Genomic DNA, 57671 nt, shown 5'->3' on the forward strand with positions numbered 1-57671 from the left:
CAGGGTAGGTTACCCACGCGTTACTCACCCGTCCGCCGCTCTCCCCCGAAGGGGTTCGCTCGACTTGCATGTGTTAGGCACGCCGCCAGCGTTCATCCTGAGCCAGGATCAAACTCTCATAAAAAATTTGATGGCTCAGATACTATTGTTATCAAAATATCTGGCTTTATATGGTTTGTTTCTTGTTTTCTTATAAATTAACCTACTGTTTAATTTTCAATGTTCTTTTTGTACCCGCTTCGAGTACATGTATAATAATATCACCTTATTTTAATATGGTCAACTATTTTTTACATTTTTTTTATATTTTTTTAATTTTTTTTTATTTTATTACCTATGTATTGTATTTAACTGTGTTTTATAAAGTCCATTTCTAATCAATTATCTATAATATTAGCTATTCTTGAAAAGAATTAAAGATCTTATTAAATTATACTTCTTAATACCAAATCAATTAAGTAACTTAATAAAGTGATAAATTAAAATGTTAAAATGACTGTCTAGTATAAGAACAGTCACTTTAACGCTAAAGTATTAATTGCGAAACCCTATATGATAAACATTGCAACTATAGTTGTTGCTATAAGGCCAATTATAACTGGTTTAAAGTTTCTCTTAGCAAGTTCAATTGGATCAACTCCACAAATTGCTGCTGCAGATATCAATCCCCATGGTACTAGGCATCCACCACCTACCCAGATACCAGCAATTTGACCTAAAGCTGCCAAAGCTCCAATACTTGCGTTTATTGCGGTTCCGAAGACAGAAGCCAAGGATCCTACTAGAGAGATTCCCGAAAAACCTGAACCATCTAATCCGGTTATAGCCCCTACTACAGTTTGTATACCAGCAACTGCAACTTTATTTAGTGGTACTGAATTTGATATGGCAATACCTATATCAGATAAAAGGCCGCCAGATCCCTTTGCCAATACAGGACCAAATACACTTGTAAGCGGATCGACTTCTCCCATATAAAAGAAAGCTGCTATCGGAATTATGGCACCAAATATTTTTATTCCAAACACAAAACCCTCTATTATATTTTCACAGACTTTATCAAAACTGTCTTTACCATAGTTCATAAGATCAATTAAAATAATTAAAAATACAGCAGTTCCGCCTAATAGTGCAGTTGCATCGCCACCTTTTAAGTCGAAAATAAACATTACTGCTATATCCATTGTAAATGCTACTCCTACCATCAATGTTGCTATTCTAGCTTTTATATTAAATTTTTTCTCTTGTTTCTCTTCTGCATCTCTTACTTCATTTAAAAATAACCCCTTTTTTATATCTCTCTTTAAAGTATAAAAAGCAACAGCTATAGTTACTATTGCCATTACCCAAAATAAAATCATCCCATCGTTAATTACATCTGCCACTTCAACTCCTGCAGCTCCAGATGTTATACTGGGAGCCCCTTGTATAAAAAAATCGGTAGATAACGCAAGACCATGACCAAATAAATTTAGTGCCACTGCTACTCCAATAGCAGGTAATCCAGCTCTAATCGCCACTGGCAAGAATATCGCCCCAACTAACGCTACTGCTGGGGTAGGCCAGAAAAACCAAGATAAAATCAACATAACTACTCCTGTGACAAAAAACGCAGAAGTTGGATTTTTAATTACTTTAGAAAACGGCTTAACCATATACTCAATAGCGTCATTTTCTTCTAATGCTTTTGATAAAGCAACCATTATTGCTATTATAAGTATTATTGGACCCAGCTCGTTTAAAGATATTATAAAAGAATTAAAAACTGCTCCTATAGCACCAAAAAGAGTCTTATTATAAAAAATTCCTAGAGAAAAAATCCCTAAGATGCAAGGAACAACAGTATCCTTTTTTAATATCATGGTTACTAAAATAATAAAGATAAACGAAATATAAATATAGTGTGCTGTTGTCAAAGCCATATATATTTCCCCTTTTCAAAAGATAATATATTATATGGGCAATTTGACAGTTTGTTACAGCACACTATCATATTAATCCATCAGATTGTATTGATTGTAAAGAGGATATTTCTCAGTCAAATCTACTACAAGTTTTTGAGCATTCACTTCGTCATTTTCAGTTAAGCATAAATCAATTGCTTCAGCTATTACAACCATATCCGCTTCTTTCATACCTCTTGTAGTAACTGCTGGAGTCCCTATTCTCACACCACTTGTTACAAAAGGGCCATTTGGATCAAAAGGAATCGTATTTTTATTTACAGTTATATAAGCATCATCTAATCTCTTTTCAGCTTCTTTACCAGTTATCGCCTTATTAGTTAAATCCAATAAAATCAAGTGGTTATCAGTTCCTCCAGAAATTAATTCAAAGCCTCTATTCCTTAGTTCATCGGCTAAAACCCTCGCATTTTTTACAACTTGATTTTGATATTCTTTAAAATCTTCACTAAGAGCTTCTTTAAAACATACAGCCTTTGAAGCGATTATATGCTCTAGTGGACCACCTTGTATTCCTGGAAATATAGCTTTATCAATTGCTTTAGCATATTCTTCCTTACATAATATTGCTCCTCCACGTGGGCCCCTCAAAGTTTTATGAGTAGTAGTCGTAACAAAATCAGCAAACTCACATGGATTTTGATGAAGTCCAGCGGCGACTAGACCCGCTATGTGAGCCATATCTACCATAAGTAGAGCTCCTACCTCATCTGCTATAACTTTAAACTTTTTAAAATCTATTTCCCTTGGATATGCACTTGCTCCAGCCACTATCATCTTCGGCTTTACTTCATGTGCGACCTTTCTAACATTTTCAAAATCTATAGTACCATCTTCAGTTGAAACTCCATACTCATGAAAGTCAAAGTATTGTCCAGAAATACTTACCTTTGAACCATGAGTTAAGTGACCTCCTTGAGATAAATTCATACCCATAACCACATCTCCTGGTTTTAGCATTGCAAAGTACACTCCTAAATTAGCATTCGCACCTGAATGTGGTTGAACATTTGCGTGTTCAGCCCCAAATATTCTTTTTAGTCTTTCGATTGCTATTGTTTCAATTTCATCTATATATTCGCATCCACCATAGTATCTTCTGCCTGGATACCCTTCCGCATACTTATTGGTCAAATGACTTCCCATGGATTCCATCACCGGTAATGAGACTATATTTTCAGAGGCGATCAATTCTATGTTACGTTGTTGCCTCGTAAGCTCTCTTTTCATACTATCATAAATTTCTTGATCCATTTTTTTTAAATTTTTAAACATGTTACTACCTCCTAAAATATAGTCTTATTATTTTGGTTCCCATAATTTTACATTATCAAATTGATAACAAATTATTAATACATGATTATAGAACCAAAGTAAATAATAGTCAAGTATTTTTTTAATTTATGTTTAAATATAAATAATAAGTACAAAATAATAAATAGCTTTCAAACGTTTTGATATCAATAATAAAAGGCTATTTTTTATTATTTAAATATTGTTAAAAAAAAATTAATTATTTTTTTTTATAATAGGTATTAACTTTGCATATAAATTTGATATAATCACAATATCATTACTTTTATTGGAGGTGTGTTATGGGGGAAAAAAGTATCCAAAGCCAGAAAAAAGATGTACTCAAAGTTGCATTATTTGTTGGTGAGCTTATGATGAAAAACGGTGCTGAAACTTACCGTGTGGAAGATAGTTTGCTTAGAATTTGTAAATCTAGAGGATTTAATCACGTCAATGTGTTTACAACCCCAACAGTAGTTATCATTTCCGATGAAAAATTTGATGGGTTGTCTTTTATGAAGACTATTGATTTTAGAGGAATAAACTTAAATAAAATTTCACTACTAAACGAATTCTCTAGAGAATTTGTAAGCAACAAAGATTACGATACTAAAAGTGCTATCTCTAGGCTATACGAAATACAAAATTTAAAACCGTATCCAATGCCTATTTATTATACATTTACAGGACTCGGATCAGCATGTTTCGCTTGCTTACTAGGTGGAAATAGCATTTTAAACTTTATACTCACATTTATCATAGCGATATGTGCTGCTATTACTTACAATCAAATAATGAGGTTAAGTTCTATAACAGTTTTTTCGTGTTTAGTTACTTCTTTCCTAATTGCTGTCTCCGGTGTGTTGTTATCAGAGATTGGTATACTTGGAGATCCCAAGATGCTAATCGTTGGATCGATAATGCCACTGCTACCTGGAGTCGCTTTTATAAAGGCAATTAGGGATTTAATTTCGGGAAATCTACTCTCTGGAATTTCTAGGGCATTTGATGCTGCGATGATTATTGTATCAATAGCCGCAGGTGTAGGTTTTGTACTTAATATGTGGTATAAAATAGGAGGTATCTTATAATGACTGATATGCCAATAATTTTGCATTTTTTCTTTTCAGGGCTTGCAACCGTTGGTTTTGCAGTCTTTTTTAATACTCCTACCCGTCTTTTAGCGCCAGCAGGTATAACTGGTGGTATAGGTTGGATTATTTATATATACTTATTTAATCTATCTACAAGTACAGCATTTGCTGGGTTTGTTGCCGGTGCTTTTGTCTCATTGTGTAGTGAAATTCTAGCAAGAAAAATGAAGCAACCGGCTATAGTATTTGTTATACCAGGTATTCTACCGCTAATCCCCGGGATAGGTCTCTACAATACGATGTTATTTATGATTCAAAAAAATTACTCTATGTCAGTTACTAAAGGAACTGATGCTATATTTTTAAGTGCTGCGATAGCCCTTGGAGTACTTGTTATAACATCGCTTGTAAGAACATTGAATATTGTTAGATCTAGGCAGATCGCCGAAAGAAAACAAAGAAAACTAGCACAAGAAGCTATTAAAGCAGGTAATTCTTCAGAAATCAACCCACAAATTGACAATCAATCAGATTATGGGTATAGCTCAACTGAAAGAGGAATTGAAACTAAAGAATACGATTATGAAGTTTTAAATAAAAAATCAGATTCTAATATATCTTGTTATAATGATGACTTTAGTCAAAGTCCAAGTATAGATTTTGATTTAGATGATTTAGAACCTAAACCAAAGAACTAATATTTAAAAATAAAACCTACTGAATTAGAATACATAAACTAGTCCAGTAGGTTTTTTATATAATTTTTATAACGATCTCATGATTTTTTCCTAATTATAACTTAATTCATAAACAGACTATACGATTTAATAGTAACAGAAACTAAAAATACAAAATAAAAATGGGTTATTAAAATCAACTAAATCACAAGATACGAAATGTAATTCAATGAATTTTATAACCCTAATCTAATCCATATATTTTTATAATAAATTCATATATATTATTACCTTTTAGATATTACCTATAAATCAATTAAAATTCTAGTTACTACTGGAATATAATTTCTACTATCTTTAAATTTTTTATCATTTGCCTTCATCCACAAATAAGAAGCTAATGTTAGCGCAATTCCAATAACTGCACATATTATTTCTGTATTACCAGAAAAACCTAAAGCATTTAACGTATAATAAGTTCCGATTGTACCAACAAGCAGAGCAATTAATGGAACTATATAAACTATAGCAGCTGCCTTAATAACATTTATGTTATCCATATTAACTTCAACGTGATCCCCTACTTTTGCACCGTACGTATTATCAACTTCAACGAGTATATCCTTGCTCTCAGATGAAACTGTAGCACATTTTCCACAATGAGCACATGCTGAGTGTTGTTGCATCTGAACCTTTGCAGTTACCTCATCGATAATTTCAACAATAAATCCACTTTGATTCATTAAAAACTCCTCCTTACTTAGTAAACTTATTAATAGTGTCCATAAGTTCTTCAATTGTGTTATCTGTTTCTAAATAATCATCGTGCTTAATACTTTCAGTTACACAACCTTTAATGTGATTTTCAAGAAGTATAGTCCCAACTTTATTTATTGCAGATCTAACAGCTGAAATCTGAACAAGTATGTCTACACAGTATCTTTCGTCTTCAACCATCTTTTGAATTCCCTTTACTTGCCCCTCTATCTTCTTAAGTCTCTTCGAAAGAGCATCCTTATTATTTACTTGAGATAACTTTTTTTCTTCCATAAATTCACCTCATACGTTTTTTCTAGCTTATTTAGCTTTTATATCTATTATAGGTTTTTCTTTCAAATACCTCAAGTGGTAATTATGGGTCGCTAAATAAATTACATTATAGATTGATGCTCCACGGCAAAATTATCGGTACGATTTTGATTGTCGCATCACCCTATAATGAATTTATTTAGCTGGACCATTCTTTGGGGTTAGAAGGAGATAAAAATATATTATATTTTTATGCTTATTAAAACTAATGTTTTAATAAGCGTTTGATTTAAAATCTTTTCAAGACCTTAAAACCGTTAGGTTAATATAATAATCTTCTTTTCATTCACTTAAAACCGCTAGGTTAATATAATAATCTTCTCTTCATTCACTTAAAACCGCTAGGTTAATATAATAATCTTCTCTTCATTCACTTAAAACCGTTAGGTTATTTTTGTGGTACTATCTTTAAACCTAACTCTTCAAGTTGCTTATCTTCAGCTGGTGTTGGAGCATTAGTAAGTGGACAAGCAGCATTTTGATTTTTAGGGAATGCTATTACCTCTCTTATATTATTTTCTTTTGCAAGTAGCATTACTAGTCTATCTAAACCAATAGCTATTCCTGCATGAGGAGGTGCTCCATATTTAAATGCTTCTATAAAGTATCCAAATCTTTCTTCAACTGTTTCATCTGAAAGCCCAAGAGCTTTAAACATTCTTTTTTGTACTTCAGAATCAGATATTCTAACACTTCCACCACCAAGTTCATATCCATTTGCTACAATATCATAAGCCTTAGCTTTCAAAGATGCTTTGTCTTCTTGCTCTATTTTGTCTAAGTCTTCATCAAGTGGCGATGTGAACGGATGGTGCATTGGAGCAAATGTTCCTGTTTCTTCGTCTTCCTCAAATATAGGGAATTCAGTAACCCAAAGTAATTCAAATTTATCTTTATCCTGAAGTCCCAATCTATTTGCAGCTTCTAATCTAACTTGACCTAAAGCATCGAAAACTACAGAGTTTTTATCTGCTACAAATAATAGTAAATCTCCTACATGAGCATCCATTCTATCTACTATTTTATTTAATTCTTCTTCTGTAAAGAATTTAGCTATTGGAGAAGTAACACCTTCATCAGTTATTTTCATCCAAGCTAATCCCTTAGCTTTATAAGTTTTAGCATGATCTTCTAGAGATGTTATTTGCTTTCTAGTAAAATCATCTGCATGACCTTTTACATTTATTCCTCTAACACTGTTTCCCGGTTTAGTTGCATCTGCAAATACTTTAAATCCACAGTCAGCTACTATGTCAGATATGTTTACAAGTTCGAATCCAAATCTTAAATCAGGTTTGTCTGAACCGTATTTTTCCATCGCTTCTACATACTTCATTTGTCTAATTGGTAATTCTATGTCTACTCCGACAGTTTCTTTAAAAATCTCTTTTAGCATGCCTTCCATCATTGTAATAACATCATCTTGCTCCACGAAAGACATTTCGCAGTCTATTTGTGTAAACTCTGGTTGTCTATCAGCTCTCAAGTCCTCATCTCTGAAACACTTAACTATTTGGAAATATTTATCCATTCCTGACAGCATTAATAACTGTTTTAGTAATTGTGGAGATTGTGGTAGACCGTAGAACTTTCCTTGGTTAACTCTACTTGGCACTAAATAATCCCTAGCTCCTTCTGGAGTCGGATTTATTAAAAATGGTGTCTCTATTTCACAGAATCCATCATTTGATAAATAACGTCTTACTATGTTAGTCACTTGGTGTCTAAGTAGTAAATTATTTTGCATATGAGGTTTTCTAAGATCTAAATATCTGTACTTAAGTCTTAAAGCTTCAGAAACATCATCGTCATCTTTTATATAAATCGGAGGTGTCTCTGATTTATTAAGTATCCTAAGTTCTGTAGCAAAAACTTCAATGTCTCCTGTAGGCATATTTGGGTTTTTAGATTGTCTTTCAGAAACTTTTCCCTTAATTGCTATTACATATTCAGAACCTAATTCATCAGATTTTTCGAATGCTTCTTTGTTTACATCTACATCAAATACAATTTGACATATACCACTTCTATCTCTCAAATCTGTAAAAACTAGTCCACCTAAATTTCTTTTCTTTTGTACCCATCCCATGAGTACAACTTCTTCGTCTATATTAGTCTCTCTTAACTCACCACAGTAATGAGTTCGCTTTAATCCATTTAACGTATCCAAAATGCTACCTCCATCTATTATAGTATCGTACTATTATAACTCTATCACAATTATTAAAATTATCATTTTGTATTTGATCTGTCAATATACTTGTATCTCTATAGTACGATATTCAAACTATTAATTACAATCATTTAAAACTACTAAAGCATATTTAATAATCAAAATAATAAAATTACAGCACTGCTTTTAATTCTTCAACTAAATTGCTTAGCTTTACAGTTTTTTGCTCAGAATTACTCATATTCTTAAGTGTAGCTAAATCATTTTCTAATTCATCATCGCCAATTACTACTGTATACTTAGCTTTTATTTTATCAGAGTATTTAAATTGAGCTTTAACACTTCTGTCTATGTGATCTTTGTCTGAACTAATTTGATTCGCTCTAAGCTCTTTTAATAATCCAAAACTCTTAACCTTAGCTTTGTTTCCTATAGTAACAATGAAAATGTCTGTTGAATTAGGGTTTTCTATATCAATATTATTGTTTTCTAATGTAAGAAGAAGTCTCTCTACTCCTAAACCAAAACCTATGCCACTAGTACCCTTTGGTCCTCCGATTTGCTCTACAAGACCATCGTATCTACCGCCTCCACAAACTGTACTTTGCGCACCTATATCGTTTGATATAATTTCAAATGCAGTTTTTCTGTAGTAGTCAAGCCCTCTTACTATTTTTTTATCTATAACAAAATTAATATCCATTTCTTTTAAGTAAGTTTGCAATGTTGAAAAATGTTCTTCACACTCTTCACATAAGTTATCTACAATGTAAGGTATATCCTTTAAATTTTCTTGACAAGTAGGATTTTTACAATCGATCACTCTCATCGGATTTTTTTCCATTCTTTCATTGCAAGTCTCACAAAGTACATCTGCTTTAGATCTCAAAAATTCCATGAGTTTTTTATTGTAAGTCTCTCTACAAACTGGACATCCCACAGAGTTTATACTTACAACTAGGTCTTTAAGGCCAAGTTCATTTAAGAATTGAACTGCTAATGATATGACTTCAGCATCTAAAGAAGGAGTATCACTTCCAATCGCTTCTATTCCAAATTGGTGGAACTGTCTTTGTCTTCCCGCTTGAGGTCTTTCGTATCTAAAGCATGGAGTTATATAAAATAACTTAGTAGGTTGTGTTTCACTGTATATTTTATTTTCAACGAATGCTCTTATAGCACCTGCTGTTCCTTCTGGTTTTAGAGTTAAATTTCTTTCGCCTTTATCAGTAAACGAATACATTTCTTTTTGTACTATATCCGTAGTATCCCCTACACTTCTTTCAAAAAGTTCTGTGTGCTCAAACATAGGTGTTCTCATTTCTTCGTAACCGTATAAAGCGCAAATATTTCTAAAATGATTCTCTAAAAAAGTCCATTTGTAAACTTCTTTAGGAGTTATGTCTTTTGTCCCTCTAGGAGCTTTTGTTAACATTTCTATATACCTCCTTCTCTTTTCTCTGAGTCATCTCTTCAACTCTATCTATATAATGTTCAACATTTTTTACATTTTCAACTCTTTCTATTCTATTTTCATCGTTGTAGACAAACTTAGATATAGATCCTGCACCGAGTGCATAGTTGCTCTGTTTCTCTTCCATTACTTGTATATTGTATATACACTCATAACCATCTTTAGCATATCCTATATTCTCTAAATTTCCTACCATATGTTTTTGTCTGTACATATAGTATGGTTTTAGCCCCATATCGTAAGCGTATTTCATGGATAGTTCTATCATTTTTATGACCTCTTGATCATGCGTCAATTTACTCTTGTACTTATCCATATTAATTTTTAAATTTGATGCTCTTTTAACCGCCATCGTGTGTACAGTTAAACTTTCTGGGGAGAGTTTTTTTATTTCCTCTAAAGTATTTCTAACCATTTCTAAATCTTCATCTATAAGTCCGAGTATAATATCCATATTTATATTATTAAATCCCATTTTTCTGGCTAGATTGAAGCATTCTTTAATATCCTCAACCTTGTGCTCTCTTCCTATCTTCTCTAGTGTCTCATCATTCATTGTCTGTGGATTAATACTAATTCTAGTTACATTGTGTTTTTTTAGAACTTCTAACTTCTCTTTAGTTATAGTATCAGGTCTACCCGCTTCAACTGTAAATTCAAGTATTTTGGATAAATCAAGTTCCATAAAAAGTGCATTTATAAGTTTATCCATCTCCAGAGCACTTAGTGTAGTTGGCGTTCCTCCACCAATATATAGTGTCTCTATTTGTTTTCCTGTATTTTTTATTAAAATTGATACAGCTTTTATTTCTTCAATCAACTTATCCACATATACACTTTTTAAGTGTCCAAAATCAGCCAATGAATTTGAAGGAAACGAACAGTAAAGACATCTAGTTGGACAAAATGGTATGCTAACATATAGCGAAATTTTATTTTCATCAATTGGATAAATAAAAGTTCTCTCTTTCTTTGCTATATTTAAACATAAATCAATTTTATCATCACTAATAAAGTAATTTTTATTAAGATTTTCTCTAATTTGTGAAACATTAAATCCTTCACTCAACAAACTATGAACGACCTTAACTGGTCTAATTCCAGTTAAAATCCCCCATGGTACATAAGCATCATATAATTTTTTAAGAGCAATATAAAAACTTCTTTTTATAGTCTCTTTGCATACTTTTTTAGCAATCATTTGATCTTCTTTGTCAAGGAATTCAAAATCTTCTTTGATTAACTTTCTTTCTCTAAGGTCATTTATACTTTTACCGCTAAATGTTTTTATTTTTCCAAAAACTTCTAGACTATTTTTTTCTGTATATTCAAAAAATACTTGACCACCTCTAAAGTATTTAATCTCTGATGATAAAGTCTCGCCTTCTAGTGAAAGCGAGTTTATCATTAGAGGTTTGTCTTCTAGTTTTTCTTCGTTTGTTTCTTTAACTTTAAAATCTTCTATATGCTCTATAAATTTAAAATCATGAGTAAACATTTTTATTAACTCTGCGACTTCGTATTTATAGTCATGTCCTTTTAGTAAAACTTCTAACATCTTCAACAACTCCCTAATTTTAGACTATCTAAGATAAGGATTACTTTGTTTTTCTATTCCAAGTGTACTTGCTGGACCATGACCAGGATATACTCTAACATTATCTTCAAATTTACAAAGTTTCTTTAAGCTCTTTTCCATAGCTTTAAAATCTCCACCAAATAGGTCAGTTCTTCCTATACTACCTGCAAAAAGTGTATCTCCAGTTATCATATCATCGCCAAATCTTATACACATTCCACCTTGAGTGTGACCAGGAGTATGTATAAATCTCATACTTAGGTTTCCTAGTTTTAAAGTGTCTTTATCATCTACGTATATATCGGCATCGAATTCTTGAGCTCCACATTTCATCCTAGAACTTAAATTCTTATCTTTATCGTTTAGCATCTCTTTTTCATTTTTATTGGCAACTACTTTAGCGCCAGTTTTATTTTTTATTTCCATTACGTATCCAATGTGATCTCCATGACCATGCGTAAGAACTATATATTCAACCACAAGATCATTTTTCTTTATATAATTACTGATATTTTCTAGACTTCCACCTGGATCTACTACCATACATTTTTTAGTATCGTCATCGCTTACTACATAGCTATTTACTCCACAGTAATCATCAACAAATTTTTCCATTTTCATTTTGTATTCCCCCTAAAAAGATTTACTTGAATCTAACAGAATAGTTACAGGTCCATCATTTGTTAAGTCTACCATCATATGCGCTCCAAATTGTCCAGTTCCAACATTCAAGCCCTGTGCTTTTGCTTTTGCTACAAACTCTTCATATAATTTATCTGCCTGTTCTGGCCTCGCAGCATTTGTAAAACTAGGTCTTCTACCTTTTCTACAATCGCCATAAAGTGTAAATTGAGATACAACTAAAAGTTCTCCTCCAATATCTTTTAACGACAAATTCATCTTATCATCTTCATCTTCAAAGATTCTAAGGTTTAAAATCTTATCTATCATGTAATCAACATCTTTAGATGTATCGTCATGTGTTACTCCAAGTAAAACCATAAGCCCTTTATCTATTTTCCCTATTATATCTTCATCAACAGTAACACTTGATGAAGTTACTCTTTGAACTACTGATCTCATAGCATCCTCCTGACTTTAGTTGGTCATTCTATAGGCACTTTCTACACCTGGTATTGATTTGATCTTTTTCATCAGTGAATCAAGTTGAGGTGTACCATCGACCTCTATTAGTAAATTTATATTAACTATTGATTCTTTACCTTTTCTCGCATTTATCCCATTTAACGCAATTTTTTCAAGTGTGACAATATGAGTAACGTCATTTACAATTCCTCTTCTATCTACCGCTCGTATCTGTATTTCGGCCTCGAACTTAGCTTTATCAATACCATCCCATTCAACTTCTATAAGTCTATTTTTAAGGAAGTCATCTGAATCCTCTTTTGGGATTATGTTTGGACAATCTGTTCGATGGACTGCGACTCCTCTTCCCTTGGTGATATATCCAACTATACCATCTCCTGGAAGTGGATTACAACACTTAGCAAATCTTATAAGTATATTGTCTAGCCCCTTAACCCTAACACCTTGCTGAGAGCCTTTTTTTCTCTTACTACTGTATTCTTGGTCTGATATATTATGCTTGGCTATATCATCAACTTGTTGATGTTGTTCTGCCTTTTGTTTTTTTACATCTCTTAAATAAAGTTCTTTGACTTTACTCGTAACCTGAGAACCCATAAGACCGCCATAACCTATAGTTGCAATCAAATCTTCAACAGTCGGTTGATTAAACTTTTTAGATACTAAAGCCATATATTTATCAATACTTGAATCCTTAGTAGGAAGTCCATGTCTCTTAAATTCTCTTTCCATTATTAGATTACCACGCTCTATATTTTCTTCTCTTCTTTCTTTTTTAAAGAATTGTCTAATTCTACTCTTTGCATTTGGAGTTTTAACTATGTTTAGCCAATCTCTACTAGGTCCGTTAGAATTAGAAGAAGTCAGTATTTCCACTATATTTCCGTTTTTAAGTTTATAATCGAGTGGAACTATCTTACCATCTATTTTTGCACCTACGCATTTATTACCTACCTTTGTATGAACTCTGTAGGCAAAATCTATTGGAGTTGAATCAGCTGGAAGTTCTATTACATCACCCCTAGGTGTGAAAACATAAACTTGACTGTTGAATACATCTTCCTTTAGAGCATCCATAAATTCATGCGGATCTTTAACGTCCTTCTCCCATTCCATCATTTGTTTTAGCCATTGAAGTTTTTCTTGTGATCTCTGTGTCGTTGCATCAGTTATTCCCTCTTTGTACTTCCAGTGTGCAGCTATACCATTTTCAGCAATGTTGTGCATTTCATAAGTACGTATTTGGATTTCTAGTGGCTCACCATCGGGTCCAACAACTGTAGTGTGGAGAGATTGGTACAAATTTGGCTTTGGCATAGCTATATAGTCCTTAAATCTACCTGGAATTGGCTTCCAAAGTGTGTGTACAATACCTAAAACAGCATAACAATCCTTTACACTGTCTACTAAAACTCTGACAGCTGATAAATCAAATATCTCCTCAAATGTCTTGTGCTTTTTCTCCATCTTTTTATATATACTATAAAAATGCTTTGGTCTTCCGTAGACATCACATTCTATATTCATTTCATCAAATGTATCTTTTAATATTTTAACTATTTTTTCTATATAAGCCTCTCTCTGACTTCTCTTCATAGAAACACTATTTACTAATTTATAATAGCCATCTGGATCCATAAATCTTAAAGCTAAATCCTCTAATTCTACCTTAAATTTTGATATACCAAGTCTATGTGCAATGCCTCCGTATATCTCAAGAGTTTCCTTTGCCTTATATTTTGCCTTTTCTGGAGGCATATATTTAAGAGTTCTCATATTATGAAGTCTATCTGCCAATTTAATAAGAATCACACGTATATCCTTTGCCATTGCTAAAAACATCTTTCTTAAATTTTCAGACTGAGTCTCTTCTTTTGATTGGTATTTTATTTGACCAAGTTTTGTAACTCCATCTACTAAATCGGCTACATCTTGACCAAACATCTCCTTTATATCTTCGTAGGTGTACTCCGTATCCTCGACAACATCGTGAAGTAAACCTGCAGTTATAGTTTCTATATCTAACTCCATGTTAGCCAAAATATTAGCTACAGCGATAGGATGGATAAGATAAGGCTCACCAGACTTTCTAAGCTGTCCCTCATGTGCTTTTTTGGCTAGTTCATATGCATTTTCTACTAAAGTGAAGTCAGCATTCGGAGCGTAGGATTTAATTTTACCGATTAATTTTTCTAATTCTTTATCATGCATATAACCACCTGTTTAATCAAAATTTTGTTTCATCAAAATCTATTTAATTATTTTATTATTAAGTTCCCGATACAAAATAAATTTTGTTTCCTGCGCATTGTATAATCAAATAAACTTTTTAGTTTTATAGGGTAGTGCTAAAAGAAATAAAAATATAGAATATTTTTTATTTTTAATTGTTTACTATTAAGTTTCAAATTTATTTCAATTAAAATAACTTAATAACAATGTATGCTTATGTATTTAAAATAGATAAGCAAATTAATTTATAGATTGTTTCTCCTAATACCCTAATTATTTATATATAAGCAATTTCTTGAAATTTTTAAATTAATTAATGATCTTAAATTAACAATACTCATTTTAAGAAGTTGCATAAAAAATGTTTATACAAATAAAGTCAGAAAACTAGGTTTTCATGACTTATAAAAATATCACATATTTTTATCTCTTTGAGCTGATCCCTTAAAAGTCTTCATATTAATATATATCATTATCGAGCGGACAACAAAATTCATTAAACTTTATAAGCAGATTTAAGTCCACTCGATAAATACTAATTTAAGTAGCGTATTTATTACTATATCAATACTCTTTAGTACTTTATAAGAGATTTAACATCGTACTTTGTTAGTTTCTCTCGTGCATTTAAAAACTCCAATTCTATTAAAAATTGCATGGAAACAATTTCTCCTCCAAGCTTTTCAATAAGATTAGCAGAAGCTTCTACAGTTCCTCCAGTAGCTAATAAATCATCAACAATAGCTACTTTTGTACCTTTTGTTATAGCATCCTTATGTATTTCCAAAGTATCTGTACCATATTCTAAACCATATTCATATGATTCTGTTTCACCTGGAAGTTTACCAGGTTTTCTAATAGGAACAAACCCAATTCCTAAACCATAAGCTACTGGTGTACCCATCAAAAAACCTCTTGCTTCAGGACCGACTACAACGTCTATATCTTTTGATTTTAGATTTTCCACCATTGCATCTACTGCATATTTAAAAGCTTCTCCATCTTTTAGTAAAGTGGTTATATCTTTAAAATCTATACCTTCATGGGGAAAATCCATAATATCTCTTATCTTACTCTTTAAATCCATACAAACCCTCCTAATAGCTGCATTTAAATTTATTTATTAATTCATTCAAGTTTTTTAAAATAAGGCTACTGTTTAAATCCATTTTGCTATCTGGTTTCGGTAACATACTTATGAAGATGCTATCTTTTTCACAGCTATAATCGAGAAGTTTAAGTTCTTTAAATACACTTGATGCTGTAAAAAATTTCAATGGAGTTATACCAAAGATCTTTTTGATATCAACAAAATCAAGTTTTATTTCTTTATTTATCATAACATTTTTATAAATTGATAAAAAATCATCTCTATTTGGAATTAAGTTATCAATTATAGTTTGAATATACAATAGATTAGTTTCATTATAATACTTAATGATTTTACTATTTTCGCCTTTATTTTTGTAAATATGATTGTATTCGTCTAAACAAAATAAATAATCATAAAGAATAATATTATTATATCTTTTTAAATCTATTTTATCAATATAAGGAGCGAATATAAGTTGTATATTATCACTATCCCTCGATGTATCTACAATATTGTAATTTATATCAAAATCTCCATCTATCAAAGATACATCTGACAAGGCTGAGTTAAAACCATTTACTGAGTTTGCAATTATTAGGGTATTTGAATCAAAATACTCAAATACATCTATATTTGTATCTCCTTTTAGCGAATATTCATCTGTACTTTCTTCTTTTATAATATAATAAAGTTCGTCTAAATTATTTGGTACTAATTTTCTTATTAATCTAATGCTATCTTTGTCGTTATTTATATTTTTAGGACGATACATTCTCATATCTTTTAATAAAAATTGTATCTTGGTGTTACCCATATAGGTATTTTTATCTAACTGAAATAAAATATCTATCCTATCACCTACTTCAAAGTTATCGGCTAAGTATGCCATATTAAATCCTACGCACTCGTATTCATTAACTTTAATAGAACTCATGTCCCTTTGTTTTTTAACTTTTAACTTCAAATGCTGTCTAGTTTTTCCCATAATAAATATATCTTTTAATTCGCAGTTTCTCATTATAAATCTAGGTGTAGGATTACTCATACCAAAAGGCTCTAAATTATGTAATTCTTCAACTAGATCTAAACTAACGGAATCCTCTTCTAGCTCATACTCCACACTTATATTTTCTATCATGTCTTCTTTAGTCAAGCTGTAGTCTGCATATTTATTTACCTCATCTCTAAGCTTGTCTATATTTTCTAATGGAAGGGTAAGACCAGCTGCTTGCTCATGACCACCAAACTTTGTCATAAGATCAGAACATCTCATAAGTGCATCGAAGATACTAAATCCTTTGATTGATCTTGCAGATCCTGTGGCTTCTCCATCTTCTATATTTAAAAGAATTGTCGGCTTATAATATTTTTCTGTAAGTTTAGATGCTACAATGCCTATGATTCCATGTTGCCATCCTGCACTTGCTATAACTAATACTTTATCGTCCGCAAATCTTTTATCTAGATTTATAATTTCCTCTGCTTCTCTATACATATCTGCTTCAATAGCTTTTCTTTCTTCATTTTTATCTTCTAGAAGATTAGCTACTTCTTCTGCTTCTCTTTGTGAGTCTGTAGTAAACAACTCTACACCTAGATAAGAAAATCCGAGACGCCCTGCTGCGTTTATTCTGGGCCCTACGGCGAATCCAATATGTGATGAACCTATCTTATCACCTTCAACACCGCAGACCTTTAAAAGCTCTCTTAATCCCATATTTTTGCCTTTTCTCATCAGTTTTAAACCATTTTTTACGATAATTCTATTTTCGTCTTTAAGTGGCACAATATCACATATTGTTGCAAGTGTCACAATTTCTAAGTAATTGTACATCTTTGTCTCAAATTCTTCGGCTGGTGTCAAAGCTTGTATTAATTTAAATGCAATACCACAGCCACATAGCATATCAAACGGATAGTTGCAATCCACCTGCTTTGGATTAACTACTGCGTACGCATTAGGAATTTCTTCTTGACACTCATGGTGATCCGTTATTATTACATCTATTCCAAGTTCATTTGCCACATCCACTTCTTTTGTAGATGTAATACCACAGTCAACGCTAATTATTAGATCACAACCTCTATCATTAATAAGTCTAATTGCATCTTCATTTATACCGTATCCCTCTTCAAGCCTATTTGGAATATAGTAACTTACTGGATAATCTATATCTTTAAAGTAAAGACATAATACAGCAGTAGATGAAACCCCATCCACATCATAATCCCCATAGATCCAGATCTTTTCGTTATTTTCCATTGCTTTTTCTATTCTATCAACGGATTTTCTCATATCCTTCATTAAAAAAGGATCTCTTAAATACTTTAAAGAAGGATTCATAAATATTTCTGCATCTTCTTCTGTTTTAATTCCTCTATTTTCCAAAATCTGACTTATTTCCAGGGAAATTCCTAGATTATTCGTTAGATTATTTTTTGTAATTTTTCCGGAATGTTTTAAAGTCCATTTTTTCAAATACAATTCCCCCCTTATATCAAAGAATTGTTTGTTACTAAAATTTCTTCTCTATTTTTTAATATAATTTAATATTTATCGATAATTTACATTTCTAATCTTTGTATTTAGATCTTATACTTTTTATAACTAAAAATATTCCTATTAAAAATGATATAAAGAAACCAGACATAGCTGTATACTTTATCCATATATTATTTTCTATATTTGGAGAAGCCAAAATCAAAGATGATCCTATAATTATTGAAGCTAACACTAATGTTAAAGACATTTGAGAAGTCAGTTCCACTATTACAGACTCTAACTTAGTCATTTTAACATCTTCGATGTTAAGTTTTATATTGTTTCTCTCTATATTACGAAGTATCGATTTGAGTTGTTTTGGAATCGATTTTAAATCCAAAACTACTTCTTCAATATTTTGTCTAGAATCAGCAATGAGATCTTTTAATTTTAACTTATGTTTGTAATAATGTTTTAAAAATTCTTTACTCAAAGAATCTAAAGAAAATTTAGGATTTAGTAATCTAGCTGTACCCTCAAGAGTTATTACTGTTTTAGCTAAAATAATTAGTTGATTCGGAAGAACTACATTGTACTTTCTAAAAAATCTAAAAACTTCATTTAGTATTTCTGTAGCACTGATTTTTTCAAGAGGAACATCGTAGTAATAATGGATAAGATATAAAAGATCCTGCCTAAACCCCGATAAATTGGATTCGCTAGATAGTGCATCCATTTCTAAGAGTAAGTATATTATTTTATCTACGTTTTTATCAACTACTGCTAAAGAAATCTCATTTAACATTTTTAAAGTCTTATTGTCTATAATTCCGATCATGCCGAAATCAATGTATGATATCTTATTTTTTCCAATAACAAATATATTCCCTGGGTGAGGATCTGCGTGGAAAAATCCATCCGATAGTATTTGTACAAAAAATGATCTAACCCCGATGTTAGCGATATTTTTAGCATCCCATCCGAGACTCTTGATCTTCTCAATATCGCTAAGCTTTATGCCTTTAACTTTTTCCATAACTAAGACTTTCTTTGTACACCACTCTAAATACACTTCAGGTATATATACTTCATCGCTGTCTTTAAACATTTTTCTAAATTTCGTTGCACTTATGGCTTCAAAAGTATAGTCCAGCTCTCTTAAAAGCTGTGTCTCAAATTCTTCTATTATTTCAACTAAATCGATCTTATAATCTTTTTTTAGATCTTTTAATGTAACAGCAATGGTCTTTAAAATTTCAAGATCTGATTTTATAGTATTTTCTATATTTGGCCTTTGAACCTTAATTATAACTTCTTCTCCAGTATTAAGTGTTGCTTCATATACTTGCCCTATTGAAGCAGCAGCAATTGGCTCTTCATTAAAATGAGAAAATACCTGTTTTATTCCTTGCCCTATCTCCTCTTCAAATATTTCTAAGGCTATTCCAGTTGGAAATTTACCTGTATCGTCTCTAAGTTTTGAAAGCTCATCTATAATATCCTGATCAAGAAGATCTTTTCTTGTGCTTAGTATTTGACCTATCTTTATGTATGTTGGGCCAAGTTCCTCAAGTGCAAACGTCAACCTCTCTCCAGTCGACATATTTTTAATATTTTCAGTTGTATCAAAGATCGGTATTTTATAGGCTATGCCTTCAATATTTAGTTTTTCTACTATGAAACTAAATCCATATTTTATTAAAACATAAGCTATTTCTCTATAACGTTTTAAATGCCTATAACTAATTCTCAAATTACTTCCTCCTCTAATAGACAAAACTCTTTTTCTATCCTAAGAAGGAGACAATAAAATATTGCCCCCCTCTAAATTTGTATCATATTATTCTATTTATATCCATTTGCAGTATCTACATACCATTTTGCAGAACTTTTATTTTCCTCTATATCTTCTTTGGTAAGTTCTCTAACAACTTTAGCTGGAATTCCCATAAGAAGCACACCGTCTGGAAATTTCTTGCCAGATGTAACTACACTGCCAGCAGCTACAATAGAATTTGCACCAATTATAGCATTATCTAAAACTATAGCTCCCATACCTATAAGTGTATTGTCTCCAATTGTCGCACCGTGAACTAAAGCTTTGTGTCCTACAGTTACATTGTTGCCAATTTTCGTTATATAGTCTCCGTGCAGAACAACTCCGTCTTGAATGTTTGTATTATCCCCTATTACTATAGATTCACCATCACCCCTTAAAACGGCATTGTACCAAATACTACAGTTTTTTCCTATCTTAACATCACCTATTATAGATGCAGTTTCTGAAATAAATACATTTTCGCCAATTTCCGGTTTTATACCTTTAAAATCTCTAATAACCATGTCCATCCTCCTAAAAAGATTACTTATTTCCTTTTGTCATTAGTTTTGCCTGAATCATAATTGCACACTCTGTACGCTTTCTTTGCATATCACATCCAAGCTCATAAGGTACAGTAATATCATTGTTGAAGTTAATCGCATTAGCATGACATCCACCTGAACAGTAAAATTTATTCCAACATTTTTTACATTCATCTTTACTGTACACATGTGCTTCTCTAAATGACTGCTTTAATTCTTTTGGCATTATAATTTCTTCATCAAATATATTTGCCATTTTGAATTCTTCATTTCCGACAAACTGATGACATGGATAAATGTCTCCTGATGGTGTTACTGATAGGTATTCATTTCCAGCTCCACATCCCGTTATTCTCTTAATAACGCAAGGCCCTTGATTTAAGTCAATCATATAGTGAAAAAATTTAAAACCTTCACCATTTAATTGTCTATCCGCATACTCATCTGCAAATTTTTCGTACTCTTCAAATATCTTTGGTAGATCCTCTTCTCTAAGCGCATAAGGATTACTTGCGTCTCCAACAACCGGCTCTACAGATGTAAGTTTAAAGCCTTCATTTGCAAAATGAATGATATCTTTTGAAAAATCCAAATTATCTCTAGTAAATGTACCTCTTATATAGTAGTATTTGTCTTTAGGTCTATTTTCAACCAACTTTTTAAATTTAGGCAAGATAATATCATAGCTACCCTTGTCGTTTACTGTTGGTCTCATGCTATCATTTATATCTTTTCTGCCATCTAAACTCAAGACTACATTGTGCATATTTTCATTAATATATTTTATTATTTCATCATTTAAAAGCACACCGTTTGTAGTTATTGTAAATCTTATATTCTTATTGTAGTCTTTCTCCACGCTTCTTCCATATTCGACCAATTGTTTAACAACGTCGAAGTTCATTAACGGCTCTCCGCCAAAAAAGTCTATTTCAAGATTTTTTCTATTGCCCGAATTATTAATCAAGAAATCTATAGCTGCTTTACCGACCTCAAAGCTCATCAATTCTTTGTCTCCACCAAAGTCTCCTTGAGCTGCAAAACAGTATTTACATTTAAGATTACAATCATGCGCCACATTTAGACATAGTGCCTTAACAACTTGTTCTCTATTTACAAAACTAGGATGATTTTCGTATGTATCCTCAGAATAGAGTAAACCATCATCTTTTAAACTAGTAATTTCATTATATGATTCACTTATCGATTTTTCGTCAAATTCTCCCTTCATTGAATCTATTATTTCTTCTCTAGTTTTATCCTCATAAAAATCTAACATCTTATATGATAAATCATCTAAAATATGCACTGATCCACCGTTTACATCTAGTGCAATATTATATCCATTCATTGAAAACTTATGTATCATAATAAACTTTACCTCCCAAGTTACTATATATATCGATTCTGCTAATATATATTTCAACTAATTATATCATATTGTATGTTTAAAAGACAAAAAAGTCATGGATAATCTCCATGACTTTCTATATTATTTCATTTATGTATTTAACACATTACTTCCCCCATACAGCATTAAAACAGCTTCTCTTCAAGCCACTTAATGATAAAAAAAATCTGAAACAATTAAAGTTAATTTATAAAATATGCTTACTAGTTTTCCCTCTTTGATTTGTTAATGGTTCTGGGTGGTACATAATCCAAGAACATGTAGTATTTGTTGATAAAACTGCTATGAACAATGCTACTATACTACAGCATTTTAACGTTTTTATCTTAAATATTTCTAACAACCAAATCTCCTCCAAAATATTATTTAATCAACTAGTTCGTCTGTTCGTAACTATAGCAAGAACTAGCATTATAAAAATCCAGTATAGCGCAAATGTACTAAAAATAAAGTAGTCTGTTAATATACCTAAATTTATACTAACTACATTTATTGAAAATACTATTAATGATAATGTTGCTGCAACTTTCTTATGATGAATTCTCTCAGCATTGCTTAATGGGTTATTTCTGTGTTCAACTGGTGCCAATTTGCAAATTCCAATTAAACTTATTGCTAATCCTATCATCAAAGGAATTTGCGTTGTATCTAAATTTATATTATTAATAATTAAAATTGTCACTAAATAAATTGTAGCGAAGGTCAGCAAACATCTTGAATAATTCTTTGCGTGAAAACCTCCAGCGTACTGTCGTATCGGACAATACGTCAATAAAAATAATAAAGTATGTACAAATTTTCCGAAAATTAAACCTATGAAAAGTACAGTCAAAGCATTAGCAGCAAAAGCAATTATTAGTTCAAATCCGTACGAATAGACCCTGAACTCATTTTCATCAATAAGCTCATTGGTGACTAGAACGGATGTAATTCTATCTGCACTTAATTTAAACATTTAATACCACCCTTTCAAATATCAATTAATTGAAGGATAACCCTTCATTTTGATTTTTTCAACACCTTAGGAAAAACTGGGCATTTAAAATACATAACTGGTCATATTTTTCGACTTTATTTCTAAAAAAACGTTTCCAAGCTGTAATTTCAATTGTGTCAAAGAATCTATTTTTGTTCATCTTATCTTTCATTATAAGAAATTCTGAAGAGTTTGTCTATTCATTTGTTAATAATTTATAAAACATCTTTCAATTTTCTCTAAAATCCACAAATTATGGATAACCTGTGCATAACCTGTGGGTATTTAAGTGTTTTTTGTGAGTAATTGTGGATAATATTTGGTCGAATAATCTGAGGCCCTGTTAAAAACTCACGACAAAAAATAAAATAGGAGTGGATAACCACTCCTATTAATATATAATAAACAAATAAACCCACAAATAGATCAAATTGAATATTTTATTAGAATGTTTCATTGTCTTTTCACATTTCTAAATTTAAGATCTACATAAACATCATTTAAAAGTAATTTTACAATTAAAATCTTCCATACTCAACCTTAACTCTTATATATAAAAATTTGGTGCTACTTGGGGTTTATTCGATTATCAATTCTGTATTTCTGAATTTATTATTTCTATTAATAATCAAGATAGTATAATATATTCTATGTCTATATATTATACTATTTTTGAAATATAATTCTCTATATTAATAAAAATATTTAAAAATATTTTTATTATGGTATTAATTAGTAAATACATAGTATAATTCATTAACTACAACTGAGGTCAAATATATTTATTTCAATTGTTCTTCTATTGAAATCTAAAGGACTGCTCTAGAAAATGATCCATATATTCGGATATTTCTTTAACTGTCTCCAATGAAAATACTATATTTTTTAGCTCTTCAAAATCCGATGTATTTAATGAACTAATTAAATTTCTAACATTTAAAATTGCAATCGGAGGCATTGATAGCTTATCAAACCCTATTGCCAGCAGGAGTGGTACCATTTTTAAGTCTCCACATGGTTCTCCACATATCTCAACCCACTTGCCCTCTTTTTTTGCATTTTCTAGTACAAATCTAATCAATCTCAGAACTCCAGGATTAAATTTTTCAAATATATCGCTTAAACGTTGATTCGTTCTGTCTGCAGCACAAGTAAACTGTATTAAATCCTCAATTTCAATAGATAAAAAATCCACATGCTTTATTATTATATCTGATATCATAGCCAAAGACGGAACTTCTATTACAACGCCAATCTCAACATTATCATTGTAGTCTATACCTTCTTTATCCAACTCTTGCAATGTTTCACTTAGTACTGACTTTACTTCTATGAGTTCTCTTAAACACGAAATCATCGGAAATGTAATTTTTAAATTTCCGTATACACTAGCTCTATAAAGAGCCCTCAATTGTGTTTTAAAAATATCTAATCTATCTAAACAAAGCCTTATAGATCTATATCCAAGTGATGGATTTAGCTCGTCATCTATATTTAAGTAACTAAGTTCTTCATCAGCACCTATATCTAAAGTTCGCATTATTATAGGTTTACCATCCATTTTTTTTATTATGGATTTGTACACTTCATATTGATGATTTTCGCTTGGGGATAAATCTCTGTTTAGGTATAGAAACTCTGTTCTACAAAGCCCTACTCCTTCTGCATCATTTTTTATAATATTATCTAAATCTATTTGACTACATATATTACCGTGCAAACTTACATTTTTACCATCTAATGTTATTGTATTTTTGCCTATTAAAGTATTTAGTATATCTTTTTCTCTATTGTATTTCTTTTTGTATTCTACATATTCTCTTATTGTATTTTCATCAGGATTTATAACCACTTTACCGCTTCGGCCATCAAAGACAATGTAGTCTCCGTTTTTCACTTTTTGGGTTATATCATTTAAACCAACTACAGATGGAACTTCTATACTTCTAGATATTATAGCTGAAATGGATGCATTTGTACCAAAATTACTTAAAACACCTACTACCATGTCTTCATTTATAAGATTTAAATCACTAATACCAAATTTATCACTTATTAAGACAGTATCTTCTTCTATTAAAGAAATATCGATGACTTCTAAACCCTGTAAGTGTTTAATTAATCTCTCAGTTGCACTTTTGATATCAAATGCCCTCTCTGATGTGTATGTGTTGCCCATAGACTCAAACATTGTTACAAATAGCTCTTTAGCTTGGATTAATGCATACTCTGCATTTACTTTTTCTTTATAAATTCTCTCTTTTGATGAAACAATCAAATCAGAATTATCAAGTATTGAGAGATGGTTTCTAACTAATTCAGCTTCATCATATGGCAATTCTTTTGAAGCCTTATTTTTAAGTTCTTCCATCTCGTATTTAGAAATTTCTACTGCTCTATCAAGTCTGTCAATTTCATAGTCTACATTGTCCACAATTTTCTTTTCAATAATAGGTTTATTGTCCACAACTACTAAAGCTTTTCCCATTGCAATACCTGGTGAAGCGCCTATACCATTTAGAAACATAGAAATTCCCCCCATAATTGTAAGATATCGACAATCTATTTACTTTTCATCAAATTCGTTTTCAACCAAATCTACAAGTGACTGTAACGCTTCTTCTTCGTCTATTCCATTAACTACTATTTTTATTTCCTCTCCTTGCGAAAGTCCCAAGCTCATTATTCCCATTATAGATTTTGCATTTACTTTTCTATCTTTTGATATAACATCTACATCTGATCTAAACTTAGATGCCTCTTTTACAAACATTCCCGCAGGTCTTGCATGAAGCCCACTTTTATTTTTTATCCTTACTGTTTTTTCCATAGTTTTATGTCCTCCTAAGTTTAAATTATATCTATTTTAACATTTTTCTATTTACACTTACCACTAATACCTTTAATTATATTGTTAACCAACAATTTTGATGTTTTATTCTTTTTTAAAAGACTTATATTTTTCGGTATTATAGGTTTAGATCCAAAACTTGATATTATGTCATTATTTGAATCAATGTTTGCATTAACAATATTTAGCACTTTATTAAAATCGTATAATTGAACTCTATTAACACTATTCTCTTCAAGCTTAGTTTCATATATACGATAAAATAAATCTTGATATGAAAAGCTTTTCGGTAAACCTACTATATCTCCCACTTTTGGTATTACTACTTCCATAAGCGTTCTCAAATTAGGATCTTTTCTAATATTTAAAAGAATACATAAATTTTCAATTGTTTCTTTGTCCAATCTTCTAAACATTTCGAAACAATAATCATCGTCGTACTTGTACTCTACATCAAAAAAATAATTAACACCATTGCATCTACCATATGCTTTCATAGTATCAAGATATCCTAAATTTATATTTTTCTCAACACTATCTTTATCTTTATTTAGAGAACCGCCTAAATATTCAGATGGAATTATAGTTTTAATATTTATATCATGATATTTATTTAAATTCATTTTTCCAATAATATCATCTACAAGTCGTATTACAACTATATCTTCATATCCTTTATCTTTTAGTAAACCTACTGGTATGTTGTCTGAAAACATTCCATCAAGATACAGTCTATCATCCATTTTATTCATCTGGAATATAGGTAGACTAGAGCTTGCTATTAGATAGTCAATTAATCTACCTTCTGGTATATCCTCTATATAAAGTTGATGAGGATTTAATCTTTTATCCCAGTAAACTGTAACAAGACCAAAGTCTTTATATGAATCTCTAAGTATTTTTTCATCTAAAGTTTTTTCTAGCAGTGATCTCAAAGGTGTAATATCTATACCTTGATTTTTTCTAGCCTTATTCATAAGTTCTAAAACGCTATTAAAATTTTTGGTAGAAAAAGTTATGTCTTTGATTTTTTCATAGCTTTCTTCGTCGATGTTCATAAAGTATGTATAATCGTAGTTTAGCCAAATATCCTCCATAATTTCAATATTATCTTGAACAATATACGCTCCATTTAATGCTCCTATCGATGTACCAGATACTCCTTGAAACTCCATACCTAATGATTTGAAAGCCTTATATGCTCCTATTTGGTATGCTCCTTTTGTACCTCCACCTTCTAGTACTAATCCTCTCATATCATCACCTACTAAATTTAAGCTTTTTTTGATTTATAAATACATTTAAGAATTATATTTTACCATATTTATCTTTTCTAAACACAGAGACTCTAGTATTAATTCATCTAATTCACTCTTTAAGTATTCAGTATTTTGAATACGGTGTTGAGATTTGTGTTTTATCTCAAAAATTATTTCCTTAGATAAAGATTCTATTTTTTTGTAGTTTTCTCCTTTAAAAATTTTCATCTTTAATACTTTATTTGGATAGTAATCGTATATACCTCTACTCATTTTTTTGGCAGTAATTTTATAATACTTATCATAAACACTAGAATTTAAAATTCCTACCAGATACTCATATGAAAATTCATCTAAATACTCCTCTTTTATTGAGAATGAATAAACATCTGCACTTGAGAAGTTGAAGTCGTAATCGATTGCGAATTTATTTTCTCTCGATTTATATGGGTACATAATTTTGACCCTTTCAAATAACTCTTCACTTCTACCCCATTGCAACTCATACCATTTTCTAATACTCTTTTTACACTCTCTTCTGTTCTCCAATTTCTCTTTGTATTCATTTATTATAGATTTAAAATAGTCTAGTTCCTCCCCATCTTCAATTGCATTTGAGTAAACTAGTCTGAATTCACTAGAATCAACACAGTATTTCTGTATGTTTTTATTTTTCACCCATTTTTTAATAAATCTGTTATTTACTTTATCTAGCCTTTTATCCTCTCTATTGTAAATAAATGCTTTATCGCAGCCCGTTATTACACCCTGAAAACTTTCAACGATATCACCAAGTTCATAAGTGCATTTATTTTGAATCATTGTGTAAAATTTTTCACTATCTTCATCAACAATAATCCAATCTCCATCTTGATAGCTTCTCTTAATCTTTAAGTGCTCAAATTTATCGCTTTTTATGTAAATAGAAAGCTTTTTTATTTTTTTTATGTCTATATCTTCGTCTAAAGTCCTATATACATCGTCAAATTTTTTTTGGTTTTGTTTATTAAATGTGAGTATACAACTTGAAATACCAACATTTTTAAAAATATTAGCTCCTAAAAAATCCACACACTCTTCTATAGATATATTTTCATCTATATATTTTCTTAAATCCTTAGCTGAAGGGCTTTCCAAAAAATACCTAGGTGTTATTATACTGCTCTTTCCACAATCAGATAATAGCTCTACGATCCTTTTAATAAAGCAAAAGTATAAATCCGACTTATCCTTATAGACTTCGCTATAATTTTGACTTAAAAATTCCCTGTACTCTTTATCAATATTTTTATGACCCACATATGGTGGGTTTCCTATTATGTAATCAAATTTATAATCACAATCGTAGTTGAGAGCATCAATACAGAGAATATTTTTTTTATAAATACTTTCTTCATAGTTAACATTAGTTTTATTTGATAGTGACTTTCTGAGTATATTAATAGCTTCACTGTCTATATCAGTACCATAAAGGCAGTTTTTTATTATGTGGTTGTGAATATTTGCTTCATTCCAATAGTTTTCACCATATATGTTAGAAAGTCTTTCTAAATTTTCTTTGAACTTACTGTATAGTACATCGTAGGCAACTAATAAAAAATTACCGCATCCACATGAAAGATCAAATACCTTTGGGTATGGATTTTCTATAATATCATGTTTATATAAAGTTTTTTCCATAATGTATTCAACAATAAATTTAGGTGTATAATATACCCCTGAACTTTTTCTTATCCCCTCATCTAATCCCTGTTCATAGTTATAAGATACAATAAAGTCATCTTCCTTATTGTAATTTCTATCCCCGTGCATCTTGCCCTCCAATCAAAACTCTTCATAGATAACAAAAAAGCTGATTATGTTAAAATCAACTTTCTCAATACAAATTATTAATTATTTTGTCTGTTTATTATCTAAAAATGATAGTATTCCTTGAATAATACCTTCTGCTAATTGATCTTGATGCTTTTTGTCTAATAACTTCTTTTCATCTTGAGGATTTGTTAAGAATCCACATTCTACCAATATGGCTGGCATATCTGAATCTCTTAAAACCTCAAAGTTATTTTCTAATATACCCCTATCTTTTTCTTTTACATAAGATAACATTGTCTGTTGTACACTTTCCGCTAGTTTTTTTGAACCATCTGTTGCTCCAGCCCTGTACCAGGTCTCAATGCCAGTAGCTGTAGTTTCACCTTCTTGTGCATTTAAATGGATCGACACCAATGCATCAACTGAGTTTTTCTTTGCTGTATTTACTCTTTCATCCAAGCTCACATACTTATCATCTGATCTTGTAACCAATACTTGTACATCTTTTTGCCTAGAGAGTTTATTCGCGACTTTCTTTGCAATTTCAAGGTTCAAATCCTTTTCATAAATATTTTCGTCTTGTTTACTCTGGGTTCCTTTGTCATTTCCCCCATGACCAGGATCTATCAGGACAGTAAATTTCTTATTTTTATTTTCTTCTTCATCGCCTAAGTCAAATTGTTCATCTGACTTAACTTTTTGATCTGTCTTTTGAGCAGCCTTGTTGTAATTCTTTATAAGCGCCGATACACCTTGAGATGCCTTAAACATACAAAACACAAAGAAAACAGTAATCAAAATTACTAGCAATAACTTCTTTTTATTTATTCTTTTTTTCTTTCTTCCCTTTGAAGTTTTCCCCCTCAAGTTGTCGCTTTTCTTCTCTGACATCCCAACACCCTTCTCAGTTATAAAATTTAGTAATTTTGTATTAATCTTTATTTTCTAAATAATAAAGATATATTAATGATATTTTATCACCAAGAGCAATTTTTTTCAACACGATATCTTACTAAAAAGCTCTAAAAATGCAGATTTTATCCACCTAAAGTTATATCTTGTGTATCATACCAACCAAAAGCCTCTTTTATTTGGTCCTTCTCAAAGTCTGGCCAGAAATTGTCGATAATGTAAAAGTCTGCATAAATTGACTGGATAGGTAAAAATCCACTTAATCTTCTTCTTCCACCCCATCTAATAATAAGGTCCAATCTAGACACGTCAGAAGATTGTATATGATCTTGTATATTGTTCTTATTTATGCCCTGGGCACCTGCAATATTATTGACATCCCAGTACCATCCATAATTAACAAGTAAATTTGCCTTAATTTGATTTTCTCTTGCCTCTATTCTATTTGTATAAGGAAGCAATTCTTCTGGAAACATAGGCGAGCTAGTATTACCTAAAACTAATAGCGCAGCCCCTTCATCTAATAGTATATTTGCTGCCTTTATACAAGCATCTGTAAATGCCTTGGTTTGATCTGCAGGTCTTCTCGTATTATCTGTTGTAAATCCGTAAAATGTAACTTCATCGCATCCACTATCTCTACAGTACCTATAAGCTTCGAGTCCTGGGTCAATTCCACTTATATATCCTTTGTCCTTTGTCATCCCTTTATTAGTAGCCCAACGTCTATTCCCATCTGGTATTATTCCAACATGTTTTGGTATTCTCATTTAAAATCACCTCTTATACCCATTATTGTCACAAATTTACTATATTAATCACTATAATTTATTAAATTATTACAAAATACGTTTAACAAAGAATAAATGTGTAGTAAACTATATTAATATAGATTTTTTTATATATTGGAGGAAGATTGATGAAAAATTTATTTGATAAAACATCAATGAAAAATATGAGTTTAAGAAATAGATTTGTAAGATCTGCTACATGGGAAAATCGAGCTAAAGAAAATGGCGAAATTGATAATGAAATATTAGAACTATACAGTGATCTAGCTGATGGAGAAGTAGGTCTTATTATTACTAGTTATGCATATATAACTAAAGATGAACAACCTAACCCTAGAATGTTAGGTATATATGATGATTCTTTAATAAAAAGCTACAAAAAATTAGTTGAAACAGTACATAACAGAGGTTCAAAGATAATGATGCAAATTGTATACGGTGGCTCTAGTACAAACTACAATACAAAAACGAGAACAATTTTAGGTCCATCCAGTGTTCCAAATATATATAAAGGTACGGTACCTAAAGAAATGGATAAAGACGATATTGATAATATAGTAAATTTGTTTGCAACTGCAGCTTTAAGATGTAAAAAAGCTGATTTTGATGGAGTGCAAATACACGGAGCACACGGGTACCTGTTAAGCCAATTTTTAGATCCTTACCACAACAGAAGAACAGATGAGTACGGTGGATCTATTGAAAATAGATCTAGAATAATTCTCGATGTTTACAAAGCAGTTAGAAAAAGTGTTGGAGACGACTTTCATGTAGGTATCAAGATCAATAGCAGCGACAATAGAGATGGAGGAGCTACAATTGAAGACTGTATTTACGTTTCAAATGAATTGGACAAAATTGGTATTGATTCTATAGAAGTTAGTGGAGGCGAGTTTTATAAATTTAAAGGCGAGTCGTATTTTAAAGAAGATGCTTCTAGGGTCGCTTCAACTGTAAAATGTCCAGTGATACTTGTAGGCGGCAATAGAACTTTAGAGAACATGAATAATATTTTAAACAATACAAATATTGAATACTTCTCTATGGCAAGGCCACTTATACGCGAGCCGAAATTGATAAAATCATACGAGAAAAACAACTCGTATAAACCAAAATGTATTAACTGTGGTAACTGTATGAGCGTTGAGAAGACGTGTATATTCAATTAGAGAGGTGGAAATTTTTTGTCTGGATTAAAAAAGCTGGTGGCATTTTTGACTATATTAGTTGTAGCCTTTCCAGCTAGCATATATGGATACGTTTATTTTAAATTAAAAACAATACAAGACAATAGTATAAATATTGGTTCTTTAAATAGCAATGATTACAAGAGTGAAAAAAGTATTACAAATATTTTACTTCTTGGTACAGATGCAAGACCTGGAGAAGATAAATCTAGATCAGATGCAATGATGATACTTACTATAGACAATAAAAACAAGAGTCTAAAGTTAACATCACTTAATAGAGATACATTTGTTGAGATTCCTGGTCACGGTGAACAAAAACTTACTCACGCATATGTTTACGGTGAAGCAGAACTACTTATAGACACTATTGAACAAAACTTTGAGCTAGATATACAACACTATGCAACTGTAGACTTTAATTCATTTATAGATGTAATAGATGCATTAGGTGGGGTCGAAGTCGAAGTTAAACAAAGCGAAATAAGAGAATTGAACAAGTTTATACCAGAAACTTACAGATGGTCTAAAAATAAGGATAAAGGTCCAATTGAATACATCCAAAACTCTGGTAAACAAAAACTTAACGGGTATCAGGCTCTTTCATTCTCTAGAATTAGAAAGAACGATAGTACTGCAGAAAGAGATAGAAGACAGAGAGATGTAATACAAGCTTTAATAAATGAGGCTAAAAATCTGCCTAAGAATAAATATCCTGGACTTGCTAATTCGCTACTACCATACGTTAAGACAAATATGAGTCCTAACACAATGATAGCACTTGGCACACAACTTATAGGTATCGGAAATCTGGATCTCAAGTCGCTAGAATTCCCTATGGATATAGACAAAGGAAGAAAAATTGGAAATTCGGGCTTCGTAATTCCATTTGACTCAGAAGATTTAGAAGTACTTCACGATTTTATATTTAAAGATGTTGAATATAATAAAGGTGAATAAAATTAAAACAACAATACTTAGGTAGACATTTTTGTCTACCTTTTTTTATTTAAAAACATAAAAAATAGAATATTTTTTGTTTTTTCATATATTATTCATATTGGGCTACAAAATATTCTATTGAATAAATTCTCATACTTTATTATAATTAGGTGTACGTTGTTAAAACCCACGAAAAATCAGAAAGAAGGGATATATATGTCAAAACTTAAGAAATTCGTTGTCTTCCTGGCAATTCTTGTTGTAGCGTTCCCAGCAGGAGTATATGGATATTTTTATTATAAATTATCTATGATACACGATTCTAGTATAGGGAATTCTGCGCTAGACAATTTGAACTACAAGTACGAGGAAGGAATAACTAATATCTTATTAATGGGTACAGATGCGAGGCCAGATGAAGAAAAATCTAGATCGGACGCTATGATGATATTGACAATCGACGGCAAGCATGGAAGTGTCAAACTAACATCTCTTGCACGTGACTCTTATGTAGATATACCGGGTCATGGCAATCAAAAATTGACACATGCAAATGTCTATGGAGGATCAGATTTATTAATCGAAACTATCGAACAGAACTTTGAGATAGACATCAATTACTACGCAACTGTAGACTTTGAATCTTTTATGTATATAATCGATACTTTAGGTGGGGTTAAGGTTAATGTTGAAAAGGGATATATAAAAGAGCTGAATAAATTTATTCCAGAAACTTATGAGTGGTACAAAGGCAACGAAAAAGGCGACATTGAGTATATTAAGAAATCAGGAGAGCAAACTTTAAACGGTTACCAAGCTCTATCATTCACACGTATTAGACACAATGACACAGCCTTTGAAAGAGATAAAAGACAGAGAGAGGTTATGCAAAGCATACTAACCTCAGTTAAAGATCTTTCAGTTACTAAATATCCTCAGCTTATGAACTCTGTTTTACCATATGTTAAGACAAATATGAAACCTAACGAAATACTTGCTCTAGGAACAGAGGTCCTTAAAATAGGAAACTTTAATATTAAGCAATTTGAATTCCCTATTGATGATGGAGTCCACAGTACAGGCGGTATTTACGGAAGTGCTGGATGGGTTCTGAGATTTGAAGAGGATTCACTAAGCATACTACACGATTTTATATTTGAAGACAAAGAGTACAACTCAAGTAATGAGTAAGTTAAAATCAAATAATAAATTTAAGCTAATCAAGTAAATTAAAAGCACTTTGAAGAAATTATCTTCAAAGTGCTTCTTTGTTTAAGCAATTAAATTTAACAATCTAATTAAGGCAGTTCTATTTATACCTCCGCCAATTTCGTACACTAAATCAGATTTTTTAGCATCTAATACGGTACTTTGTGTTGTACTTACGCTGTTGCCAAGTAATACTACAGGTGAATTTGTTTTCGCTGCTAATGGTCCGGCGGTAAGCGCATCAACTAACTGATCGCTCTTGCTTACATAAACTGAACTATATGTTTGCTCTGGATAGAACTTCTCTATAACTTTTGCATTTGTTTCTTGTCTATCGCTACCTGCTATTCTATTCTTAGAAACATCAGATGACACGATAGAATCTACTTTAGAGATTACCTTATCAGAAAGACTTGCTGTTCCTCCTATAAAGTATGCATCTTTAACTTCTTTATCTTTAATCCAATCATAAATTCCACTGTTTATATCATCTTTTGATGCTAAAACTATTGGCTGTTTTTCTGCTCCAGCTTTTGAAGCTATAGATAATGAATCAGCCTCTCCTATTCCACTTGTTACATATACTTTATTTACATCGTTCTTTTCTGCAACTTTCTCTGCAATCAATAAAGATGTCTCATATCTATCTGATCCTCCAACTCTATCTATTGTTATATCAGAACCTAGATCTTTAATAACACTTTCTACTTTAGTCCCTATTGAATTTTCTCCACCTATCAGTATTACATGTTTAGGGTTTAATCTCTTTAATTCATTTGTTGTTGAAGTAGCCACCTTATCCTTTTCAACTAGAAGAGTTGGTGCTTCATTAGTTGTCGCTAGAGGCGTAGAAGTAATTCCATCTACTATTGAATAACCATTTACTAATACTACTGTGTCAGATCCATTTGCCCAACCTTTTTTACTTATTTCTACTGCCGTTTCGTATCTAGTATCCCCTTCTAACTTTTCAACTTTTACATTTTCAGGAGCTACTTCTTCATCTTTGGGATAAAGTTTCTTTAAATCATTCTGTAATGACGTGCTATTAATAATATCTTTCGCTGAGAAATACATACTTCCCTTTATCTCTGGGTACTTTCTATTTAATTCTACTTGTTGAACAATTTCTTTCGCTATATTTTGCCCACCATAGCTACTCTGTCCTTGTTTGTATATACCTTGTCCTATGTATAGATCTACGTTTGTTCCTTTAACTTCATTTGCCCACCATGCCACTAATTTTGAATAGTCAGCAGCTTTTAGACCTATAGGCCAGTAAAGTTGTGGTACAACATAGTCTACAAGACCTTGTCTTATCCAAGCTCTTGTATCTGCATATGTACCTACATAGCTTTCATTTCCACTAGTGTCTGAACCTGTAGGCTCTGATGCTGATTTGTTTCTCCATATACCTGCTGGGCTTACACCAAATACCACATTTGGTTTAGATGCCTTTACAGCTGCCTTTACTTGTCTTAAAAGGTCATTGACATTTTCTCTTCTCCAGTCATCTTTGTTTACACCATTTCCATACTTAGAATATGCATCTGCATCGTCAAAGCTTACTCCTGGGTAAAAATAATCATCGAAGTGAACGCCATCTATGTCGTATTTATTTACAACTTCCATTACACTATCTACTATATACTTTTTGACTTCTGGTAATCCTGGATTATAGTAGTATTTATTACCGTGTTTTACAACCCAACCTGGATTCTTAATTGCAGGGTGATTTGCTGGAAGCTTTGTTAAACTCTCATCAGCCATAGTAATTCTGTAAGGGTTAAACCATGCATGAAACTCCATTCCCCTCTTATGAGCCTCTTCTATTAAGAATGGAAGGGGATCGTATCCGGGATCCTTACCTTGTACACCAGTTAAGTATTCAGACCAAGTATTTATAGTTGATTTGTAAATTGCATCTGATTTTGGTCTTACTTGAACAACAACAGTATTTATTCCCGTACTCTGTAATTTATCTAGTAAGTTTATGTACTCTTGTTTTTGCTTAGATTCATTGTTTTTAGTCGATGGCCAGTCTATATTGTATACTGTTGATATCCATGCTGCTCTCATCTCTTTATTACTTTTAGTTGTCTGCGCAGACACGCCAGCTACACTTGATGTGAATACCAAGATAAAGGCCAACAATATCGATTCTATTTTCTTCATATTATTTCCCCCTGTTTTTCTTTTGTAATTATTTTATTTCTTGATTTGTAACCAATTTGTTACACTTACTTACTAAGTATAACCAAGTTCTATATTATATGTCAATTAATGACATTAATATTAATATTTACAATTATTACTAATATTTTTATCAATTATGTTAATCATTTATAAACACAAATTAAAACAGCAGAGAATTATATTCTCTGCTGTTTTTCTTAGAAGGTATATATTAATTTTAAAAACATTGACTAAGTTAAATTGTTATTCTTGGATAATACGTCTTGCTGTTATAAATCTATTTGAATAACTTCCTGTATCCATTCTTGTAATCTTTACTACATCCCCAGTTTGTGGTGAGTGTATAAATTTCTGATCACCTACGTACATCCCAACGTGAGTTATACTTCCCCCTGAACCAAAGAATACTAAATCCCCCTCTTTAAGGTTGTTTCTCTCTACTTTTGTACCAGCTTTAGCCTGGTCCCTAGAAACCCTTGGAAGTGATACATCTGCTGCATTTTTGTAAACATAAGTAGTAAATCCTGAACAGTCAAATGAATCTGGCCCAGTCGCTCCCCACTTATATGGTTTACCTTGTTGCTCATATGCTAAATCTAGAACTTTCTTTACTTTTGAGCTCTTTTCTTTATTTGCTGCCACTATACTATCATTAAGCTGAGCACTACTTTCTTTTGTCTGAGATACCATTGATTGAGAATCTGTTTCAACCGCAGTAGCAATTACTTGCCCTTCTAAAAGTGTAAAGCCTGCTATCAATACTCCCGCTATTAACTTTTTAAATTTTTTATTTTTTATGTTAATCATCTTATCCCCCATATATTAAAAGTAATCATTCTGTTACTTTTCTTAAGCACCCGATTATTTGTTACTATTTTGTTACTTTTTAAATTCATAAATATGATTCTATACTATTCACACAAAAATTACAAGACTTTTTTGTAATTCTTTTGTAACTTTTTACATCTATTCTGTAATATCTTTGTTTCTTTTGATTTATATGTATATACGACTATTGAAATATCAACATTTTGATTTTTTCCAAATTTTCGAACAACGTTTCATTTTTTTATCTAATTGTATCAGTATATTATTGAAATAAAAAATCACGGCGTGCAGTCCGTGATTTTTTAGAAGAGTTTAATTTAAATTGATTATATATGAGGCGTAAAGATATGCAATCTTTAATTATGGATTTTATAGCATGTATTCATTATTATAAGCGTTTAGAATAGTACTCAACAACAAGTATATCATTTATTTCGATTGGTACTTCTTGTCTCTCTGGACGCTTAATAAGCACACCTGAGTAACTATCTAAATCTTTGCTTAAATATGGATATTGGCTAAAGGCATTAATTTGAAAACTTTCTTTAAACATAGTATTGCTTTGAGACTTTTCTCTTAATGATATTACTTCTCCAATAGAAACTCCGTATGAAGGTCTGTCTACTCTCTTACCATTTACAAGTATATGCCCATGTACAACCATCTGTCTAGCTTGTCTTATTGAAATAGCAAAACCTAGTCTATACACCAAGTTATCTAATCTACACTCTAAAAGTTGAATAAGTGCAGTACCTGTAGATTCTTCAGATTTATTAGCTTTTTTTACATAGTTTACAAATTGTTTTTCTAAAACTCCGTAATAAGCTCTTAATCTTTGTTTTTCTAGTAGTTGGATTCCGTATGGAGATAATTTCTTATCTGCTCTAGAAGTTCCTTTTGCAGCTCTATCCATTGCTTTTGGATGTCCACATACATTAAGACCTAGTCTTCTACACTGTTTAAATCTCGGTCCCATCATTTTCGCCATAATTATCATTCTCCTTAGTATTAGAAAATTTTGCCGCGATAACTTTAAGCCTGAAAAAATTATATCATATTTCTTTTTTATTGTAAATGAATTTCATTATCATTATATGTTTTTATGTAAATATTTTTTTACCAAACAAAATAGTAATAAAATTACTGATATTTTGTTTAGTATTTTTTGCTTAATAAGTATATTGCTGCTTATATATATCATTTTTATATTTTTTATAAAATAAAAAACAGTAGAGATATCTATCTCTACTGTATATATTCTAAGTTGTTTTTAACTATGTATTTGTAATTGTATATTATTGTAGTTTATTAGTTTTGTACTATACGTCTAGCTGTTATAAATCTCTTAGAGTAGCTTCCTGTATCCATTTTACTAACTTTTACTACGTCACCTGTTTGTGGTGAATGTATGAACTTTTGATCACCAACGTACATACCAACGTGAGTTATGCTCTTACCAGAACCGAAGAATACTAAATCTCCTGGTTGTAAATTAGCTCTATTTACATAAGTTCCAACTGTAGCTTGACTTCTAGATACTCTTGGTAGAGTTATTCCAGCACCGTTTTTATATACATAAGAAGTTAATCCAGAGCAGTCAAATGAGTTAGGTCCAGTTGCACCCCATCTATATGGCTTTCCTTGTTGCTTATAAGCTAGGTTTAGTATATTTTCTATTTTGTCACTATTACCTTTGTTTGGTGTTCCACCTTTTATAGTTAAGTATTTTCCGTTTACCCAACCAGTAACATTATCAATTGTGTGAATTTTTACCCATCCATTGTAATGCATATCTAAAACATCTACTTTGTCTCCAGTGTTTATTCTACCTACAACTTTTCCACTTACTCCAGCAGTATTTCTCATATTTAAAAAGTCACATTCATTTACAATTGCAGCTGGCTCTTTACTATCTGTAGCCTCAGCTGCATTTGCTTGAACTGCCATTCCTTCCATCAGTACGAATCCTGATATTAATAGCATAGCTATTGTCTTTTTAAACATATTCTTTTTGCTTTTGATTATCATAGTTAAAATTTCCCCCATTTATTATTTACAAATTTGTTACTTTCTCAAAACAACTAATTAATATTCTAACTCATGAATAAAAAAATTGCAACCATTTTTGTAACATTTTTGTAATTTTTCCTTTTTTTAGGGGTTATTGTTTCTTTTTTTAAGCAGTTTTTTATCTTTTTTTCATAAATTCAGACGAAATTGTAACTAATCATCAATTTTAGTTATAGCTATTTCCCTCTCATTTGCCTCCTCAGCACTTATATAGGTAGTAACCAATGATTTCATCAAATAATCTATTTTATCCGTCTCTTCGTCCTCTGTAACCTTTTGTAACTCTTTTAAAATTTTTAGTATTTTATCTCTATTTATGTTTATTGGCTTACCAATAAATATTTTTTTATGTTCAGTTTCTAAAAGACCTTCTTCAGACATCAACAATTCTTCATAGAGTTTTTCACCTGGTCTAAGTCCAGTAAACTTAATTTTAATATCTACACCTGGTTCTAATCCACTAAATTTAATTAAGTTATTTGCTAAATCCAATATCTTTACTGGTTCACCCATATCAAGAACAAATATCTCTCCGCCTTTAGCCATAGCGCCAGCCTGAATAACTAATCCTACAGCTTCTGGGATCGTCATAAAATATCTAATTATCATTGGATGTGTAACAGTTACAGGTCCGCCGTCCTCTATTTGCTTTTTAAAAAGAGGTATCACACTTCCATTACTTCCTAATACATTACCAAATCTTACAGCTACAAACTCTGTCTCACTCTCTTCGTTCATAGTTTGTATAATCATTTCAGCAGCTCTTTTTGTAGCCCCCATAATATTGGTAGGGTTCACAGCTTTATCTGTAGAAATAAGTACAAATCGCTTTGCATTGTATTTAGATGCAACTTTTGCTGTATTAAGGGTTCCAAATATATTATTTTTTATTGCTTCTCCTGGGCTAAATTCCATAAGAGGTACATGTTTATGTGCCGCTGCGTGAAATACTATCTCAGGTCTGTATTTTTCAAATATTTCTTCTAATCTTCTCTTCTCTCTTATTGATGCTATAACAACAACTAAGTCAAGATTGTCCCCATATTTTCTGACAAGCTCCTGTTGAATTGCATAAGCATTATTTTCGTAATTATCTAGTATTATTAGTTTATTAGGGCTGAAGCTTGCTATCTGTCTGCAAAGCTCTGATCCAATGGATCCTCCCCCTCCTGTTACTATTACACTCTTACCTTCTATATAGTTACTAATATCTTTATAGTCAACTTCTATAGGCTCTCTTCCCAATAAATCTTCAATTCTAACATCCCTAATATGCTTAACATTAACTTTTCCGTCAATAATTTCGTAGATTCCCGGGATTGTTTTTACTTTACAATTCGTATTCTTGCATATATCTAAGATGTCCTTTTTTTTCTGCTTATCAATATTAGCTATAGAGAAAATTATCTCATCTATTTTATATTTCTCAGCAATTTCAATAATTTCATTGCTAGTACCTACTATTTTCACATTGTGAATTACTCTACCCTTTTTATCAGGATCATCGTCTATTATCGCTACAGGTGATTTTCTTAATCTAGGGTTTCTATTTAATTCCTGAACTACCATTTCTCCCGCATTACCTGCTCCAATTATTAATACATTTGATATTCCATCCATCATTGATGTTTTATTAGCAATAATTTTTATCGCTCTATATGTTATTCTATAACCAAGTGTAAACATTATTACGAATATCGTATTAAGTGCATAAAATAGTGCGGAATAATTGTATCCAAAAATCTTGTGAATTAAAATAACAGGTATCAAGTATGCAAACGTAGCCGTAAAAATCGATATTATTCCTTCTTCTCCTGCATATCTCCAAAGTGTACTATAGCACCTAAATACAATGAACGTAAAAATATGAAGGAAAATATACACAATTAATGGAATAAAGTTTCCTTTAATTAAAAATCCGTTTGATGATTTTGTAAGATTAAATGACATTTCGAAAGCTATCAATACACACAGTGCATCGAATAAAACCAACATAAACTGTCTAAACCTGTGTTTTCTCATCAGTATTGCAATTGAGCTATCTCTCTTTAGTCTAAATCTTCTTTCCATTTTTGATATACAACCTCCTTTGCATCTATATTATGCTTAAAAGACTTTTATTTTTTATAAATTTATCCCTAATTTCTAACTAAATACTTTTAATTGAACAATAAAAGCTATACTAATTATAGCATAGCTTACAAAATACATTATTATTTTTTGTTATTATTTTTATCTAATATATTTTCATATATTTTTCCGATATCTGTAAAGTTAGAATTGACTTCGTAATTTTCTCCTACAAACAGTCTACCTGCCTTACCCATATTTAATCTAAGTTCATCGTCTTCCATAATTTTTATGATTGCGTTTTTTAATCCTTCAGGATCTTTTGGTTCTACTATTAAACCTGTTTTTCCATTATCTAATGACTCTGGATGCCCACCAACGTTAGTAACAATAACAGGTACTTCACAGGCCTCAGATTCTATAGCGGCAACTCCAAATCCTTCCCTAAGTGATGGGAATACAGTTACATCAAATGAATTAAAAGTCTCAGCTACGTTTTCAGGATTGATTCTTCCTAAAAATATTACGTCTTTTTCAACTCCAAGCTCTCTAGCCAAAGATTCTAAATTTTCTTTTTGAGTCCCAGAACCACCTATTTTAAGAGTCATCTTTTTACCTTTGTACTCGTCTTTAATATATTTAAAAGCTTTAATAAGATACTCAATACCGTATTTTTTTTCTAAACTTTTTATAATTCCAATTGTAAAACCTTCACTTTTTTCAACTTCAATAGGTTTAAATTTATCCATATCAACACCGAAAAAAGTCACATCTACATGTTTATTCGTATATTTATTGGCTTCTTTAGCCATATCTCTACTATTTGAAAAAATATAATCGGCTTTTCTAAAATTATGCTTTATTATTTGCTTTTGTAAAAATCCATTGTTAGGGAAGTCATAAATGTCTGTACCCCATACAGAAACTATAAATGGATGATATCCAACTAAACTACCTATTAGACCGTAGCTACTAGCGTATTGCGCATGCAAAATATCCGGTTTTATTTGATTTACAAGTCTCTTCACTTCTTTTACATACCCTAGATACCCAGTTTTCTTAAATGCACTCTCATTCTTTACTTCTTCTACGTTAGATCCCAAATCGTGTATTTCAACACCATCCATATGTCCACCGTTTAGAGATATGACATGTATTTTGTATCCTCTATCTTTAAAAAAACTGCAATACTTTAGCGTATGCGGATTAGATCCATCAGCTAAATAACAAATAGTCTTCATAATAACTACCTTCCTATAGAATAATATTCTATTCCTGCATTTTTCATGTCCTCTTGATTATAACAGTTTCTACCATCTAAAACCAACGGTCTTTTCATAAGCTCTTTGTACTTGTTTATATCGTAATTTACTACCTCTTTCCACTCCGTCATAATAAAACATATCTCAGCGTCTTTTATGGCTTCGTCTATAGATGTAGAGTAATTTATAGAATCTCCAAATATCTTCTTTGAATTTTCAATACCTACTGTATCAAAAGCCGTAACGTCTGCTTCTCTTTCAAGTAGATACTGTATATTTACTATGGATGGAGCTTCTCTTACATCATCAGTCTCAGGTTTATATGTAAGTCCTAATACCGCTACTTTTATTCCTTTAAAGCTCTCTACTAGCTTGCATGCTTTTTTTACGAGCTTTAGTTTTTGACTTTCATTTACTTCAATAGCCGCCTTTACAGTTTTTAACTCATGACCATTGTGTTCAGCTAACCAATGAAGTGCCTTTGTATCTTTTGGAAAACATGACCCCCCATATCCAATACCGGCTTTTAAAAATTTACTTCCTATTCTATCATCGTAACTCATGCCAAGAGCAACATCTTCTACATTTGCTCCGACAACCTCGCATAGGTTAGCAATGTCATTCATAAAAGATATTTTCAAAGCTAAAAAGTCATTTGAGGCATACTTTATCATCTCGGCACTATTTCTGTTTGTTACTATAATAGGTTGATCAAACTTTTTGTAGATACTCTCTAAAGTCTCTCTCGCCCAATCACTCTCAACACCAAGCACTATTCTCGAGGCATGTAACATATCTCTAACTGCAGTACCTTGGGATAAGAACTCAGGATTTGACGCTAATTCCACTTTTATATTTTTGTTTTTTAAATTCTTCTTTATATACACTTCTATTTCTTCATTAGTTCCCATCGGAACAGTTGATTTAATTACTACTAACACATCATTTTCTACAGTTTCTGCTATCTGTTTTGCAACCGTCTTAATGTAATCTAAATTAGGAGAACCGTCACTTCTCTCTGGAGTACCAACAGCAATTATAATTAAATTGGCATCTTCATAGGCACTCTTGTAATCCGTAGTGTAATCGATTCTTCCAGCTTTGTAATTTTTAACCATAAGCTTTTCCAAATCTTTTTCGTATATAGGGGAATGCCCTTTCTTCATATTCTCTATTTTATTCTCATCTACATCTACACAGACAATATTTTCGTTGCCAACCTCAGCTAAACATACACCTGTAACCAATCCAACATATCCAGTTCCAGCAATAGCTATTTTCATTGTGCTTTCCTCCGACTTCTTAAAACTTAAACGCTGTTCTTTAATGTAACTTCTCATTTACTTATTTGTCTCTCAACAAAATATATATCAACATTTTATTATATTAAACTACTTATATGAAATTTTTGAGAATTATATTAAAATTTAAAACTTTATTTGTTTAAAATTTTTCAAACTCTCTTTTTTATTGCATTGTACACATAGAAGCAGAATACGTACATACTCTTAGGTAGACTGAGTTTTTCTATATTTCTATAAGTGTTCCAAGTTCTTTTTAATGCTTTAAATTTATTACTAGATATAGAATTCCCTACTAATCTATAGTAAACTAAATCTTCGTAAATTCCATAAGCGTATTTTTCTTTTTTTAGAAGTTGCAGCCAAGTTGCCGTATCTTGGCCCCTCCTAACTAAAGGCATTTCAAAATCACCTAAGATATTTCTGTCTATTACAACAGTAGAACATCCAATAATTGTGTTTTTTAACAATCCGCCGTAATCTATTTTTTCTGGCGATCTCGCCACTTTATTAGTTTTTGTACCGTCTTCTTTCATATATCTATACGATGTAAATGTGAATCCAATATTCTCTTTAAGCATAAGACCGACCTGTTTTTCTAGCTTCCTGCTATTCCACAAATCGTCGCTATCTACAAACGCTACAAATCTTCCCTCGGCACATCTGAGACCTTTGTTTCTGGAAACTGCAGCCCCTGAATTTCTCTTAAGCTTAATGTACTTAATTCTCGAGTCATGCTCCTGATATTCCCTGATAATATTACTTGAATTATCCGTAGAACAATCATCTATCAATAAAAGCTGCCAATTTTTGTACGTTTGGTTTTGGATTGACTCTATCGTCTCTGATAAAAACTGCTCTGAATTATATACAGGAGTAATTATCGATACTAAAGGTTCATTCATAATTTTCTCTCCTTATATAGCAACTGGCGTAACTATAACCATTAAACTATTCCCACACTAGTTTTCTTTGACCCCAATACTTGTAGAAACCGAGAGGAAACATTATTATATACATAAATTTATTGAAAACCCCATCTATCTCTTTAAAGTGATTACTTCCAGAAAGAAGTGAATATCTAGCTAAGTTGATATAGTTTTTAATCCACATATACGGATACTTGTTGATCGGATATGTATTTTGGTTTGTTAAAATTAAAAACTCCAGAGCCCTACCTTTTAATGATCTCTTTCTGAACATATTTTTAGTTAACCCATCTTCTAAGTAGTCGCTCTTTCTTAAAATCTTATTAACACACTTTATCTTGTAGTATTTAGACATTTCAAACCACACGACACTCTCTGGCAAGAAGTTTATACCTTCTTTTTCTGGGAACGGAAACTGTTTAAGTATCTCCGTAACAAATATAATCGTCTTGTCACCTTTTACTCCGTACTTGAAGAATAGATCTGCAAATGGACAATCTTTCACTCTATCTGGCATCTTGGTTCCTATAACTTCTCCATTTGGGTAAGCACATAGCCCAATAACACCGTTAAATCCATCTTTATTTTCTATTAAGTCCCATTCATCCTTTACTATTTCTAGTGCATCTTTAACAATTTCATCATCGCTATCAAGTACAAAGAACAGTTCTCCCTTTGCATGATTTGTTGCAACATTAATGGCTGAATGTTTACCGCCGTTTTCTTTATATACATAATTAATATTTAATATGTCTTCTGATATAAACTTTTCTACTAATTCTTTAGTATTGTCTTCACTGCCATCATCTATTATTAGCCATTCAAACATATCTAGAGGCAACGTCTGTGACTTCAAACCGTTATATACATTTTCAAGCAAATAAGCTCTATTGTATGTAGCAGTAAAAACAGTGATTTTATATTTATGCATTTATAAGCCTTCCTCTCTTGCTAACTTTTTCTTATACCGTTTATTCCATAGTTTATGAAATAGTATATAGCTACTGGTAGAGGTATCTTTTCAACATTTCTATATATATTCCACGTCCATTTGGCTGCTTTTATTTTGTTACCACTAAGTGAAGTGCTCGATTTTCTGTATAGAGCTAAAACTTCATCTATCCCATAGGCTATATATCCTTTTTTAAGTATAGATAACCATAACACATAATCCTCATGTGGCACGCCACTCATCTTTATTTCAAAATCTATCTTCGTCTTATCAATTACTACAGTAAGGCATCCCATAACATTTCCCTTTAATAACTTTTTGTAGTCAACTGTCTTAGGAATTCTAATGGCTTTATTCAGCTTGTTAGTGTTCTCATCCATAAGTTCATAAGCTGTAAAAGTTATAGCAGAGTTGCTTTCTTTCATAAAAGCTATTTGCTTTTCTAGTTTGCTACTTTCCCATTGATCATCACTATCGAGAAAAGCAATGAACTGCCCAGATGCATTTTCTAATGCCACATTTCTAGCATGTGACACCCCTTGATTAGTCTCTGTCCTTATATACTTAATCCTAGAATCATTTTGAATATAAGACTTTACAATATTAGAGCAATTATCAGTCGAGCAATCGTCGATAATTAACATTTCCCACTCTTGATAAGTTTGGCTTAATACCGAATTTATAGTTCCTTCAATAAATTTTTCAGAATTATACATGGGAGTAATTATAGATACTAAATTCTTATTCATATTACCTTCCTCGCCATTTTTCAAATTATTTGTTTAACTTACTCAATATGCAATTATATATTCTCTCACAATTTTTATTGTCATTGTATCTGAAAAACTTGTTTCTTTCATTTTTTTGATTATCCATAACCTGAAAATCATTATTAATGATAGCAATAAGTTTTTCTACGGCTTCACTACTATTATACGACAAATATCCAAACATTTCACTTCTTAAATCTATATAAGAATCAACCTTCTCTATATACTCATCCACATCGAATTGATAAAATAGTATTGGTCTATTCATATATAAGAAGTCTATTGCTACACTTGAGTAATCTGTAATATTTGCAGCTGAAGATCTTATTTCATCTGCTAAGGTAACACCTTTATCTAAAAATACTATTCTTTCCCCTGTAATATTTTCTTTTATATCATCTATAAATTCATGCATTAGATGGTGTAGGTAAAATTTGATATTTACATCTTTTTCATCTAATACTTTATTTAGTCTCTCATCGTTTAATAGATTCATTATATTTTTAAAATAACTCGTCTCTGTAAACTTACCCGAATTAAACTTTATCCAATCACGCCACGTAGGGCTGTAAAGAATATCCCTAGTTTTAGGGGCTTCATTTGTCGGTAAATTGTCGTATCTTGCATTCCCCACAATACAAACAGACTCTTCACTCATTCCCCATTCATCAATCATAACTTTTTGTTCAAATTCAGAACTTGCAGTGCAGATATCATAACTTTTAAGAAGGTTGTCAATTATATCCTTAAACCTTGAATCCATAGCTTTTCTTTTCTTAAAACTGATTGTTCCGTGGTTTAAGTATACTTTAACAACTTTATTATGAAAACTTTTTAGCATAGGCACTACAAAGTTGTAAGGTGCTATATCTGCAGATGGAGCATGAGAAAATATTATTACTTTTGAATTGTAATAATACAAGTAATTTTCTACACTTCCCTTAATTAACTTTTTCCCTGGTATTTTTTCTTTAACACTACTATCTTTACATACCACCCAGTAAGCTTCTACGTCCTTATGGTTTTCTAGTATATATTCATAAAAAAACTTTGAGTTATCGTTATAAATATCGCCTGAATGACCACCTATAAGCCATATATTCCTATTTTTAAACTTACTTTTGTTAAAAGGGTAAATAATAAAAGCAATAATCATATTTACCAAAAACTTTACTTTTTCCATAAACACCATCCTCATTATAACTTGTACTGTCTAAATCCACTTATTCTACCTTTAATGGTAGCACTATGATAATCTCTATTCGAACTTAGGATAAGCCCCCCTATATTTCTAGTAAGTTTAGACAACATAACTTTAATAAACTTACGGTTTTTTCTATAAACGATCTCTTTTTTACAAAGGGCCCCAAATCCTCTGCCATAGTTATAATCTCTTTTAAACTTCTCTTTAGATTTAGAGTGTTTCTTAGCTGGATGGTATACTATATTATCACTAAAGTATTTTCCCCTAAATCCTCTGTTAAGCAAATCAAGTATATAATCGATTTCTTCTCCAGATCCAAACTCTCCACCTACACCTAACTTTTCATCAAAAAGTGTATAGTTTTTATCCTCAAAATTCACAAAGAAAGTAATAGATGTAATAGTATCAAGTACATTTGTGCTTGTTATGTCACATACTCCATCAGCCATTTTTTTAAATGCATCAACTTTATTTTTATCCATTGTCTTACAACTAAAAATTTTATACTCTCTATTATTTTCAAAAAAATCTACAACTGTCTGAAGAATATTTGATTCGTACTCGCAGTCGTCATCTGGAAAAGCTATAATTTGCCCTTTAGCGTTTTCAATCCCAATATTTCTGTTGTAACTTAGACCTTTTTTATAGCTTTTAATATATTTAATATCTATTTTTTCTGTATAATTTTCAACAATAGATTTAACCTTATCACATTCATTTTGATCCACAACTATAAGCTCAAAATTTTTATAAGTTTGATTTTCCAAACTTTTCAAAAGTAAATCTATTTCATCAAACCTATTCAAAGTAGGCATTATTAATGATATAAACATTTTCTCCTCCCAAATTTTCAAATGTCAAACTTAAATAACCATATTTCATTACTTATTGCAATAAAAATATAAAATACTTTTAGTTTATTATAAAAGTATTATAATTTTTAAGTCTAAAAATATTTTATACTTTTACTTCCTTTATTTCTACACTAAAGTAGAGATTAAATCAACAAAATTGATCGATATATCGGACACGACATCCTGTTTAGTAAAAAACCGCATACTAAATCCAATAAATCGATCAATTTTATGGCAAATTACTATTTTCTTTTTAGCATTTCTTTAAATGTAAATCTTCCTTTATCATCGTTTATTACATATTTAATAAGAATTACAATTGTAAAATTATAACCAACTTCAAGAAGTATATTTTCTGCAAATGCGTATATTAAGAAAATCATTACTACTGCTATGTATTTCTTTTGATCATTTTCTATAAATATACTTAAACCTCTATAAAGTAGGAATAGGAAAAATACTAATGTGACTATTCCAAGTAAAGAAAGAATGTAAATGTATGAACTATCCAGTGGATGAGCTACTGTAACCATTTCATCATATTTATTACCGAATAGCGAAAACATTGAACCGTATTCTACTAAGTAAGCATGCCAGTGAAGAGGCCTAGATGCTAAAACTTTATTAAAAATAGTAATATTTGATAAAACAGTTCCAACGACTATAGATATCCCTAAAAATAGGATTGGAAGTATCTTTATACCAAATGAAATAATCGGCAGTTTTTTTAAATCTACGGCTCTAAGTATATCTACAAAGATCAAAGCACCTATTACTGTTAATGCACCCGTTCTACTCATAGTTTGTAAGTATATATATACAGTCATTACTATAAGTAATATTCTATCATACATATTGTATTTATCAAATCTAAGGAATATATATGCTGCATATATTGGCAGTGTTAATAGAAATACTGAGTTTGGATTTCCATATCCAAAAGTCTCTCTTATTACATAAGATCCACCAACAAGTCTGTAGTGAGACTCTTCAACTTGAGTAATAAATGGTAAAAAGTTTGACATCATCATACAAATAATTATAAATGCTAAACTCAAAAGGAAATAACTCTTAACAACGTATTTATCTTCTATATCCCTTATACTTATAGCTAAAAGTATTAATACTAAAATCGAACCTTCTCTAGTAAATACATACAAAGCGCAAGATATTAGAAATAGTGCTATCTCCGTTTTATTGTGGTCTTTCCTCATAATAAATTGAATAAAAAGCAATACAATTGATCCATAAAATAGAAAGGGCACAATTTTTAAAGCATTTGAATCCGATTTAAGAATTGTAATCATATACTTTCTTAAAAGTATTATGAATAGAGTCAGAGTATAAAGTCCTTTATTTATTATTAAGTTTTTATTATTTTGTAAACTATTTGCTCTCACTAAAACCTCTCCTCTTACATATATTCATGTCTATTATTTTCTTTTAATTGATTGACTATCTCCTTGACATCTTGTGCCATATCTTTTCTACATACCATTACAGCATCGTTAGTAGAAACAACTATCAAATCATTTAATCCTATCGTTGTTATAAGCTTATCATCAGAATAAATTATCGAGTTGCTGGTATTTATAGTGATGTTATCACCTCTTTTGATATTACCTTCTTCATCAGTGGGATATATAGAACCAAGCGAATCCCAAGATCCTACATCACTCCAGCCAAAATCTCCCGGAACTACTGCAACGTCATTGCTTCTTTCCATAATACCATAATCTATTGAGATGGATGGTATAGTAGGGTAAATTTCTTTGATTTTTATCTCTTCATCTTTAGTTCCTAAGTATTCAGAGATTTCTTCAAGTTTTTCGTAAACTTTCGGAAGGTATCTTTTAAAATCCTCAAGTATTTTAGATACTCTCCATACAAACATCCCACTGTTCCATACATATTTTTTGGAGTCTACATATTCTTTTGCCTTTTCAAAATTTGGTTTTTCAACAAATTCACAGACTTCAAACGCACTCTCCCCAACTATTTCATCTCTATCAAAGTTTATATATCCATAACCTGTAGACGGAAAAGTAGGATTAATTCCTATTGTTACCAGTTTATCATTGTTTGCAGCAACATTAATTGCTTTTACTAAAACTTTATTGAACTCTTCTTCATCTTTAATATAGTGATCTGCCGGATAAACACACATAACTCCATCACCATATTTTTTCATTATATTAAACGCCGCAAAGCCGACTGCTGCTGCCGTGTTTCTAGCAGATGGCTCAAGTAAAATATTATCACATATACATTTATTTTTTACTATATTTTTCAAAGCACCTACTTGTCTCTCATTAGTGACTATGAATAAGTTTTTCTTTGGAGCTAGGTTTTCAATTCTCTTTATAGTTTCGTTAATAAGAGCATCTTGCCCACTTAGATTAATAAGTTGCTTTGGTACCTCTTGTCTGCTCAGTGGCCAAAAACGAGTTCCGCCTCCACCAGCCATTATGACATTGTATATTTTCATCTACACTCTCTCCTCACCACTACAACTATATAGCATTTACTATATCCAGTACATGTTCTACCAATTTTTTAAGTTTGTCTTCTGTCTTAGTTTCATCATCAGAGTTTACACCAAAATAAAACTTAATCTTTGGCTCTGTCCCAGAAGGTCTAATCGCTACCCAAGATCCATCCTCTAATATATATTTTAACACATTAGATTTTGGAAGATCATCAATTCCTTTATCGTAGTCGTTTAGTTTATCAATTTTTATATCTGCTAAAGACTTTAATTTTGAATTTCTAAAAAATTCCATTATATCTTTAATCTTTTCTACACCTTCAATTCCTTTAAGTGTAAAAGATTTTAGATCTTCTTTATAGTGTCCAAACTTATTATATGTATCTAAAAGTGCATCGTATAAACTCATACCCTTTGATAAATAATAGGCAGTCATTTCACTAATCATCATAGAAGCCACTACTGCATCTTTATCTCTTGCATGTGTACCTATAAGATATCCGTAACTCTCCTCATATCCCATTATAAATGTTCTATCTTTATTAGCTTCAAATTCATTAATCTTTTCACCTATAAATTTAAATCCTGTTAGTGTGTTTATACATTCAACTCCATAGTGGTTTGCTATTTTAGCGCCTAGCTCTGAAGTTACTATGGTTTTGATTATTGTAGGATTATTTGTATCTAGCTTCTTCTCTGATACAAGCCCTTCTATTATATACCTAACAAGTAAAGATCCTGTTTGGTTTCCATTTAAAACTACATACTCTCCACTTGTATCTTTTACTACAACTCCAACTCTATCACAATCTGGATCTGTTCCAATAATCAAATCAGCCCCATCTTTTTTAGCCATCTTTATCGCAATATCAAATGCAGATCTCTCCTCTGGGTTTGGATATTTTACTGTAGAGAAGCTTGGATCTGGAAGTTCTTGTTCCTTAACTACATCGACTTTTTTGAATCCAACTTCATTTAATACAGCTCTTACTGGCTTATTACCCGTCCCGTGGATTGGAGTATAGATAACTTTTAATTTTTCGCTGTACTCATTTATTATATCTTGTCTCAATACTTGTTTCTTAACTGCATCTAAAAATGCCTTATCTACTTCGTCTCCAAGCACAACTATCGAACCATTTTTTATTGAAGCACGAAAATCTACAGTATGAATTTCACTGTAGTCATCAATTTTTTTAACTTCTGATATAATCTCATTAGCTACATCAAGGCACACTTGTCCTCCATTGCTATCGTACACTTTATATCCATTGTACTCTTTTGGGTTATGACTTGCCGTTATCACTACCCCCATTACACAATTTAAATGTCTAACAGAAAAAGATAACTGTGGTGTAGATCTTAAATCATCGAATAAATAAGCCTTTACTCCATAAGCTGCAAGTGTAGTGGCAACTTCTATTGAGAATTCCTTTGACATAAATCTACAGTCGTGAGCAATCACAACTCCTCTATCTTTCCCTTTATCACCGTACGTTTTAAGGATATAATTAAGAACCCCAAGAGTGGCACGTCTAACAGTATAAATATTCATTCTGTTAGTTCCCGCACCGATTACCCCTCTAAGTCCACCTGTACCAAACTCAAGATCTTTATAGAATCTATCTTCTATCTCTTTATCATCGTTTTTAATTGAATTTAACTCATTTTTGGTTTGTATATCTATAAAAGGAGAATTGATCCACTCCTCATATTTTGCTTTGTAGTTCATCATATCATCCTTTCATTATCTTCTAAGTAATTTGTTTTTACCCTTTTTAACAATATCAAATACTAGTTCAATTTCTTCAACCTTCATAAGTGTAATCAGTATTAGGTATAAAATCGCACCTGACACAGAAGCTGCACTGACTGCTAAGATATCTTTTAATAAACCTGTCCCTAAAACAATAGCTAGCTCTTTATATATAAACCAAGCAACTGCCCCCATAATAAGTGAAGCAATTAAACTTTTAAGTCCTGTCTTTACTATCCTACTTCCACCAAAATGACCTTTCTTTCTTTTAAGAGAGAAAAATAAAAGACTTGCTGTGATTATTGATGAAATACTCGTTGATAATGCAAGTCCTGCATGACCAAGAGGTTTAATCAAAATAAGATTTAACACAATATTTATTGTAAGTGCAATACTACTGTTTATCATAGGCGTTTTCGTGTCTGTCATAGAGTAAAATACTCTATAAAGTACATCTCTAATACCACAAGCTAAAAGCCCCAATGAAAACAATTGAAGAGCTATAGTTGTAAGTTGAGTTGAAGTTGCATCAAACTTACCACGTTCAAAAAGAATTCTAACTATTGGCTCTGCAAGAATAATAAATCCTATAGATATTGGCAGTACTAACAATATAACACAGTTCGATGATTTAACTATTGTACTTATAAATCCTTCTTCATTATCATCATTTGTAAGTTTAGCTAGTTTTGGATAAATAACTGTTATTATAGATGTAACAAATAAAGCTAAAACGAAATCATTCAATTTACTCGCATAGTTTAAAGCTGCCAGTCTACCATCACTAAGTGTTGTAGCTAATAATCTATCTACATAAGTATTTATCTGGCCTATAGAAACACCAAGTAACATTGGCATTACTAATATTCCAAGTTTCTTAATTGATTCGTCTTTTACATTTATATAAGGCTGATATTTATAAGCCATTTTCTTAGCAAATGGAATCTGGAATACCAACTGACTCGCCATTGCTATTAGTGCACCTATTGGCAAAATATAAATATTCTGAGTTGCAGCACTCAATACTATACATGAAATTATTATGATATTATATGGTAAACCAATCAAACTTGGAATTGTAAAACTATCATTCACTTGTAAATAAGATCCTATTATCTTACTTCCACTAATGAACAATACGCCTGATATCATTATCTTTGTAAATATTACTGCGGCTTGAAACTTTTCTGGATTTTTTACAAAACCTGCAGCAAACACTGTTACAAACTGTTCAGTAAATACAAGCCCCAGAATAGCTATTATTATAGCTAAAACATAGCATAGGTTTAGAACATTATTAGTAAACTTGAGTGCACCCTCTTGACCGTGTTTTTCTTTAGTTTCGACGTATAACGGTATATATGTTGTAGCAACCGCAGATCCAATTATGGCAATAATTAATCCTGGAATGTTTAATGTTAGTACAAATACGTCTGCATACATCCCTGTACCATAAAAATTTGCAAAAATCTGCTCTCTAAAAAAACCTAATACTTTAGAAAGCATCGTCGCAATCATAATCCACGCTGCTGCCTTAGCTGTTTTTGACATCTTTACTTCTCCTTATCTAAGTTAAACTCTCAATAGCATCTTCAAACCGTAAATCATATGTATATAAGTTAAAAGAGTCCCTCTCATCTATTTATTTTGTTTCATATTTAATTCCTCTAAATGCAACCAATAATAATAATATTGTTAAAATAGCTGTAGAAACAAAGGCTCTGCTCATAAATACGTTAAGTATGCTATAAGGTCCTACTTCTTCACCTACTTCTATTACTTCGTCTACTTTATTGTTTTTTAAAAACTTTTCTTGTACATAACTAAAATTCTCGTTACATATAAGTATAGGAGTGTTTTCTTTTGCTGCTACTACACCCAGTGAAATATATTCATTAATATCTGCTCTACTACCAAATTCTAAGTTTGCAGTGTATACCTTTTTTATATCCTCATCTTTATAAAATCTGTTAATTAGATCTACATTAGTGTCAGATTTATTAATAACACCTAATAAGTCAAGATTATCAAATCTATTTTCTAGATCAGCAGTAAATTTTTCAGATTCTCCTACTGCATATATTTTTTTGAGATTCTTACCTTCTAAAAAATCCATTACATTATCAAAGTTTTTGTCATCAGCCCAGATAATTGGGTAATTATTCTTAGCTGCATAAGAATATATAGATAGAGCATTTTCAAGACCTGTACTTGAGCTAACAATAAACGCTTTATCAAATCCTTTAGTTCTATAAATCTCTCTAGCCATTTTTAGAGAAGTATCAAATCTATCTTTTCCTCTAATTCTCTCTACGGTCATTCCCATTCTTTCTAAGCTTTTCTCTGCATCCTTAGACACAGATGATAAACCACCAATAATAGTGATGTTCTCTGCTCCGAGTTCTTTTAAATAACTTCTAGTAACACGACCTATATTGCCAGTTTTTGTTACGACTATAGGAGCATTTTTTGCATATGCTAAAGGAGTAGCACCAATACTGTCTATTATTGATTTTTCATTTACAAGAATTACTTCTTTAGATTTTTTAAAGACGCTTTTATTTAAATCCGTAGAAATTTCTTGTACTTTACCATCTATTACTTCTTTGTTAGCTATATCATAAGCATTAATACTTGCTCCCGAAAACATAAAAATCGATAAAGCTATAGATAATGTAGCAGAAAGTTTCTTTATCATAAATTCTCAAATCCTTTTCTAATAGTCTCTTTTTTAGCAATAAAAAAGCCCTTTTTAAAAGAGCTCAATCATTGATTGTAATCTAATATTTAAAATTATCTAGCTCCGTCTCCTGTAAATATTACTTTAACAGTTCTAAGGAGTATTTTAAAATCAAGCAGTACACTCCTATTTTTTATATAGTAGATATCTTCTATAAGTTTTTCTTCAGGAGTAACTTCATACCCGCCATTCACTTGAGCCCATCCTGTTAGTCCTGGTTTTATAGCAAGCCTATTTATAAATCCAGGTATTTCTTCATTGAACTGAGCAGTAAAGTTTGGTCTTTCTGGTCTTGGCCCTATAAGACCCATGTCACCCTTTAAAATGTTGAATAGCTGTGGAATCTCATCAATTCTAGTTTTTCTAATAAATTTCCCAACTTTTGTAATTCTAGGATCATCTTTCTCTGCCCACTGAGCACCGTATTTTTCCGCATCTAATCTCATTGATCTCAATTTATATATATAGAAGCTTTTTCCGTATTTTCCTAGTCTCTCTTGTTTGTAAGTAATTGGTCCTTTGTCCTCTATCTTAATAAGAATTCCAAAAATCAACATTATAGGTATTCCAATTACAAGCCCTACTAAAGATAAGACTACGTCTAGTACTCTTTGATATGCATCAAAAAAAATCGATCCTCTAACCAAGCTGTAGTCAATCTCACTTGTAATCTCTTTATCTGCTCCTGGATAGTTCTGTAATTCAGCTATTTCATAATCTTCATTAATATATCCAGACATCGCTACCTCCATCATTGGAATATTGTTTATATTTTTAACTTATTCATATATTATACTCAAATATCTACACTTTATCAATATAAGAAACACCATTGTAAATAAATTGTTTCTTAAAAAAAATACGTCGTTTGAGGCAAATCACCAATTTCGAGCCTAAAACGACGTATTCCATCTTTATTTATTTAACTTTTTTACCATTTTTTTCTGCAAAACTTTACAATTTATTGATAAATTATTTTTCTTATTTTAAAGTTTTAACTATACCTTTTCCTATTTGATTACCCATAGTTTTAACTTTTGCTGGTGTGTTAAGTTGTCCCATATCTTTTGAACTGTCTATAAATGCACACTCAACAAGAATTGCTGGATAATTGTTGTTTCTAAGAACATATAGATAATCTTTACTTGGATCACTGCTTAAAGCTCTAGTCTTTATACCTCTATTTGTATAGCTAAATTGTTCTAATATGCTGTTTAATATATTTGTAGCAGCTGTTTTTGTAAGTCCGCCATTTTTATCTTTTAGCATATAGAATACCTCAACACCATTTGCTGATGAGTTAAATGAGTTGTAGTGAATACTTGTAAATAAGTCTGGTTTCACTTGATTAGATATTGCAGTTCTCTCTCCTAGAGCCATTGTCTTATCAGTATCTCTAGTCATAACAACATTTATACCTTGACTTCTTAAATATTCAGTAGTAGCTAAAGCAGTATCTAGAGTATAAACTTTTTCTTTATATCCACCACTTACAGCACCTGAATCACTACCACCGTGTCCTGGATCTATAACTACAGTTTTAGCGTCTCCTCCTGGATCTGGAGTTGTATTGTGTTTAGAAAGACTCGTAGCAATTGATTGTATAACACTGTCTCTCATTCCTCCACCTATTTGGTATACTTTATTTGCTTTTTTAGCGTTTAGATTGTCAGTATGATAAGCAGAAACGTAAGTTTTTGGAGTTATAAGTATAGGTGATTTTAATTTAGCTGCTAGAGGGCCTGCTGCGAGAGCATCAACTATTACATCAGATTTAGCAACTAACATCGCGTTGTACTCCTCATCTGGGAAGAAGTAGCTTATAACTTTTGCGTTTGTCTCGTGTCTGTCACTTCCGTGAATTCTATGTTTGTATATATTTTGTGAAGAATTTGAATCGTATGATGGAGTTATCGCCGCCATTTGGTGCATAACATTTGTATCTATACTAGCTTCTCCACCTATAAAGTATGCTGTCTCTAAAGATTCACCCTTTAGCCAGTTTATAGTTTCTGTCGGAATTGCCTCTTTATTCGTAAGTATTATTGGCTGTTTATCTTGTCCTGATTTTGAAGCTATATTTAAAGCATCGTATTCTTGATATCCGTTTGCTATGTAAACTTTTTTAACATCAATAGTTTTATCTAATTCTTTAGCGATCAATAGTGATGTCGCCATTCTATCTTTTCCACCCAAACGTGTTGTCGAAGTTACATTTACTGTTGATTTTATTTCAGATACAACTTTTGCCGATACAGAACCTTCATCACCTATAAC

Annotated in this window: 47 protein-coding genes and 1 rRNA gene (1 of these 48 running past the window's edge); 5 read left to right on the forward strand and 43 right to left on the reverse strand. The window is 31.2% G+C overall.

The features are described from left to right. From KQI18_RS03345 to glyA, 3 genes are all read right to left on the reverse strand, one after another. Nucleotides 1-124, reverse strand: a 16S ribosomal RNA gene (locus tag KQI18_RS03345); the annotation flags it as partial. 424 nt (nucleotides 125-548) lie between these two features. Then, nucleotides 549-1922: a hypothetical protein gene (locus KQI18_RS03350; protein ID WP_216466257.1), complete on the reverse strand. Its 1374-nt coding sequence runs from the start codon at nucleotides 1920-1922 to the stop codon at nucleotides 549-551. Nucleotides 1923-1994: 72 nt separating this feature from the next. Further along, nucleotides 1995-3239 (reverse strand): serine hydroxymethyltransferase, encoded by a 1245-nt coding sequence (gene glyA / locus KQI18_RS03355; protein ID WP_216466258.1) that lies wholly within the window; start codon nucleotides 3237-3239, stop codon nucleotides 1995-1997. Nucleotides 3240-3559: 320 nt separating this feature from the next. Between glyA and KQI18_RS03360 the strand changes: the two genes are divergently transcribed. After that, nucleotides 3560-4348, forward strand: coding sequence for a threonine/serine exporter family protein (locus KQI18_RS03360; RefSeq protein ID WP_216466259.1), 789 nt, complete (start codon nucleotides 3560-3562; stop codon nucleotides 4346-4348). Then, entirely contained in the window at nucleotides 4348-5049 is a 702-nt protein-coding gene (locus KQI18_RS03365; protein WP_216466260.1) for a threonine/serine exporter family protein, read from the forward strand. Before KQI18_RS03360 ends, KQI18_RS03365 begins: the two co-directional genes overlap by 1 nt. A gap of 284 nt (nucleotides 5050-5333) precedes the next feature. Here the strand turns inward: KQI18_RS03365 and KQI18_RS03370 are convergent, their stop codons facing one another. From KQI18_RS03370 to KQI18_RS03470, 21 genes are all read right to left on the reverse strand, one after another. After that, nucleotides 5334-5771: a SoxR reducing system RseC family protein gene (locus KQI18_RS03370; protein ID WP_216466261.1), complete on the reverse strand. Its 438-nt coding sequence runs from the start codon at nucleotides 5769-5771 to the stop codon at nucleotides 5334-5336. 13 nt (nucleotides 5772-5784) lie between these two features. Then, on the reverse strand, nucleotides 5785-6078 hold the full coding sequence (locus KQI18_RS03375) for a metal-sensitive transcriptional regulator (protein ID WP_216466262.1): 294 nt from the start codon (nucleotides 6076-6078) through the stop codon (nucleotides 5785-5787). 427 nt (nucleotides 6079-6505) lie between these two features. Further along, on the reverse strand, nucleotides 6506-8287 hold the full coding sequence (aspS, locus tag KQI18_RS03380) for an aspartate--tRNA ligase (protein WP_216466263.1): 1782 nt from the start codon (nucleotides 8285-8287) through the stop codon (nucleotides 6506-6508). A gap of 175 nt (nucleotides 8288-8462) precedes the next feature. Then, nucleotides 8463-9725, reverse strand: a complete 1263-nt coding sequence (gene hisS / locus KQI18_RS03385; protein WP_216466264.1) for a histidine--tRNA ligase — start codon at nucleotides 9723-9725, stop codon at nucleotides 8463-8465. Then, nucleotides 9706-11322 (reverse strand): coproporphyrinogen dehydrogenase HemZ, encoded by a 1617-nt coding sequence (gene hemZ / locus KQI18_RS03390; RefSeq protein WP_216466265.1) that lies wholly within the window; start codon nucleotides 11320-11322, stop codon nucleotides 9706-9708. Before hemZ ends, hisS begins: the two co-directional genes overlap by 20 nt. 24 nt (nucleotides 11323-11346) lie before the next feature. Beyond that, complete coding sequence (locus KQI18_RS03395) at nucleotides 11347-11964, reverse strand: MBL fold metallo-hydrolase (protein WP_216466266.1); 618 nt, start codon at nucleotides 11962-11964, stop codon at nucleotides 11347-11349. A 12-nt stretch (nucleotides 11965-11976) separates the two neighbouring features. Further along, nucleotides 11977-12426 (reverse strand): D-aminoacyl-tRNA deacylase, encoded by a 450-nt coding sequence (gene dtd / locus KQI18_RS03400; RefSeq protein ID WP_216466267.1) that lies wholly within the window; start codon nucleotides 12424-12426, stop codon nucleotides 11977-11979. Between the two features lie 15 nt (nucleotides 12427-12441). Beyond that, the gene (locus tag KQI18_RS03405; protein WP_216466268.1) at nucleotides 12442-14661 is read right to left on the reverse strand and encodes a RelA/SpoT family protein; all 2220 of its coding nucleotides are present in this window, start codon (nucleotides 14659-14661) and stop codon (nucleotides 12442-12444) included. A 595-nt stretch (nucleotides 14662-15256) separates the two neighbouring features. Further along, complete coding sequence (locus tag KQI18_RS03410; protein ID WP_216466269.1) at nucleotides 15257-15769, reverse strand: adenine phosphoribosyltransferase; 513 nt, start codon at nucleotides 15767-15769, stop codon at nucleotides 15257-15259. 10 nt (nucleotides 15770-15779) lie between these two features. Next, the gene (gene recJ / locus KQI18_RS03415) at nucleotides 15780-18254 is read right to left on the reverse strand and encodes a single-stranded-DNA-specific exonuclease RecJ (protein WP_216466270.1); all 2475 of its coding nucleotides are present in this window, start codon (nucleotides 18252-18254) and stop codon (nucleotides 15780-15782) included. A gap of 94 nt (nucleotides 18255-18348) precedes the next feature. Further along, complete coding sequence (locus KQI18_RS03420) at nucleotides 18349-20010, reverse strand: ABC1 kinase family protein (protein ID WP_216466271.1); 1662 nt, start codon at nucleotides 20008-20010, stop codon at nucleotides 18349-18351. Nucleotides 20011-20102: 92 nt separating this feature from the next. Beyond that, nucleotides 20103-20600, reverse strand: a complete 498-nt coding sequence (locus KQI18_RS03425) for a gamma carbonic anhydrase family protein (protein WP_216466272.1) — start codon at nucleotides 20598-20600, stop codon at nucleotides 20103-20105. 19 nt (nucleotides 20601-20619) lie between these two features. Continuing rightward, nucleotides 20620-21990: a thioether cross-link-forming SCIFF peptide maturase gene (gene scfB / locus KQI18_RS03430; protein ID WP_216466273.1), complete on the reverse strand. Its 1371-nt coding sequence runs from the start codon at nucleotides 21988-21990 to the stop codon at nucleotides 20620-20622. A 229-nt stretch (nucleotides 21991-22219) separates the two neighbouring features. Then, the gene (locus KQI18_RS03435; RefSeq protein WP_216466274.1) at nucleotides 22220-22375 is read right to left on the reverse strand and encodes a cyclic lactone autoinducer peptide; all 156 of its coding nucleotides are present in this window, start codon (nucleotides 22373-22375) and stop codon (nucleotides 22220-22222) included. Nucleotides 22376-22402: 27 nt separating this feature from the next. After that, a complete protein-coding gene (locus KQI18_RS03440; RefSeq protein ID WP_216466275.1) occupies nucleotides 22403-22987 on the reverse strand; it encodes an accessory gene regulator ArgB-like protein in 585 nt (194 codons plus the stop codon). A gap of 820 nt (nucleotides 22988-23807) precedes the next feature. Further along, a complete protein-coding gene (gene ptsP, locus KQI18_RS03445; RefSeq protein WP_216466276.1) occupies nucleotides 23808-25535 on the reverse strand; it encodes a phosphoenolpyruvate--protein phosphotransferase in 1728 nt (575 codons plus the stop codon). Between the two features lie 39 nt (nucleotides 25536-25574). Then, entirely contained in the window at nucleotides 25575-25838 is a 264-nt protein-coding gene (locus KQI18_RS03450) for an HPr family phosphocarrier protein (RefSeq protein ID WP_216466277.1), read from the reverse strand. Nucleotides 25839-25885: 47 nt separating this feature from the next. Beyond that, nucleotides 25886-27115, reverse strand: a complete 1230-nt coding sequence (locus KQI18_RS03455) for a patatin-like phospholipase family protein (protein WP_216466278.1) — start codon at nucleotides 27113-27115, stop codon at nucleotides 25886-25888. Between the two features lie 45 nt (nucleotides 27116-27160). Continuing rightward, entirely contained in the window at nucleotides 27161-28930 is a 1770-nt protein-coding gene (locus tag KQI18_RS03460) for an Eco57I restriction-modification methylase domain-containing protein (protein ID WP_216466279.1), read from the reverse strand. A gap of 81 nt (nucleotides 28931-29011) precedes the next feature. Then, the gene (locus KQI18_RS03465) at nucleotides 29012-29824 is read right to left on the reverse strand and encodes an N-acetylmuramoyl-L-alanine amidase family protein (protein WP_216466280.1); all 813 of its coding nucleotides are present in this window, start codon (nucleotides 29822-29824) and stop codon (nucleotides 29012-29014) included. Nucleotides 29825-29970: 146 nt separating this feature from the next. Beyond that, nucleotides 29971-30615: an undecaprenyl diphosphate synthase family protein gene (locus tag KQI18_RS03470; RefSeq protein ID WP_216466281.1), complete on the reverse strand. Its 645-nt coding sequence runs from the start codon at nucleotides 30613-30615 to the stop codon at nucleotides 29971-29973. Nucleotides 30616-30764: 149 nt separating this feature from the next. On the opposite strand from KQI18_RS03470, the gene KQI18_RS03475 reads away from it, so the two are divergent. The 3 genes from KQI18_RS03475 to KQI18_RS03485 all read left to right on the forward strand — a co-directional run bounded on the left by KQI18_RS03475 (nucleotide 30765) and on the right by KQI18_RS03485 (nucleotide 33956). Further along, complete coding sequence (locus KQI18_RS03475; RefSeq protein ID WP_216466282.1) at nucleotides 30765-31805, forward strand: NADH:flavin oxidoreductase; 1041 nt, start codon at nucleotides 30765-30767, stop codon at nucleotides 31803-31805. Nucleotides 31806-31820: 15 nt separating this feature from the next. Further along, entirely contained in the window at nucleotides 31821-32783 is a 963-nt protein-coding gene (locus KQI18_RS03480; protein WP_216466283.1) for an LCP family protein, read from the forward strand. A gap of 198 nt (nucleotides 32784-32981) precedes the next feature. Next, on the forward strand, nucleotides 32982-33956 hold the full coding sequence (locus KQI18_RS03485; RefSeq protein ID WP_216466284.1) for an LCP family protein: 975 nt from the start codon (nucleotides 32982-32984) through the stop codon (nucleotides 33954-33956). A gap of 81 nt (nucleotides 33957-34037) precedes the next feature. Here KQI18_RS03485 and KQI18_RS03490 read toward each other — a convergent pair whose 3' ends face one another. The 19 genes from KQI18_RS03490 to KQI18_RS03580 all read right to left on the reverse strand — a co-directional run. Beyond that, complete coding sequence (locus KQI18_RS03490) at nucleotides 34038-36149, reverse strand: family 10 glycosylhydrolase (RefSeq protein ID WP_216466285.1); 2112 nt, start codon at nucleotides 36147-36149, stop codon at nucleotides 34038-34040. Nucleotides 36150-36413: 264 nt separating this feature from the next. Next, the gene (locus KQI18_RS03495) at nucleotides 36414-36977 is read right to left on the reverse strand and encodes a C40 family peptidase (RefSeq protein ID WP_236887635.1); all 564 of its coding nucleotides are present in this window, start codon (nucleotides 36975-36977) and stop codon (nucleotides 36414-36416) included. A gap of 409 nt (nucleotides 36978-37386) precedes the next feature. Then, a complete protein-coding gene (gene rpsD / locus KQI18_RS03500) occupies nucleotides 37387-37986 on the reverse strand; it encodes a 30S ribosomal protein S4 (RefSeq protein WP_216466287.1) in 600 nt (199 codons plus the stop codon). 320 nt (nucleotides 37987-38306) lie between these two features. Continuing rightward, the gene (locus tag KQI18_RS03505) at nucleotides 38307-39026 is read right to left on the reverse strand and encodes a C40 family peptidase (RefSeq protein WP_216466288.1); all 720 of its coding nucleotides are present in this window, start codon (nucleotides 39024-39026) and stop codon (nucleotides 38307-38309) included. A 195-nt stretch (nucleotides 39027-39221) separates the two neighbouring features. Then, complete coding sequence (locus KQI18_RS03510) at nucleotides 39222-41138, reverse strand: nucleoside-diphosphate sugar epimerase/dehydratase (protein WP_216466289.1); 1917 nt, start codon at nucleotides 41136-41138, stop codon at nucleotides 39222-39224. Nucleotides 41139-41281: 143 nt separating this feature from the next. Further along, the gene (locus tag KQI18_RS03515; RefSeq protein WP_216466290.1) at nucleotides 41282-42379 is read right to left on the reverse strand and encodes a glycosyltransferase family 4 protein; all 1098 of its coding nucleotides are present in this window, start codon (nucleotides 42377-42379) and stop codon (nucleotides 41282-41284) included. 5 nt (nucleotides 42380-42384) lie between these two features. Continuing rightward, nucleotides 42385-43683, reverse strand: coding sequence for a UDP-glucose dehydrogenase family protein (locus KQI18_RS03520; RefSeq protein ID WP_216466291.1), 1299 nt, complete (start codon nucleotides 43681-43683; stop codon nucleotides 42385-42387). 170 nt (nucleotides 43684-43853) lie between these two features. After that, nucleotides 43854-44606 carry a glycosyltransferase family 2 protein gene (locus KQI18_RS03525; RefSeq protein ID WP_216466292.1) on the reverse strand — a complete coding sequence of 251 codons (753 nt, stop codon included), beginning with the start codon at nucleotides 44604-44606 and terminating at the stop codon, nucleotides 43854-43856. Nucleotides 44607-44652: 46 nt separating this feature from the next. Then, nucleotides 44653-45561, reverse strand: a complete 909-nt coding sequence (locus KQI18_RS03530; RefSeq protein WP_216466293.1) for a glycosyltransferase family 2 protein — start codon at nucleotides 45559-45561, stop codon at nucleotides 44653-44655. A 20-nt stretch (nucleotides 45562-45581) separates the two neighbouring features. Continuing rightward, on the reverse strand, nucleotides 45582-46331 hold the full coding sequence (locus tag KQI18_RS03535) for a glycosyltransferase family 2 protein (RefSeq protein ID WP_216466294.1): 750 nt from the start codon (nucleotides 46329-46331) through the stop codon (nucleotides 45582-45584). Between the two features lie 25 nt (nucleotides 46332-46356). Next, nucleotides 46357-47535 (reverse strand): CDP-glycerol glycerophosphotransferase family protein, encoded by a 1179-nt coding sequence (locus tag KQI18_RS03540; RefSeq protein ID WP_216466295.1) that lies wholly within the window; start codon nucleotides 47533-47535, stop codon nucleotides 46357-46359. A gap of 14 nt (nucleotides 47536-47549) precedes the next feature. After that, nucleotides 47550-48389 carry a glycosyltransferase family 2 protein gene (locus tag KQI18_RS03545; protein WP_216466296.1) on the reverse strand — a complete coding sequence of 280 codons (840 nt, stop codon included), beginning with the start codon at nucleotides 48387-48389 and terminating at the stop codon, nucleotides 47550-47552. A gap of 263 nt (nucleotides 48390-48652) precedes the next feature. Then, the gene (locus tag KQI18_RS03550) at nucleotides 48653-49810 is read right to left on the reverse strand and encodes a polysaccharide polymerase (RefSeq protein WP_216466297.1); all 1158 of its coding nucleotides are present in this window, start codon (nucleotides 49808-49810) and stop codon (nucleotides 48653-48655) included. A 14-nt stretch (nucleotides 49811-49824) separates the two neighbouring features. Then, nucleotides 49825-50898, reverse strand: a complete 1074-nt coding sequence (locus tag KQI18_RS03555; RefSeq protein ID WP_216466298.1) for a mannose-1-phosphate guanylyltransferase/mannose-6-phosphate isomerase — start codon at nucleotides 50896-50898, stop codon at nucleotides 49825-49827. Nucleotides 50899-50923: 25 nt separating this feature from the next. Continuing rightward, nucleotides 50924-52630, reverse strand: a complete 1707-nt coding sequence (locus KQI18_RS03560) for a phospho-sugar mutase (protein ID WP_216466299.1) — start codon at nucleotides 52628-52630, stop codon at nucleotides 50924-50926. A gap of 15 nt (nucleotides 52631-52645) precedes the next feature. Continuing rightward, nucleotides 52646-54205, reverse strand: a complete 1560-nt coding sequence (gene murJ / locus KQI18_RS03565; RefSeq protein WP_216466300.1) for a murein biosynthesis integral membrane protein MurJ — start codon at nucleotides 54203-54205, stop codon at nucleotides 52646-52648. 91 nt (nucleotides 54206-54296) lie between these two features. Continuing rightward, entirely contained in the window at nucleotides 54297-55352 is a 1056-nt protein-coding gene (locus KQI18_RS03570) for a cell wall-binding repeat-containing protein (protein WP_216466301.1), read from the reverse strand. 95 nt (nucleotides 55353-55447) lie between these two features. Beyond that, nucleotides 55448-56134, reverse strand: coding sequence for a sugar transferase (locus tag KQI18_RS03575; protein ID WP_216466302.1), 687 nt, complete (start codon nucleotides 56132-56134; stop codon nucleotides 55448-55450). A gap of 241 nt (nucleotides 56135-56375) precedes the next feature. Then, nucleotides 56376-57671: the 3' portion of an N-acetylmuramoyl-L-alanine amidase gene (locus KQI18_RS03580; RefSeq protein ID WP_216466303.1), read on the reverse strand. It continues 732 nt past the right edge of the window; 1296 of the gene's 2028 nt are visible here — the last part of the coding sequence; its start codon lies off the right edge, out of view — the gene reads right to left on this strand; its stop codon occupies nucleotides 56376-56378.

It is taken from the genome of Metaclostridioides mangenotii, from assembly GCF_018917235.1.
GTDB lineage: Bacteria > Bacillota > Clostridia > Peptostreptococcales > Peptostreptococcaceae > Metaclostridioides.

What these genes read in the sequence shown, in the direction of transcription:
- KQI18_RS03350 (WP_216466257.1), bottom strand. Translation starts at nt 1,922, where the DNA reads ATGGCTTTGACAACAGCACACTATATTTATATTTCGTTTATCTTTATT.
- glyA (WP_216466258.1), bottom strand. Translation starts at nt 3,239, where the DNA reads ATGTTTAAAAATTTAAAAAAAATGGATCAAGAAATTTATGATAGTATG.
- KQI18_RS03360 (WP_216466259.1), top strand. Translation starts at nt 3,560, where the DNA reads ATGGGGGAAAAAAGTATCCAAAGCCAGAAAAAAGATGTACTCAAAGTT.
- KQI18_RS03365 (WP_216466260.1), top strand. Translation starts at nt 4,348, where the DNA reads ATGACTGATATGCCAATAATTTTGCATTTTTTCTTTTCAGGGCTTGCA.
- KQI18_RS03370 (WP_216466261.1), bottom strand. Translation starts at nt 5,771, where the DNA reads ATGAATCAAAGTGGATTTATTGTTGAAATTATCGATGAGGTAACTGCA.
- KQI18_RS03375 (WP_216466262.1), bottom strand. Translation starts at nt 6,078, where the DNA reads ATGGAAGAAAAAAAGTTATCTCAAGTAAATAATAAGGATGCTCTTTCG.
- hisS (WP_216466264.1), bottom strand. Translation starts at nt 9,725, where the DNA reads ATGTTAACAAAAGCTCCTAGAGGGACAAAAGACATAACTCCTAAAGAA.
- hemZ (WP_216466265.1), bottom strand. Translation starts at nt 11,322, where the DNA reads ATGTTAGAAGTTTTACTAAAAGGACATGACTATAAATACGAAGTCGCA.
- KQI18_RS03395 (WP_216466266.1), bottom strand. Translation starts at nt 11,964, where the DNA reads ATGAAAATGGAAAAATTTGTTGATGATTACTGTGGAGTAAATAGCTAT.
- dtd (WP_216466267.1), bottom strand. Translation starts at nt 12,426, where the DNA reads ATGAGATCAGTAGTTCAAAGAGTAACTTCATCAAGTGTTACTGTTGAT.
- KQI18_RS03405 (WP_216466268.1), bottom strand. Translation starts at nt 14,661, where the DNA reads ATGCATGATAAAGAATTAGAAAAATTAATCGGTAAAATTAAATCCTAC.
- KQI18_RS03410 (WP_216466269.1), bottom strand. Translation starts at nt 15,769, where the DNA reads ATGGATTTAAAGAGTAAGATAAGAGATATTATGGATTTTCCCCATGAA.
- KQI18_RS03425 (WP_216466272.1), bottom strand. Translation starts at nt 20,600, where the DNA reads ATGGTTATTAGAGATTTTAAAGGTATAAAACCGGAAATTGGCGAAAAT.
- scfB (WP_216466273.1), bottom strand. Translation starts at nt 21,990, where the DNA reads ATGATACATAAGTTTTCAATGAATGGATATAATATTGCACTAGATGTA.
- KQI18_RS03440 (WP_216466275.1), bottom strand. Translation starts at nt 22,987, where the DNA reads ATGTTTAAATTAAGTGCAGATAGAATTACATCCGTTCTAGTCACCAAT.
- ptsP (WP_216466276.1), bottom strand. Translation starts at nt 25,535, where the DNA reads ATGTTTCTAAATGGTATAGGCGCTTCACCAGGTATTGCAATGGGAAAA.
- KQI18_RS03450 (WP_216466277.1), bottom strand. Translation starts at nt 25,838, where the DNA reads ATGGAAAAAACAGTAAGGATAAAAAATAAAAGTGGGCTTCATGCAAGA.
- KQI18_RS03455 (WP_216466278.1), bottom strand. Translation starts at nt 27,115, where the DNA reads ATGAGAGGATTAGTACTAGAAGGTGGAGGTACAAAAGGAGCATACCAA.
- KQI18_RS03460 (WP_216466279.1), bottom strand. Translation starts at nt 28,930, where the DNA reads ATGCACGGGGATAGAAATTACAATAAGGAAGATGACTTTATTGTATCT.
- KQI18_RS03465 (WP_216466280.1), bottom strand. Translation starts at nt 29,824, where the DNA reads ATGTCAGAGAAGAAAAGCGACAACTTGAGGGGGAAAACTTCAAAGGGA.
- KQI18_RS03470 (WP_216466281.1), bottom strand. Translation starts at nt 30,615, where the DNA reads ATGAGAATACCAAAACATGTTGGAATAATACCAGATGGGAATAGACGT.
- KQI18_RS03475 (WP_216466282.1), top strand. Translation starts at nt 30,765, where the DNA reads ATGAAAAATTTATTTGATAAAACATCAATGAAAAATATGAGTTTAAGA.
- KQI18_RS03485 (WP_216466284.1), top strand. Translation starts at nt 32,982, where the DNA reads ATGTCAAAACTTAAGAAATTCGTTGTCTTCCTGGCAATTCTTGTTGTA.
- KQI18_RS03490 (WP_216466285.1), bottom strand. Translation starts at nt 36,149, where the DNA reads ATGAAGAAAATAGAATCGATATTGTTGGCCTTTATCTTGGTATTCACA.
- KQI18_RS03495 (WP_236887635.1), bottom strand. Translation starts at nt 36,977, where the DNA reads ATGATTAACATAAAAAATAAAAAATTTAAAAAGTTAATAGCGGGAGTA.
- rpsD (WP_216466287.1), bottom strand. Translation starts at nt 37,986, where the DNA reads ATGGCGAAAATGATGGGACCGAGATTTAAACAGTGTAGAAGACTAGGT.
- KQI18_RS03505 (WP_216466288.1), bottom strand. Translation starts at nt 39,026, where the DNA reads ATGATAATCAAAAGCAAAAAGAATATGTTTAAAAAGACAATAGCTATG.
- KQI18_RS03510 (WP_216466289.1), bottom strand. Translation starts at nt 41,138, where the DNA reads ATGGAAAGAAGATTTAGACTAAAGAGAGATAGCTCAATTGCAATACTG.
- KQI18_RS03515 (WP_216466290.1), bottom strand. Translation starts at nt 42,379, where the DNA reads ATGAAGACTATTTGTTATTTAGCTGATGGATCTAATCCGCATACGCTA.
- KQI18_RS03520 (WP_216466291.1), bottom strand. Translation starts at nt 43,683, where the DNA reads ATGAAAATAGCTATTGCTGGAACTGGATATGTTGGATTGGTTACAGGT.
- KQI18_RS03525 (WP_216466292.1), bottom strand. Translation starts at nt 44,606, where the DNA reads ATGAATGAACCTTTAGTATCGATAATTACTCCTGTATATAATTCAGAG.
- KQI18_RS03530 (WP_216466293.1), bottom strand. Translation starts at nt 45,561, where the DNA reads ATGCATAAATATAAAATCACTGTTTTTACTGCTACATACAATAGAGCT.
- KQI18_RS03535 (WP_216466294.1), bottom strand. Translation starts at nt 46,331, where the DNA reads ATGAATAAGAATTTAGTATCTATAATTACTCCCATGTATAATTCTGAA.
- KQI18_RS03540 (WP_216466295.1), bottom strand. Translation starts at nt 47,535, where the DNA reads ATGGAAAAAGTAAAGTTTTTGGTAAATATGATTATTGCTTTTATTATT.
- KQI18_RS03545 (WP_216466296.1), bottom strand. Translation starts at nt 48,389, where the DNA reads ATGTTTATATCATTAATAATGCCTACTTTGAATAGGTTTGATGAAATA.
- KQI18_RS03555 (WP_216466298.1), bottom strand. Translation starts at nt 50,898, where the DNA reads ATGAAAATATACAATGTCATAATGGCTGGTGGAGGCGGAACTCGTTTT.
- KQI18_RS03560 (WP_216466299.1), bottom strand. Translation starts at nt 52,630, where the DNA reads ATGAACTACAAAGCAAAATATGAGGAGTGGATCAATTCTCCTTTTATA.
- murJ (WP_216466300.1), bottom strand. Translation starts at nt 54,205, where the DNA reads ATGTCAAAAACAGCTAAGGCAGCAGCGTGGATTATGATTGCGACGATG.
- KQI18_RS03570 (WP_216466301.1), bottom strand. Translation starts at nt 55,352, where the DNA reads ATGATAAAGAAACTTTCTGCTACATTATCTATAGCTTTATCGATTTTT.
- KQI18_RS03575 (WP_216466302.1), bottom strand. Translation starts at nt 56,134, where the DNA reads ATGTCTGGATATATTAATGAAGATTATGAAATAGCTGAATTACAGAAC.